Annotated in this window: 52 protein-coding genes, 7 tRNA genes and 1 pseudogene (2 of these 60 only partly in view); 20 read left to right on the plus strand and 40 right to left on the minus strand. The window is 69.1% G+C overall.

The genetic code is table 11. The features are described from left to right. Together ruvX and ICG51_RS10335 are read left to right on the plus strand one after the other, a co-directional pair. Positions 1-228: the 3' portion of a Holliday junction resolvase RuvX gene (gene ruvX / locus ICG51_RS10330; RefSeq protein ID WP_190280286.1), read on the plus strand. Its footprint begins 249 nt before the window's first position; only the last 228 of its 477 coding nucleotides appear in the window; the start codon falls outside the window, past its left edge; its stop codon occupies positions 226-228. A gap of 31 nt (positions 229-259) precedes the next feature. Next, positions 260-1195: an aspartate carbamoyltransferase catalytic subunit gene (locus ICG51_RS10335; protein ID WP_190280287.1), complete on the plus strand. Its 936-nt coding sequence runs from the start codon at positions 260-262 to the stop codon at positions 1193-1195. Position 1196: 1 nt separating this feature from the next. On the opposite strand, the gene ICG51_RS10340 is transcribed toward ICG51_RS10335, so the two are convergent. The 14 genes from ICG51_RS10340 to ICG51_RS10405 form a co-directional block, all read right to left on the minus strand. Then, entirely contained in the window at positions 1197-1553 is a 357-nt protein-coding gene (locus tag ICG51_RS10340) for a hypothetical protein (protein ID WP_190280288.1), read from the minus strand. A gap of 249 nt (positions 1554-1802) precedes the next feature. Further along, positions 1803-3164: a magnesium transporter gene (gene mgtE / locus ICG51_RS10345; protein ID WP_190280289.1), complete on the minus strand. Its 1362-nt coding sequence runs from the start codon at positions 3162-3164 to the stop codon at positions 1803-1805. A gap of 174 nt (positions 3165-3338) precedes the next feature. Beyond that, positions 3339-5060 (minus strand): phosphoenolpyruvate--protein phosphotransferase, encoded by a 1722-nt coding sequence (gene ptsP, locus ICG51_RS10350; protein WP_190280290.1) that lies wholly within the window; start codon positions 5058-5060, stop codon positions 3339-3341. Continuing rightward, positions 5060-5329 (minus strand): HPr family phosphocarrier protein, encoded by a 270-nt coding sequence (locus tag ICG51_RS10355; protein WP_190280291.1) that lies wholly within the window; start codon positions 5327-5329, stop codon positions 5060-5062. Before ICG51_RS10355 ends, ptsP begins: the two co-directional genes overlap by 1 nt. A gap of 30 nt (positions 5330-5359) precedes the next feature. After that, the gene (locus ICG51_RS10360; RefSeq protein WP_190280292.1) at positions 5360-5752 is read right to left on the minus strand and encodes a PTS sugar transporter subunit IIA; all 393 of its coding nucleotides are present in this window, start codon (positions 5750-5752) and stop codon (positions 5360-5362) included. Between the two features lie 147 nt (positions 5753-5899). After that, entirely contained in the window at positions 5900-6769 is an 870-nt protein-coding gene (gene rapZ / locus ICG51_RS10365; RefSeq protein WP_190280293.1) for an RNase adapter RapZ, read from the minus strand. Beyond that, positions 6766-7722, minus strand: coding sequence for an HPr(Ser) kinase/phosphatase (gene hprK, locus ICG51_RS10370; protein ID WP_190280294.1), 957 nt, complete (start codon positions 7720-7722; stop codon positions 6766-6768). Before hprK ends, rapZ begins: the two co-directional genes overlap by 4 nt. A 39-nt stretch (positions 7723-7761) precedes the next feature. Next, positions 7762-8088, minus strand: a complete 327-nt coding sequence (raiA, locus tag ICG51_RS10375; protein WP_190280295.1) for a ribosome-associated translation inhibitor RaiA — start codon at positions 8086-8088, stop codon at positions 7762-7764. A 60-nt stretch (positions 8089-8148) separates the two neighbouring features. After that, the gene (locus tag ICG51_RS10380) at positions 8149-9573 is read right to left on the minus strand and encodes an RNA polymerase factor sigma-54 (protein WP_190280296.1); all 1425 of its coding nucleotides are present in this window, start codon (positions 9571-9573) and stop codon (positions 8149-8151) included. A 75-nt stretch (positions 9574-9648) separates the two neighbouring features. Beyond that, positions 9649-10368 (minus strand): LPS export ABC transporter ATP-binding protein, encoded by a 720-nt coding sequence (gene lptB, locus ICG51_RS10385; protein ID WP_190280297.1) that lies wholly within the window; start codon positions 10366-10368, stop codon positions 9649-9651. Beyond that, a complete protein-coding gene (lptA, locus tag ICG51_RS10390) occupies positions 10368-10889 on the minus strand; it encodes a lipopolysaccharide transport periplasmic protein LptA (protein WP_190280298.1) in 522 nt (173 codons plus the stop codon). The genes lptB and lptA overlap by 1 nt, the downstream gene beginning before the upstream one ends. After that, the gene (gene lptC / locus ICG51_RS10395) at positions 10873-11427 is read right to left on the minus strand and encodes an LPS export ABC transporter periplasmic protein LptC (RefSeq protein WP_190280299.1); all 555 of its coding nucleotides are present in this window, start codon (positions 11425-11427) and stop codon (positions 10873-10875) included. The genes lptA and lptC overlap by 17 nt, the downstream gene beginning before the upstream one ends. Then, positions 11424-11969, minus strand: coding sequence for an HAD hydrolase family protein (locus ICG51_RS10400; protein WP_190280300.1), 546 nt, complete (start codon positions 11967-11969; stop codon positions 11424-11426). Before ICG51_RS10400 ends, lptC begins: the two co-directional genes overlap by 4 nt. After that, the gene (locus ICG51_RS10405) at positions 11969-12955 is read right to left on the minus strand and encodes a KpsF/GutQ family sugar-phosphate isomerase (protein WP_190280301.1); all 987 of its coding nucleotides are present in this window, start codon (positions 12953-12955) and stop codon (positions 11969-11971) included. Before ICG51_RS10405 ends, ICG51_RS10400 begins: the two co-directional genes overlap by 1 nt. Before the next feature lie 66 nt (positions 12956-13021). Here ICG51_RS10405 and ICG51_RS10410 point away from each other — a divergent pair, with 66 nt between their 5' ends. After that, positions 13022-13255: a BolA/IbaG family iron-sulfur metabolism protein gene (locus ICG51_RS10410; RefSeq protein ID WP_190280302.1), complete on the plus strand. Its 234-nt coding sequence runs from the start codon at positions 13022-13024 to the stop codon at positions 13253-13255. Continuing rightward, a complete protein-coding gene (gene murA / locus ICG51_RS10415) occupies positions 13255-14526 on the plus strand; it encodes a UDP-N-acetylglucosamine 1-carboxyvinyltransferase (RefSeq protein WP_190280303.1) in 1272 nt (423 codons plus the stop codon). The genes ICG51_RS10410 and murA overlap by 1 nt, the downstream gene beginning before the upstream one ends. Positions 14527-14545: 19 nt before the next feature. On the opposite strand, the gene ICG51_RS10420 is transcribed toward murA, so the two are convergent. From ICG51_RS10420 to ICG51_RS10445, 6 genes are all read right to left on the minus strand, one after another. After that, positions 14546-14929 carry an ACT domain-containing protein gene (locus ICG51_RS10420; RefSeq protein WP_190280304.1) on the minus strand — a complete coding sequence of 128 codons (384 nt, stop codon included), beginning with the start codon at positions 14927-14929 and terminating at the stop codon, positions 14546-14548. A 30-nt stretch (positions 14930-14959) separates the two neighbouring features. Beyond that, positions 14960-15385: an MAPEG family protein gene (locus tag ICG51_RS10425; RefSeq protein WP_190280305.1), complete on the minus strand. Its 426-nt coding sequence runs from the start codon at positions 15383-15385 to the stop codon at positions 14960-14962. 56 nt (positions 15386-15441) lie between these two features. Continuing rightward, positions 15442-15801, minus strand: coding sequence for a hypothetical protein (locus ICG51_RS10430; RefSeq protein WP_190280306.1), 360 nt, complete (start codon positions 15799-15801; stop codon positions 15442-15444). Positions 15802-16130: 329 nt separating this feature from the next. Next, complete coding sequence (locus tag ICG51_RS10435; RefSeq protein ID WP_190280307.1) at positions 16131-16601, minus strand: hypothetical protein; 471 nt, start codon at positions 16599-16601, stop codon at positions 16131-16133. An 84-nt stretch (positions 16602-16685) separates the two neighbouring features. Next, positions 16686-17084: a hypothetical protein gene (locus tag ICG51_RS10440; RefSeq protein WP_190280308.1), complete on the minus strand. Its 399-nt coding sequence runs from the start codon at positions 17082-17084 to the stop codon at positions 16686-16688. 603 nt (positions 17085-17687) lie between these two features. Next, on the minus strand, positions 17688-17855 hold the full coding sequence (locus tag ICG51_RS10445) for a hypothetical protein (protein WP_190280309.1): 168 nt from the start codon (positions 17853-17855) through the stop codon (positions 17688-17690). 279 nt (positions 17856-18134) lie between these two features. Between ICG51_RS10445 and ICG51_RS10450 the strand changes: the two genes are divergently transcribed. After that, positions 18135-19076, plus strand: a complete 942-nt coding sequence (locus tag ICG51_RS10450) for an integron integrase (RefSeq protein WP_223809430.1) — start codon at positions 18135-18137, stop codon at positions 19074-19076. A 3-nt stretch (positions 19077-19079) separates the two neighbouring features. On the opposite strand, the gene ICG51_RS10455 is transcribed toward ICG51_RS10450, so the two are convergent. The 7 genes from ICG51_RS10455 to rlmJ all read right to left on the minus strand — a co-directional run bounded on the left by ICG51_RS10455 (position 19080) and on the right by rlmJ (position 27037). Continuing rightward, entirely contained in the window at positions 19080-19502 is a 423-nt protein-coding gene (locus ICG51_RS10455) for a hypothetical protein (RefSeq protein WP_190280311.1), read from the minus strand. 96 nt (positions 19503-19598) lie between these two features. Next, positions 19599-20267, minus strand: coding sequence for an endonuclease V (locus ICG51_RS10460; protein WP_190280312.1), 669 nt, complete (start codon positions 20265-20267; stop codon positions 19599-19601). Further along, the gene (locus tag ICG51_RS10465) at positions 20264-20812 is read right to left on the minus strand and encodes a histidine phosphatase family protein (protein ID WP_190280313.1); all 549 of its coding nucleotides are present in this window, start codon (positions 20810-20812) and stop codon (positions 20264-20266) included. Before ICG51_RS10465 ends, ICG51_RS10460 begins: the two co-directional genes overlap by 4 nt. Before the next feature lie 78 nt (positions 20813-20890). Beyond that, complete coding sequence (mfd, locus tag ICG51_RS10470; RefSeq protein ID WP_190280314.1) at positions 20891-24376, minus strand: transcription-repair coupling factor; 3486 nt, start codon at positions 24374-24376, stop codon at positions 20891-20893. Positions 24377-24481: 105 nt separating this feature from the next. Next, positions 24482-25066 carry a GNAT family N-acetyltransferase gene (locus ICG51_RS10475; protein WP_190280315.1) on the minus strand — a complete coding sequence of 195 codons (585 nt, stop codon included), beginning with the start codon at positions 25064-25066 and terminating at the stop codon, positions 24482-24484. Positions 25067-25124: 58 nt separating this feature from the next. After that, positions 25125-26066 (minus strand): DUF808 domain-containing protein, encoded by a 942-nt coding sequence (locus ICG51_RS10480; protein WP_190280316.1) that lies wholly within the window; start codon positions 26064-26066, stop codon positions 25125-25127. Between the two features lie 113 nt (positions 26067-26179). After that, positions 26180-27037, minus strand: coding sequence for a 23S rRNA (adenine(2030)-N(6))-methyltransferase RlmJ (gene rlmJ / locus ICG51_RS10485; protein ID WP_190280317.1), 858 nt, complete (start codon positions 27035-27037; stop codon positions 26180-26182). Between the two features lie 68 nt (positions 27038-27105). Between rlmJ and creB the strand changes: the two genes are divergently transcribed. The 4 genes from creB (at position 27106) to ICG51_RS10505 (ending at position 32404) form a co-directional block, all read left to right on the plus strand. After that, positions 27106-27777, plus strand: coding sequence for a two-component system response regulator CreB (creB, locus tag ICG51_RS10490; protein ID WP_190280318.1), 672 nt, complete (start codon positions 27106-27108; stop codon positions 27775-27777). Between the two features lie 6 nt (positions 27778-27783). Then, a complete protein-coding gene (gene creC / locus ICG51_RS10495) occupies positions 27784-29214 on the plus strand; it encodes a two-component system sensor histidine kinase CreC (RefSeq protein WP_190280319.1) in 1431 nt (476 codons plus the stop codon). A gap of 87 nt (positions 29215-29301) precedes the next feature. After that, positions 29302-30672 (plus strand): cell envelope integrity protein CreD, encoded by a 1371-nt coding sequence (gene creD / locus ICG51_RS10500; RefSeq protein ID WP_190280320.1) that lies wholly within the window; start codon positions 29302-29304, stop codon positions 30670-30672. A 151-nt stretch (positions 30673-30823) separates the two neighbouring features. Further along, positions 30824-32404: a M20/M25/M40 family metallo-hydrolase gene (locus ICG51_RS10505; RefSeq protein ID WP_190280321.1), complete on the plus strand. Its 1581-nt coding sequence runs from the start codon at positions 30824-30826 to the stop codon at positions 32402-32404. An 89-nt stretch (positions 32405-32493) separates the two neighbouring features. Here ICG51_RS10505 and ppx read toward each other — a convergent pair whose 3' ends face one another. From ppx to ICG51_RS10530, 5 genes are all read right to left on the minus strand, one after another. Continuing rightward, a complete protein-coding gene (gene ppx, locus ICG51_RS10510) occupies positions 32494-34023 on the minus strand; it encodes an exopolyphosphatase (RefSeq protein ID WP_190280322.1) in 1530 nt (509 codons plus the stop codon). Between the two features lie 53 nt (positions 34024-34076). Further along, the gene (gene ppk1, locus ICG51_RS10515; RefSeq protein WP_190280323.1) at positions 34077-36155 is read right to left on the minus strand and encodes a polyphosphate kinase 1; all 2079 of its coding nucleotides are present in this window, start codon (positions 36153-36155) and stop codon (positions 34077-34079) included. Then, positions 36152-37489 (minus strand): phosphate regulon sensor histidine kinase PhoR, encoded by a 1338-nt coding sequence (gene phoR / locus ICG51_RS10520; protein ID WP_190280324.1) that lies wholly within the window; start codon positions 37487-37489, stop codon positions 36152-36154. The genes ppk1 and phoR overlap by 4 nt, the downstream gene beginning before the upstream one ends. Positions 37490-37592: 103 nt before the next feature. After that, a complete protein-coding gene (gene phoB / locus ICG51_RS10525; protein WP_190280325.1) occupies positions 37593-38294 on the minus strand; it encodes a phosphate regulon transcriptional regulator PhoB in 702 nt (233 codons plus the stop codon). Between the two features lie 75 nt (positions 38295-38369). After that, positions 38370-39998 carry a M48 family metalloprotease gene (locus ICG51_RS10530; RefSeq protein ID WP_190280326.1) on the minus strand — a complete coding sequence of 543 codons (1629 nt, stop codon included), beginning with the start codon at positions 39996-39998 and terminating at the stop codon, positions 38370-38372. Between the two features lie 116 nt (positions 39999-40114). Between ICG51_RS10530 and grxC the strand changes: the two genes are divergently transcribed. The 3 genes from grxC (at position 40115) to ICG51_RS10545 (ending at position 41890) form a co-directional block, all read left to right on the plus strand. Beyond that, on the plus strand, positions 40115-40393 hold the full coding sequence (gene grxC / locus ICG51_RS10535; RefSeq protein WP_190280327.1) for a glutaredoxin 3: 279 nt from the start codon (positions 40115-40117) through the stop codon (positions 40391-40393). Further along, positions 40390-40776: a carboxymuconolactone decarboxylase family protein gene (locus ICG51_RS10540; protein WP_190280328.1), complete on the plus strand. Its 387-nt coding sequence runs from the start codon at positions 40390-40392 to the stop codon at positions 40774-40776. Before grxC ends, ICG51_RS10540 begins: the two co-directional genes overlap by 4 nt. Positions 40777-40885: 109 nt before the next feature. Then, positions 40886-41890, plus strand: coding sequence for an isocitrate dehydrogenase (locus tag ICG51_RS10545; RefSeq protein ID WP_190280329.1), 1005 nt, complete (start codon positions 40886-40888; stop codon positions 41888-41890). Between the two features lie 84 nt (positions 41891-41974). Here the strand turns inward: ICG51_RS10545 and ICG51_RS10550 are convergent, their stop codons facing one another. The 6 genes from ICG51_RS10550 to ICG51_RS10575 all read right to left on the minus strand — a co-directional run bounded on the left by ICG51_RS10550 (position 41975) and on the right by ICG51_RS10575 (position 43451). Next, positions 41975-42742: a Bax inhibitor-1/YccA family protein gene (locus tag ICG51_RS10550; protein ID WP_138347897.1), complete on the minus strand. Its 768-nt coding sequence runs from the start codon at positions 42740-42742 to the stop codon at positions 41975-41977. 76 nt (positions 42743-42818) lie between these two features. Further along, positions 42819-42903: transfer RNA gene (locus ICG51_RS10555), tRNA-Leu, on the minus strand. Positions 42904-43020: 117 nt separating this feature from the next. Next, positions 43021-43096: transfer RNA gene (locus ICG51_RS10560), tRNA-Lys, on the minus strand. A gap of 69 nt (positions 43097-43165) precedes the next feature. Next, a tRNA-His gene (locus ICG51_RS10565) sits at positions 43166-43242 on the minus strand. 22 nt (positions 43243-43264) lie between these two features. Further along, positions 43265-43341 (minus strand) — tRNA-Arg (locus tag ICG51_RS10570). 33 nt (positions 43342-43374) lie between these two features. Next, a tRNA-Pro gene (locus ICG51_RS10575) sits at positions 43375-43451 on the minus strand. 268 nt (positions 43452-43719) lie between these two features. Here ICG51_RS10575 and tig point away from each other — a divergent pair. The 8 genes and pseudogenes from tig (at position 43720) to ICG51_RS10615 (ending at position 52688) form a co-directional block, all read left to right on the plus strand. Beyond that, positions 43720-45012, plus strand: coding sequence for a trigger factor (gene tig / locus ICG51_RS10580; RefSeq protein WP_190280330.1), 1293 nt, complete (start codon positions 43720-43722; stop codon positions 45010-45012). Positions 45013-45045: 33 nt separating this feature from the next. Beyond that, positions 45046-45669: an ATP-dependent Clp endopeptidase proteolytic subunit ClpP gene (clpP, locus tag ICG51_RS10585; RefSeq protein WP_028838415.1), complete on the plus strand. Its 624-nt coding sequence runs from the start codon at positions 45046-45048 to the stop codon at positions 45667-45669. Between the two features lie 149 nt (positions 45670-45818). Beyond that, positions 45819-47108 (plus strand): ATP-dependent Clp protease ATP-binding subunit ClpX, encoded by a 1290-nt coding sequence (gene clpX, locus ICG51_RS10590; RefSeq protein WP_190280331.1) that lies wholly within the window; start codon positions 45819-45821, stop codon positions 47106-47108. 215 nt (positions 47109-47323) lie between these two features. Next, positions 47324-49687, plus strand: a pseudogene (gene lon, locus ICG51_RS10595) (endopeptidase La); the annotation flags it as partial. Positions 49688-50002: 315 nt separating this feature from the next. After that, a complete protein-coding gene (locus tag ICG51_RS10600; protein ID WP_028838418.1) occupies positions 50003-50275 on the plus strand; it encodes an HU family DNA-binding protein in 273 nt (90 codons plus the stop codon). A 113-nt stretch (positions 50276-50388) separates the two neighbouring features. Continuing rightward, a tRNA-Val gene (locus ICG51_RS10605) sits at positions 50389-50463 on the plus strand. Positions 50464-50523: 60 nt separating this feature from the next. Next, positions 50524-50600 (plus strand) — tRNA-Asp (locus ICG51_RS10610). 120 nt (positions 50601-50720) lie between these two features. After that, positions 50721-52688 carry a SurA N-terminal domain-containing protein gene (locus ICG51_RS10615; protein WP_190280333.1) on the plus strand — a complete coding sequence of 656 codons (1968 nt, stop codon included), beginning with the start codon at positions 50721-50723 and terminating at the stop codon, positions 52686-52688. A gap of 151 nt (positions 52689-52839) precedes the next feature. Here the strand turns inward: ICG51_RS10615 and ICG51_RS10620 are convergent, their stop codons facing one another. Both ICG51_RS10620 and gloB read right to left on the minus strand, forming a co-directional pair. Continuing rightward, a complete protein-coding gene (locus ICG51_RS10620) occupies positions 52840-53628 on the minus strand; it encodes an enoyl-ACP reductase (RefSeq protein WP_190280334.1) in 789 nt (262 codons plus the stop codon). A 98-nt stretch (positions 53629-53726) separates the two neighbouring features. Further along, positions 53727-54440: the 3' portion of a hydroxyacylglutathione hydrolase gene (gloB, locus tag ICG51_RS10625; RefSeq protein ID WP_190282447.1), read on the minus strand. 51 nt of this gene lie beyond the right edge of the window; 714 of the gene's 765 nt are visible here — the last part of the coding sequence; its start codon lies beyond the right edge, outside the window; it ends in the stop codon at positions 53727-53729.

The raw sequence follows: 54440 nt of genomic DNA on the forward strand, positions 1-54440 counted from the left end.
CGCAGCGCCGCCCGCGCGTTCGCGCGCGAACTCCGCCAGCGCACGCATTTGCCAGTGGTGATGATCGACGAACGCAACAGCTCGCAGGAGGCGGCGCGCCGCTTCGCCGCCGCGCGCGCCGAGGGCCGCCGCAAGCGCCGCGATGCCGAGGTGCTGGACGCCGTGGCGGCGGCGGTCATCGTCGAACGCTGGCTGTCCTCGCCGCGCGATGCGCAGCTGGTGGACTGATCCTTCCCTTGTCACCCACTTCCGGATCCGCATGAACCCGCATAACGACGCCGACGGCCGCCTCCGCTACCTGCTGGACCTGGAGCGCCTGCCGCCTGCGCAGCTGGATGCGCTGCTGCGCCGCGCCCAGGCCTTCGTCGACGGTGCGCAGGCGCCTGCCGCGCTGGCCGGCGTGGCCGTGTGCACGCTGTTCTTCGAACCTTCCACGCGCACCCGCCTGAGCTTCCAGCTGGCGGCGCAGCGGCTGGGCGCGCACATCCTCAACTTCGATGCCTCCACCTCGTCGGCCACCAAGGGCGAGACCGACCTCGATACCTTCCGCACCATCCAGGCGATGGGCGTGCGCGGCTTCGTGGTACGGCACAAGGCCGATGGCGCGGTAGCCACGCTGGCGGTGGCGGCCAATCCCGGCGTGGCGTTGCTCAATGCCGGCGATGGCCGCAGCCACCACCCCACGCAGGGCCTGCTGGACATGCTGACCCTGCGCCAGGCGAAGGGCGAGGACTTCTCGAAGCTGAAGGTGGTGATCGTCGGCGACGTCAAGCACTCGCGGGTCGCGCGCAGCGACCTGCATGCGCTGCGGGCGCTGGGATGCGGCGAGATCCGCGTGTGCGGACCGAAGTCGCTGCTGCCGGACGACGACACCCTGCACGGCTGCATCGTCAGCCACGACCTGGACGCCGCGTTGGACGGCGTGGACGCGGCGATGATGCTGCGCCTGCAGCGCGAGCGCATGGCCGAGGGCCTGGTCGATTCGCTGGACGACTACCACCGCGATTACGGCCTGACCGGGGCCCGCCTGCGCCGCGCCGCGCCGGATGCCATCGTCATGCATCCCGGCCCGATGAACCGCGGCGTGGAGATCAGCGACGCGGTGGCCGACGGCCCGCACTCGCGCGTGCTGGTGCAGGTCGGTAACGGCGTGGCGGTACGGATGGCGGCGCTGGAGGCGCTGCTGGCCGGCTGAATCAGCCTTCCGCCGCGTCCGCCGCCTGCAACTTGCGCTCCAGTTCGGCGCGGTGCGCGCGCACGAAGTCCAGGTGCTGTGGCGCCAGTTCGGCCGGCAGGTCCTTGAGCAGGCCGGCTTCCTGCGCGCCCAGCGCCATCAGCGTGGCCACCAGCGCCTCGCTGGTCTGCGCGTATTCGCGCGTGGTCATGCCGCCGCGGGCGATCGCCTCGCGCAGTGCGGGCGTGCTTTCGAGGCGCGCGATGTAGGCGGCGGTGTCCTCGGTCGACGCGTTCATCGCGCTGTCCAGCGTGCTGTCCGCCCGCTCTGCCGCCGCCAGCTGGCGGGTGGCCGCCAGGAACCGGTCCACTCGGGCCATATCGAGCTCGAACCCGTCGGTGCGGGCCGCGGCGGTCGCGGCTGGCGCCGTTGCTGAGGCAGGCGCGGCAGCGGTAGCGGCAGGCGCGTCCTGTCCGGCGCAGGCGGACAAGGCGATGGCAAGGGCGAGCGACAGGGAAAGGCGTGAGGGCATGAAAGCGGCATCTGTGGTGGAAGAGGGGCCGCGATCATGCGGGCACGCTGCCTCCACCTCAATGCCACGGATTTGGCCGCGGATCCGGCCAGTGCCTCAGCGCAGCAGCACCACGGTCGCCAGGCCGAGGAAGGTGAAAAAGCCCATCACGTCGGTGACGGTGGTGAGGAAGATGCTGCTGGCCAGCGCGGGGTCGTAGCCGGCGCGCTTCAGCGTCACCGGCACCAGCACGCCGGCCACTGCGGCGAACACCAGATTGCAGGTCAGCGCGACGAAGATCACCAGCGACAGCCCCACGCTGTGGAACCACGCCAGCACGATCAGCCCCAGCACCGCGCCCAGCACCAGCCCGTTGAGCAGCGCCACGCGGGCTTCCTTCCACAGCAGCGGCTTGATGTTGGACGCGCCCACCTGGCCCAGCGCCAGGCCGCGCACCATCAGCGCCAGCACCTGGGTGCCGGCGTTGCCGCCCATGCCTGCGACGATCGGCATCAGCACCGCCAGCGCCACCAGCTTGTCGATGGTTGCCTCGAACTGGCCGACCACGCTGGCGGCCAGGAAGGCGGTGCACAGGTTGATCGACAGCCATACCAGCCGCCGCCGCATCGCGCGCCAGACCGGGCTGAACAGGTCCTCGTCCTCGTCCAGGCCGGCCGCAGACAGCACCTGGTGCTCGGCCTGCTCGCGGATGATGTCGACCACGTCGTCGATGGTGATGCGGCCCAGCAGGATGTTGTTGTCATCCACCACCGGCGCGGAGATCCAGTCGTGGTCGGAGAACTGCCGCGCCACTTCGCTTGAGGTCTCGTTGACGTCGATGGCCGGCTGCTCGTCGTCCAGCAGCTGGTTGATCGGTGTGCCGGCCTCGTGGGTCAGCAGCGCCTGCAGGGCGATCCGGCCGAGGTACTGGTGGCGCTTGCTGACCACGTACAGGTGGTCGGTGTGGTCGGGCAGCTCGCCGCGCAGGCGCAGGTAGCGCAGCACCACGTCGATGGTGGTGTCGGCGCGCACCGTCACCACGTCGGGGTTCATCAGGCGGCCGGCGCTGTCCTCGTCGTAGGACAGCACCTGCTCCAGGCGCTCGCGGTTCTCGCGGTCCATCGACTTCAGGACTTCGTCGATCACCGTATCCGGCAGGTCTTCGACCAGGTCGGCCAGGTCGTCGATGTCGAGGCCTTCGGCGGCGGCGACCAGCTCGTCCTGGTCCATGTCGGCGATCAGGCCTTCGCGCACCTCGTCGCCGACGTGCACCAGTACCTCGCCGTCGTCCTCGGGATCCACCAGCCCCCACACCACGGTGCGCTTGCCCGGTGGCAGCGATTCCAGCAGGTTGCCGATCTCGGCCGGCGACAGGGTGTTGACCAGCCGCCGCACCGGGCCCAGCCGGCCGCTGTCCAGCGCGTCGCTGAGCAGGCGCAGCTGGCGCGCGGTCTTGTCGTGGCGGATGGGTTCGGCCATGCGCGGCGTCCGGTGGCGGGGTGGGCCGCGACCGGGGCATCGACGGGATGCCCTGCCAGCCGCAGCGGATCAGGCGTTCATAGTGCGGGCATTATCGCCCGTCGCGGTGGCGGTGCCCACCCCAAACCGGCCGCGGATGCGAGGGATGTGCGTGCGCACCCGCGCGGGCGGCGCTCAACCGGCCGGGTTTGCCTGCAGCCAGCGCTCGATGCCGTCGCGGTTGCGCGCGCGCAGCAGTGCCGGCGCGGCCGCACGCAGGCGGCCGAGATCGCAGGCCCGGATGGTGCGGCGCACTTCCAGCAGCGTGGCCGGGTGCAGGCTCAGCTCGGTCAGGCCCAGCGCCAGCAGCAGCGGCACGAACGCGGGATCGGCGGCGATCTCGCCGCAGACCGTGACCGGCTTGCCGCGGCGCTGGCCGGTCCGCACCACGTCGCGCAGCACCCGCAGCACCGCCGGATGCAGTGGCGAGTACAGGCCGTCCAGCGCTTCGTTGGTGCGGTCCGCGGCGAGCAGGTACTGCACCAGGTCATTGGTGCCGATGGAGAGGAAGTCGCACAGGCCGACGAAGGTGGGCAGCGCCAGCGCCGCCGACGGCACCTCGACCATCGCCCCCAAGGGGATCTGCGTCGCGGTTTCGCGGCCTTCGGCGTACAGCTCGCGCAGCACGTCGTCCAGCGCGTGGCGGACCGCGCGCACCTCCTCGCCGCCGCTGACCATCGGCACCAGCACCCGCAGCGGGCCGTAGCCGGAGGCGCGGGCGATGGCGCGCAGCTGGGTGCGCAGCAGCCCGCTGCGCGCCAGCGACAGGCGTACGCCGCGCAGGCCCAACGCCGGGTTGGGCTCGTCGCGCAGGGCCAGGCCGGTCTTGTCGGCCTTGTCGGCACCGAGGTCGAGGGTGCGGATGGTGACGGTGCGGCCGGTCATTGCCAGCACCGCGTCGCGATAGGCGCGGAACTGCGCCTCCTCGTCGGGCAGTTCGCTGCTGCCGAGGAACAGGAACTCGGTGCGGTACAGCCCGACCCCGGCGGCGCCCAGCGCGTGCGCCTCGGTGACGTCGTTGCGCGATTCCGCGTTGGCCCACAGCTTGATGTCGACGCCGTCCAGGGTGCGGGTGGGCTCGCGGCGCAGGCGGTTGAGCTGGCGGCGCTCGCGCTTGACCTCGGCGACGCGGCGGTGGTGGCCGCGCAGGTCGGCCGCATCGGGTTCCAGCACCACCAGGCCGCTGCCGCCGTCGATCGCCAGCACGTCGCCGTCGTTGATCTTCTGCAGCGCCTGCGCGGCGCCCACCACCAGCGGCAGGTGCAGGCTGCGCGCCAGGATCGCGCTGTGCGAGAGCGGACTGCCGCCGGCGGTGATGACGCCGACCACGCCCTGCGCCTGCAGTTCCGCCAGTTCCGCGGGCGCCACGGTGTCGGTGACCAGGATTTCGCCGGAAGCCCCCTGCAGCGCCGCGCGTTGGCTGTGCAGGGCGGCATGCAGGCGGCCGATCACCTGGTCGATGTCGTCGATGCGGCTGCGCAGGTAGGGGTCGTCCATGCCCTCGAAGACCGCGGCGATGCGGTTGCGCTGGAGGCGCAGGGCGTAGTCGGCGGTGTACAGCCCGGTACGGATCAGCGCATCGATGCCCGACAGCAGTTCGGGATCGTCCAGCAGCAGCGCGTGCAGGTCGAGGAATTCGCCGATTTCCTGCGCCAGCGCGCCGTGCAGGCGCTCGCGCAGGCCACGCATCTCGGTGCGTACTGTGGCCACCGCGTCATGGAAGCGCGCAAGCTCAGGCTCCACCTCTTCCGGGGTGATGCGTGCCTCGTCGATGTCCAGCGCATGCGGCAGGCGCACGCGGGCCCGTCCAAGCGCGCTGCCGCGGGCGGCGGCGGTGCCGGACAGGATCTGGCGCATCAGCTGTCCTCGTCGAAGCGGCGCTCGAACAGCGCCGTCACCGCATCGGCTGCGGCCTGTTCGTCCTCGCCGTCGACGCGTAGCACGACCTCGGCGCCGGGGCCGGCGGCGAGCAGCATGACGCCCATGATGCTCTTGGCGTTGACCTCGCGGCCGCGCGCTTCCAGCGTGGCCTGGCAGCGGAAGCCGGACAACAGTTGCACCAGCTTGGCGGTGGCGCGTGCATGCAGGCCAAGGCGGTTGGTGATGGTCAGTTCGCGGCGGATCACGCGCGTGCTCCGCGGCGGGGGGAGGGGGGATCAGGCATCATCGATGATGGCTCCATTGCGCGAACCGGCGGCGGCCACCGACGGCAGATCGTCCAGATCCAGCTCCGCGTAGTTCATCACCCGCAGCAGCATCGGCAGGCTCAGCGCCGACACCCGCCGAACCGGCGTGCCGATCCGCGCCAGCTTGGCGGCGATATTGGCCGGGGTGGCACCGTACAGGTCGGTCAGCACCAGCACCCCGTGGCCGCCGTCGACCCGGCGCATCGCCGCGCTGGCCAATGGCAGCATCGCGTCGGGGTCGGCATCGAACGGCACCTCGAAGGCCTCGCAGGCCAACGGCAGATTGCGCAGCAGGCGCGTGGCCACGGCCAGCAGCGCGCTGCCGACGCCTTCATGGGTGACGAGGAGGATGCCGACGGACATCCCGCAAACTTAACAGACGCGGGCAATGCCGCGAAAGCGGGGGCGTCATCCGTCCTGTCCCCGTAGGAGCACCGCAGGGGCGCGATGCTCTTGGCGCGATCCGGCAAGCGCGGTCGCGCCCGTCCCGTGCTCCTACAACCGTGGCGGTCAGTCCAGCTCGCGGTGGTGTACCGCCACCTCCGCCCAGCCGCTTTCGCGGCAGTGGCGGGCCAGCCGCTCGGCGAGGTACACCGAGCGATGGCGGCCGCCGCTGCAGCCGAACGCGATGGTGGCGTAGCTGCGGGTTTCCGAACGCAGCTTCGGCAGCCAGCTGTCGAGGAAGGCCTGCACCTGGCCGGCGTAGGCGATCACGTCGGGCTCGGCGTCGAGATGTTCGCGCACCTCCGGGTCGCGCCCGGACAGCGGCCGCAGGCGCGCATCCCAGTGCGGATTGGGCAGCACCCGCGCGTCGAACACGAAGTCGGCATCGGGCGGCACCCCGTGGCGGTAGGCGAATGACTGGAACAGCAGCGACAGCCCGGTGCCGGACAGGCCGAACTCGGCCAGCACGCGGCGGCGCATCTGGTGGACGTTCAGCTCGCTGGTGTCGATGCGGATGTCGGCGATCTGGCGCAGCGGCTTGAGCGCCTGCCGGTCCAGCGAGATCGCGTCCGCCAGCACCAGCCCGAGGTGGCTGAGCGGGTGGCGGCGCCGGGTATCCGCATAGCGGCGCAGGATCACCTCGTCGCGTGCCTCGAGGTAGAGCAGGCGCGGATTGGCGCCCAGCGCACCGAGCCGCGACAGCACGGTCGGGACGTCGGCAAGGTCGCTGAGGCTGCGCGCGTCGATGACCACCGCGATCTTGGATGGCGCCGATTCGCCGTTCTGCAGCAGGCGGACGAATTCCGGCAGCAATTCCGCCGGGAGGTTGTCCACGCAGTAATAGCCAAGGTCTTCCAGCGTGTGCAGCGCGCCGGACTTGCCGGAACCGGACATGCCGCTGACGATCAGCATGGTGGGCACTTCGCGGCCGTTCATTGCGCGGCGTGCTCGAGGAAATGGCTGTGCCGGGCCATGAACGCGGCTGCAGGGTCGATACCCTTGCTGCGCAGGATATGCATGCGGGTGGCGGCCTCGGTGAGCACCGCCAGGTTGCGGCCGGCCATCACCGGGATGGTGATCATCGGCACGTCGAGGTCCAGCACGCGGCGGGTGCCGAGGTCGCCGGTCAGCCGTTCCATCCCGCCGGTGCTGGACTCCAGCGACGGCTTGCTGAGGTGGACGATCAGGCGCAGGTACTTGTTCCGCTTGACCGCGGTGTCGCCGAACATCTGCCGGATGTTGAGCACGCCCAGGCCGCGCAACTCCAGCATGTCCTGCAGCAGCTCGGGGCAGGCGCCGTCCAGCACGTCGGGGGCGATCTGGGTGAATTCAGGCGCGTCGTCGGCGACCAGGCGGTGGCCGCGGGTGACCAGTTCCAGCGCCAGCTCGCTCTTGCCGGAGCCCGATTCGCCGGTGATCAGCACGCCGATGGAGTAGATCTCCATGAACACGCCGTGCAGGGTGACCCGCGGCGCCAGCGTGCGCGCCAGGATGTACTGCAGGTGGTTGAGCAGTTCATGGCCGCGGCGCGGCGACACCCACAGGGGGGTGTCGGATTCCTCCGCGGCGATGCGCAGGTCTTCCGGGCACGACTGGCTCTTGCTGATGACCAGCGCCAGCGGGCGGAAGTCGATGATCTTGTGGATTGTCTCCCAGCGCTGGCGGGCGTCCAGCCCGTCCAGCCATTCCAGTTCCTCGGTGCCGAGGATCTGCACCTTGTTGGGGTAGATGGCGTTGAGGTAGCCCGCCAGCGAGGGCCGGCGGGCTACCGTGTCCACCGCTTCCAGCACGCGCTGGCCGCCGGTTTCCTGCCCGGCCACCCAGCGCAGCGACAGCCGCTCCTGCTGGTTGGCGAACAGCTCGGCGGCGGTGATGCGGGCGGCGCTCATGCGGTGCGGGGGGAGCGGAGGAGGGTCATCGGCGCGGGCTCAGTCGACCGTGCCCATGCGTGCCAGCCCTTCGCCGCGGCGCTGCTCGACCTGCTTTTCCTTGTGCTTGATCAGCTGCCGGTCCAGCTTGTCCACCAGCAGGTCGATCGCCGCGTACATATCCTGGCCCAGGGCATCGGCGTGCAGCTTGCGGCCGGCCAGGGTGACGTTGGCCTCGGCCTTGTGGTCCGGCTTTTCCAGCCCGAGCTGGACGCGGATCTCGCAGTCGCCTTCGAAATGCCGGCCGAGCCGCTCGAAGCGGGTCTCCACGTAGCTGCGCAGGGCGGGCGTGACGTCCATCTGCTGGCCGTAGGTTTCGATCTGCATCTTGACCTCCTTTTGCTGTGGCCGCCGGCAGGGTGCCTGCGGCCGGGGTGACGCACCGGCTCAGCCGATGCGCATACGCTCGTGCGATGCCGGGATCTGCAGGGCTTCGCGGTACTTCGCCACCGTCCGCCTTGCCACCGGCACACCTTCCGCCTTCAACGTATCGGCAAGCCGTGCATCCGACAAGGGCTTGCGCGGGTTCTCCCCCGCCACCAGCTGGCGGATGCGGTTCTGGATCGCGGTGCTGGACGCGCTGCCGCCGTCGTCGGTGCCGATGCCGGAAGCGAAGAAGTCGCGCAGCGCCAGCGTCCCGCGCGGCGTGCGCACGTATTTGCGGGCGATCGCGCGTGACACCGTGGACTCGTGCAGGCCCAGATCCGCGGCCACGCTGCGCAGGGTCAGCGGACGCAGCGCCTGCGGACCGAATTCGAGGAACGCGGCCTGTTCGCGCACGAGGCAGCGCACCACCCGCAGGAGGGTGTCGGCGCGCGCCTCGAGGCCCTTCAGCAGCCAGCGCGCTTCCTGCAGGTGACCCCGCAGGTAGTCGGCGTCGCAGCTGCTGGCGTGCCGGATCATCTGCTGGTAGTCGCGCTGGATCGTCACCCGGGGCAGTGCGCCGCCCGCCAGCGCCACCTGCCACAGGCCCTGCTGGCGCCATACCACGCAATCGGGGCGGATGTAGCTGCCGGCGGGCAGTGCGCCGTGCTGGGCGCCGGGGCGCGGATCCAGCGTTCGCAACAGCTGCACCGCGGCCTCTGCCGCTGCCGGGGGACAGCCGAGCAGGGCGCTGACACCATCGATGCCTAGTTTTGGCAGCTGCGGCAGCGGGCCAGCCGCGATCGACAGCGCCAGCGCGCGCGCGGGCGTGTCCGCCGGCAGCGCCTGCAGTTGCAGGCAAAGGCACTCGCCCAGGTCGCGCGCGCCCACGCCGACCGGGTCGAACTGCTGGATGCGGTGCAGCACCGGCAGCATTTCCGCGGGCGTGGCGTCGATGTCCGCGCGCAGGCTGGCAGCCAGTGTGGCCAGGTCCTCGCGCAGGTAGCCGTCATCGTCGATGGCATCGATCAGGGCGATGCCGATGCGGGTGTCGCGCGGACTGAAGTGGCCCAGATGCAGCTGCCACAGCAGGTGGTCCTGCAAAGACTCCTCGGTATCGGGCTGCTCGACCTCGCTGCCGTCATCGCGTCCCGCAGGCGCGCTCCCGGAGGCCTGCCACTCTTCGGTGTCGGTCTCCCAGTGCTCATCCGGCGCGGTTTCGATATCGCCGGAGGCGGGTTCTGGCGATGCGGGTACTGCGCCGGCAGTGACTGGTGGGTCGACCAGCGCCCCGTCGTCCTGCCAGTCCAGCAGCGGATTGCTCGCCACTGCTTCGGCCACCTCCGCCTCCAGCTCCGCGGCGGAAAGCTGCAACAGGCGAATCGCCTGACGGAGCTGCGGGGTCAGGACCAGGTGTTGCTGCGTCGCGGGGGACAGGCGCTGCTTCATCCGCGCCCAGCATATCGCCCGTGGCGCTAAAAAACCGTGGCCGGCGGTGGGCGATGCCCCGGCCGTCGCGGCGCGTTACAGGCGGAAGCTGTCGCCCAGGTAGACCCGGCGCACGTCCGGGTTCTCCAGCAGTTCGGCCGGTGCACCCTGCGCCAGCACGGCCCCGTCGGCCAGGATGTAGGCGCGGTCGCAGATGCCCAGCGTCTCGCGCACGTTGTGGTCGGTGATCAGTACGCCGATGCCGCGCTGCTTGAGATGGCGGACGATACGCTGGATTTCGTTCACCGAAATCGGATCGACGCCGGCGAAGGGTTCGTCCAGCAGGATCATGCGCGGTTTGCCGGCCAGCGCGCGGGCGATTTCCACCCGGCGGCGTTCGCCACCCGACAGGCTGGCGCCCAGCTGTTCGGTGACGTGGCCGATCTGCAGTTCATCCAGCAGGGCGCTGAGTTCGTGCTCGCGGCCGTCCTCGTCCAGGTCCGGGCGCAGCTCCAGCACCAGCCGGATGTTGTCGGCCACGCTCAGCTTGCGGAACACCGACGGCTCCTGCGGCAGGTAGCCCAGGCCCAGCTTGGCGCGTGCGTACATCGGCTGGTCGGTGATGTCCTTGCCGTCCAGCACGATGCGGCCGGCGTCGGCCGGCACCAGTCCGACGATCATGTAGAAGCAGGTGGTCTTGCCGGCGCCGTTGGGCCCGAGCAGGCCAACCACTTCGCCCGGCGCCAGGGTCAGGCCGAAATCGCGGACCACCTCGCGCGAACGGTAGCGCTTGCGCAGACCTTCCGCGGACAGCATCAGGGCGTGCCCTTGCCGCTGGCCTGCGCCGGCTTCGGCAGGATCCGCATCTTGACCCGGCCGCCACCGGTGCCGCCGCCGCTTTCCAGCTGGCCGGTCCTGAGGTTGTAGACCACCCGCTCGCCGCTGAGGCTGCCGCGTTGCTGGGCGATGCTGACGTTGCCGGTGAACACGATCACCTCGTTGCGCATGTCGTAATCGACGTTGTTGGAGCGCGCGTCGATATGGTCGCCGTCGTCCATTTCCTGCTGCAGGCGCACGCCGCCGCTGAACTGCGCGCGGCTGGGCTTGCCGGCCACCTGGGTGACCACCGCCTTCTCGGCGACGATGCGCAGGCTGCCCTGGGTGATGGTGGCCTGTCCGCTGAAGGTGCAGGTGGCGTTCTCGCCCAGACCGCAGTCGCTGCGTGCGGCTTCGATGTCCATGGGCTGGTTGCGGTCGGAGGTGCGCGCAACGGCGGTGCCGGCGGCCAGCAGGGCCAGCGTCAGGACGGTGGCGGCGAATTCAGTCGTGCGGGACATAGTGGGTGCGTACCTGCGAGAGAAGCGAGACCTGCTGGCGGTCGAAGTCCGCCTCCAGACCGGTGCCGCGCATTGTAAGTCCGGGCCGGGTCACGGTGACGGCGGCGGTGGAGCGGGCGCGGTTGCGCTCCAGGTCCAGCGCCAGCCAGTCGGTTTCGATGCGGGTGGGCGGCGGGGCGTCGGCCGGGCTGTCCGCGCGCACCTGGCCGCGCAGTTCCAGCAGGTCGCCGCCGGCGGGGACGAAGCCCTGCTGCGCCACCACGTTCCAGTAGCGGCCCAGTCGGTCCGGCACCAGGAATTGCGGGGTGGCGAGGGTCATGGTGCGGTCGGCCGGGTCGCGCTGCAGCATCGGGCCGCGCAGGGTGAAAGACTCCTTGCCCTGCTTGTCCAGCGCGGTGATCTCGTAGTCGCGCAGCACGTAGTCCGGGCGGGTGCGCAGCACGCCGTCGTCGGCCGGGTGCGACATCCGCCACACCGACCAGCCGGTAGCGATCGCGCCCAGCAACAACGCCAGCGTTAGGGGCAGGCGCCAGTTCACGGGTGCTCGCCGTGTTCGAGGATCGCCTCGACCTTGCCCTGCGCATGCAGCAGCAGGTCGCAGGCGTCACGCGCCGCGCCCTCGCCACCGCGATGCGGGGTGACCCAGTGCGTGGCCGGCAGTACCCACGGGTGTGCGTTGGCCGGAGCGATGGCCAGGCCGACCGCGCGCATCACCGCCAGATCGGGCAGGTCGTCGCCCATGAAGGCGGCCTGGTCCATGCCGATGCCCATGTCCGCGGCGATGCCGCGCATGCAGTCCAGCTTGCCGCGTTCGCCGATGTGCAGGCGTGCCACCTTCAGCTCGCGGCCGCGCGCCAGGGTGACTTCGCTGCGGCGCGCGCTGACCAGCGCCACCTCGATGCCGGCTTGGCGCAGCAACACCAGGCCCAGCCCGTCCTGCACGTGGAAGCGCTTGTGCTCGCGGCCGTCGCTGTCGAACTGCAGGCCGCCGTCGGTCAGGGTGCCGTCGACGTCGAAGCCGATCAGACGGATCCGCGCGGCGCGTTCGAGGACGTCGGCGGGGAATATTGGCATCGTCATCACACCACCCGCGCGCGCAGCAGGTCGTGGATGTTGAGCGCGCCGACCAGTCGGCCGTCACCGCTGGTGACCAGCAGCGCATTGATCTGGTGCGCCTCCATCAGCTGTGCGGCTTCCACCGCCAGCGCGTCGGCGTCGATGGTGCGCGGCGTGCGGGTCATCACCGCGTCGATGCGGGTGGCGCGCAGGTCCACCTGCGCATCGTCCAGGCTGCGGCGCAGGTCGCCGTCGGTGTACAGGCCCAGCAGGCGGTCGTCGCCATCGACCACCGCGGTCATGCCCAGCCGCTTGCGGCTCATTTCCATCAGCGCTTCGCTGATGCTGGCGTCCGGCGCCACCTTTGGCACGTCGTCGCCGACGTGCATGACGTCGGTGATGTGCAGCAGCAGACGCCGGCCCAGCGCGCCGGCCGGGTGGGAACGGGCGAAGTCGTCGGCGGTGAAGCCGCGCGCTTCCAGCAGCGCCACCGCCAGCGCGTCGCCCATCGCCAGCGAGGCGGTGGTGCTGGACGTGGGCGCGAGCTTGAGCGGGCAGGCTTCCACCGGCACCGCCACGTCGAGGTGGATGTCGGCTTCGCCGGCCAGGGTGGATTGCGGCCGCCCTGTCATCGCGATCACCGTGTTGCCCTGGCGCTTGAGCGCCGGCAGCAGCAGCAGCAACTCGTCGCTTTCGCCGGAATAGGACAGCGCCAGCAGCACATCGGCGTCGGTCACCATGCCGAGGTCGCCGTGCGCGGCTTCGCCCGGATGCATGTAGAACGCGGGCGTGCCGGTGGAGGCAAGGGTGGCGGCGATCTTGCGCGCCACGTGCCCGGACTTGCCCATGCCGGTGCAGACCACCCGCCCGCGACAGGCCAGCATCGCCCGGCAGGCGGCGCTGAACGCGCCGTCGACGCGTGCGGCCACGGCCGCCAGGGCGTCGGCTTCCACGGCGAACACGCGGCGGCCGCTGGCGGCGAAATCGAAGCTGTCGGGCTGGGCGGACATGACGGGCGCTCGGCGGGTTTCCGCTAAACTGGGCCGTTCAGTTTACGCGAGTCCCCCTGCCAGCCCATGAACGCCGACACCATCCGCCAGCTGATCGAATCCGGCCTGCCCGGCGCCCGCGCCGAGGTGCATGGCGAAGACGGCGTCCATTTCGAAGCCATCGTGGTCTGCGCCGCCTTCGCCGGCAAGCTGCCGCTGGCCCGCCACCGCATGGTCAATGCCACCCTGGGCGCGCTGATGGGCCGCGAGATCCACGCCCTGCAGCTGAAGACCCTGACTCCCGAAGAGGCGGCTGCCTGATGCAGAAGATCGTGGTCGGCGGCGGCGCCCGCCTGGCGGGCGAGGTCCGCATCTCCGGTGCCAAGAACGCGGTGCTGCCGATCCTGTGCGCCACCCTGCTGGCCGATTCGCCGGTGCGGATCACCAACGTGCCGCGCCTGCACGACGTGCTGACCACGGCCAAGCTGCTCGCCGGCCTGGGTGCCGGCGTGGCCCACGAAGCCGACGCGATGACCGTCGACCCGCGCAGCGTCAACAGCCACGTCGCGCCGTACGAACTGGTCAAGACCATGCGCGCTTCGGTGCTGGTGCTGGGCCCGCTGCTGGCCAAGCACGGTGTGGCCGAAGTCTCGCTGCCCGGCGGCTGCGCGATCGGGTCGCGCCCGGTGGACCTGCACATCAAGGGCCTGCAGGCGCTGGGCGCGAAGATCAGCGTCGACCATGGCTTCATCAAGGCCAGCTGCGATGGCCGCCTGAAAGGGGCGCGCCACGTGTTCGAGCTGGTCAGCGTAGGCGCCACCGAGAACGTGCTGATGGCCGCCGCGCTGGCGGAGGGCACCACGGTGCTGGAAAACGCGGCGATGGAGCCGGAGATCGTCGACCTGGCCGACTGCCTCAACGCGATGGGCGCCCGCATCACCGGGCACGGCTCGGCGCGCATCGTGGTGGAAGGCGTGGAGCGGCTGCACGGCTGCGAGCATGCGGTGGTCGCCGACCGCATCGAATGCGGCACCTTCCTGGTTGCCGCGGCGATGACCGGTGGCCGCGTCACCGCCACCCATGCGCGCGCCGACACCATGGACGCGGTGCTGGACAAGCTGCGCGAAGCCGGCGCGGAGGTCACGGTCGAATCCACCGCCGATGCCGGCGACCGCATCACCGTCGACATGCGCGGCAAGCGCCCGCGCGCGGTGAACATCACCACCGCGCCGCACCCGGCCTTCCCCACCGACATGCAGGCGCAGTTCATGGCGCTGGACTGCGTGGCCGACGGCGTGGGCGTGGTCAACGAAACCATCTTCGAAAACCGCTTCATGCACGTCAACGAACTGCTGCGCCTGGGCGCGGACATCCGCGTGGACGGCCATACCGCGGTGGTCCGCGGGGTGGAGCGGCTGACCGGTGCGCCGGTGATGGCCACCGATCTGCGCGCCTCGGCATCGCTGATCCTGGCGGGGCTGGTGGCGGAAGGCGACACCACCATCGACCGCATCTACCACCTCGACCGCGGCTACGAGAACATCGAAGCCAAGCTGTCTGCACTGGGCGCGAGCATCCGGCGGGTCGACTGAATCGCGCGCGCCGCGACGGTCAGTCTGCCAGCACGTGCCCGGCCGCCCGCAGGGTGGCCAGCGCGCGCGGCAGGTCCGTCGCCTTCACCAGCAGGTAGTCGGTGTCGAAGGTGCTGACCGCGAAGATGCCGATCCGCGCCTGCGCCAAAGGCGCCAGCAAGGCCGCGAGGATGCCCACCTCGTCGAACGCGAACGGGCCGTGCAGCTTGAGCGTGCGCCATCCGCCGTCCAGCTTCGGCGCCGGCGGTGCCACTGCCTGCGGGCACACGATCGAGAGCTCGTCGGCCGTCCGCGCTACCGAAACGAAGCCTGAAGCCTCCAGCACGCCGGCCGGCACCGGCGCATCGGCAGGCAGCCGCGCGATCACGTAGTCCTGCGGCAACAATGAAAGGCGCATCGGCATGCAGGAGTCCTGTCGGATTGGTCCGTCGGCTCAGGCGGCGAGGTACGACAGCGCGTAGCCCACCCACATCGTGGCCAGCAGGGCGAAGCCGGCAAGGAACACGGTGAACCGGTGCATCACCCGGTTGTAGCTGCACTGGATCGCGCTGTGGACAATCCGCAGGCCGACGAACAGCCAGGCTGCGGCCGGTAGCCATCCGGGTACGTGGGTGGTGGCGAGCGCAATCGCGCACAGCGCGTAGAACAGCACCGGCAGCTCGAACAGGTGGTTGTAGTTGTCAGAGGCGCGGGAGTCCTCCAGCCGCTTTGCGCGGTCCGCCGACAGTGCCACCGCCTGCGGGGGGATCCGCCGCGCGCGCATTTCGGCGATGCGCACCGCCAGCATGCGCAGGCCCACCACGAACGTGAGTGTTGCCAGCGCCGCGCAGGCGGCGACCAGATGCTGCTGTGGAGCCATCGAATTCCCCCGTTGCCGTCACCGTGATCTGCTGTGCCTGCCCGCCTGCGCCTGCATCAGCGCGCAGCCCAGACGAGGCACATCGCCCCTGCCGCCCAAAGTACCACCCAGGCAAGGTGGCGGCCGCGGGTGAACAGCAGCGGGAGCACGCCGCAGGCAAGCAGGCACCAGCCCAGCGTACGCGCGATCACCGCGGCGGGCGGGGCATCCCCGAGCTGCCAGAGCACCGCGCTGATGCCCAGCGCCAGCAGCGTGGTCAGGTGCCAGGCGAAGCGCAGGGTGTTGCGGGTGAAGGCGGAACCACCGAGCAGCGGCGGCAGCTCGCGGCGGAACAGCCGGACCAGGATGTAGCGCTCGCCCAGCACGGAATGGACCAAACCCAGGAGGGCCAGCAGCAGCGCGGCGATTTCAAGCATGTGGTCCTTCCCCAGTGGCGTCGCGTGTGACGGAAGAGGCATGGGGGCCGTCCGTCGGCTGATTGGTGCCATTGCGGGTTGCCGCGTCGGCGATCGCGGAGGCATCGATGCCTTCCGCGCGGGGCCCGCGCCATGCAACCCGCTGGACCGCACAACCCGCCCTGAGTGTGTTGTGGACTTCGGCCCGGCGATCGGTTTCAACCAGCAGGAGATCGACCTGCTCCCGGGGCGCGCTGGAGTCCACCCGGGCGGAATAGACCACGGACTCGGCACCGAGACCCACGCCGAGTTAAGCCGCGCCGCGAAGCGGCGTCGGCTTGGACGAATTGTTAGGCCCCGCCCAGTTGACGGCGCGACCTGCGTGTTGGGACAAGCAACCCATCCTCTAGCTCGACGAGTGCGGGCGTTGGCTCGCCGGACAACAACACCATTTCGCAAGGCCAATCGCCACTATCTGGCTCCCAGCCGATCGGCTTGCTGAACTGCAGATCCCAGATCGCATTCCCGTCCTTCATTCGGCCGACAATTGTGGGACTTTCGGCATCGCTGCGGTCCACGGTGAGCTTGATGAAACCCTTTACGCGGCGCCCTGTGCGCGTTGCCCGGGCTGCGCGCTTCCACCCCGGCAGGTCCATTGCGATTGCAACAGCCACAAGCCCGCTGACGCCAGCGACGAACAGCGCCACCACCCGCAGCTGTTCCTGCGTGGATTGACTGAATAGGTATACGCAAGCGGCGGCGATCGCGCCTAATGCGATCGCAATAGACTTCAAAGGCCAAACTTCGCCGAATCTGCGCAAGTAAGCAACCTGCTGATCGCGCGTTAGCGGCATTGGCCTTCTTGACGATTGCGGTTTAGTCACGTGCGGGGCCTAACACCCAAGTTAAGCCGAGCCGCGAAGCGGCTTCGGCTTGAACGCATTGTTAGGCCGCAGCTTGCGGTACGCCAGCGATGCTAGGAACGCGCCGAGAAGCCAAGCAGCGAGCGTCTTTGCACCGAAAGTAAGCAGGCCCGCTAGTGCGATTGCGAGGAGCGTGGTGCCAAGAAACGAGGCTAGGGCCAAGGGAGCATTGGCCCGAAGAATATGCACGGCGATGAGGTGAACCACTAACGCCACCAGCGTTGCCCCTAGCCCAAGAACGACCAAGATCTCCCAAGCCGCCAATGAAGCCCACGACGGCATCACGAACGCGTTGGTGTATCCGAGCGCGCGTAGCGAAAAGAAGTAGGTGGCGATGCCCGACACTGCGCCGGCGAGAATGCTCTTGAGTGGTCCTTGCATGACTCTCTCCCTGAGGCCTAACACCTGAGTTAAGCCGCGCCGCGAAGCGGCGTCGGCTTGGACGAATTGTTAGGTGCGCGGCGACCACGCCACAAGACATGAAGCGCGCACCCGACTGGACCGAGAAGGACAAGCAACCATGGGGCCAAGCCACCCTTAGGTTCTGCGAGGATAGCGCTCACACCAACCTGCGAAAGGTCGCCGACTGCCAAGTAAACCGCTAGGGCAGAAAACGGGGCCGCCGTAAGCAGGCCGAGCAGAAGGAGCAGTGCCACGCGCCCAAAGGCACGTTGCCCCATAGGGAAGGTGGAAGCGGTAGCCCAGATGACGCCGGCGGCGCCAGCAAGGGCGCCTGGCCAAAGCAAGTACATCTTCAAGGCGAGTACAAAGAACAGGCCAAAGCATGCCGGCAGAACCCCGATCGCGAGATACAAACCACGGCGACCGACTTGCTTCATGCGCGCACCTAACACCTGAGTTAAGCCGCGCCGCAACGTGGTGTAGCCGAAGCGGACAGCAGCGAATGCGGGAAAGCTATCACGACGCCGCGAAGCGGCGTCGGCTTGAACGAATTGTTAGGCGCACATGCGGCCATGAATGTGATCAACCCAAGCCCCAAAAGCCATCCCAGAAGATCTTCCAGGAAGTCTTCAACTTTTTGCCGAGTTCTTTTGGCTGGATCAACAGTAATGCTAAGAACCAAAGAATCGCGCCGGCCATGATTGCAAGGCCGATAAGGGTGATCAGAGCTGCAAGTGGATCTGCGTGCATGGCTCAAGATCGTCTCATGGCTCTTGCATGGGGACTCGGAACATTGCGCCTAACACCTGAGTAGACCCCAAAAGCGGGGTATGGGACCGGATGTTGCGTGGTCGGAAGAGGGCGGTCAAGGCGATTTCCTACCAAGAAACAATCCCTTAACCGCTATGCGGAGGTGCGGCGAATGCTGAACCATCGTGGTTATGCGGCGGATCCGGGGGCGTAATGGCGCAGATACTTGAAAGACGGGGTGTAGCACCGGGGCCGGTAGGGGAGGGCAAAGCCCGCCTGATGGAAGTGGTTCGCTGCAGAATCCGCGCAAGACACTACAGTTTGCGCACGGAGCAAGCGTATCTGGGGTGGATCCGTCAGTTCATTTTGGCGAACGGGCGCCGTCACCCCCGTGAGTTGGGGGGCGCGGAGGTGGAGGCGTTCCTCAGCGGGCTGGCGACGGAGCGTAACGTGGCGGCCAGTACCCAGAACCAGGCGCTGTCGGCGCTGCTGTTCCTCTATCGCGAGGTACTGCGGGTGGATCTGCCGTGGATGGCGTCGGTGCTGCGGGCCAAGCGGCCGCGGCGGTTGCCGGTGGTGCTGTCGGTGGAGGAGGTGCGGCGGCTGTTGTCGATGATGGAGGGGCGCACCTGGCTGATGGCCAGCCTCTTGTATGGCACCGGGATGCGGCTGATGGAGTGCCTGCGGCTGCGGGTCAAGGACGTGGATTTCGCCCGCAACGAGATCCTGATTCGCAACGGCAAGGGCGGCAAGGATCGGCGCACCATGCTGCCGCGCGCGCTGGAAGGGCCGCTTCGGCGGGAGATCGAACGGGCGCGGCTGCTGCACCGGCAGGATATCGCCGAAGGATTCGGTGAGGCGCCGTTGCCCGATGCGCTGTCACGCAAGTATCCGCAGGCCGGACGCGAGTTCGGCTGGCAGTTCGTGTTCGCGGCCGACCGGCGCTCGGTGGACCCGCGCACCGGCGCCATCCATCGCCACCATGTCGATGATGCGGTGCTGGCGCGTGCCTTGAAGCAGGCGCGTGCGCAGGCGGGAATCGAGAAGCTGCTCAGCGCGCACACTTTGCGCCACTCGTTCGCAACCCACCTGCTTGAAACCGGCTACGACATCCGCACTATCCAGGAGCTGTTGGGGCACAAGGATGTGGCCACCACCCAGATCTACACGCACGTGCTGAACCGTGGTGGGCGCGGGGTGCGCAGTCCGCTCGACGCGTGAGCCTCAGGGCGTGGCGGCGGTGACGTGCAGCGTGGCCTTGGGCGCGATGCCCCGCTCCAGCGACTGCAGGGCGATGCGCAGGCCGCCCACGGTGGCCTCGGTCTGGCCGCGGTTGGGCAGCGGGCTGGTATGCAGCGACAGCTCGCTGGCGCTGCCGGCCTTGGGTTGCCAGCGCAGGCGGATTTCAGCATCGCCGGCCCAGACGCAGCGCACGTCCGGGGGGCAGCGCGAGTCGTTGACCAGCTGCAGGTAGGTCAGCTGGCTGCCATCCAGAAGGGTGGCGCGTTCGCCCACGCCCAAGGTCACGGTCTGCGGGGCGTGGTCATGCATGGGGCTGTCCTTGCCGGCAGGCGGCTGGGGGGTGGGCGCTGCGCCGACGCAGCCGGCGAGCAGGGCGATGGCAAGGAGGCTGGCGATACGGCGCATGGCGGGCTCGCGGTGGTGGAGTCAGTGCGGGATATAGCACTTCCATGGTGGAGGCGGCGTGCCTGGAGCCGCCACCGGTTCAGTCGTGGTCGCGCTTCATGCCATCGGTGAGGCTTGAGTGCCGGCCAGCCGCAGCGGTTCCGGCAGCCGATTGCCGGTGGCGAAGCGCATCACCAGTTCCGGGGCCGCCGCCATCGCCACCCGATGGCCTGGCGAGACCACCAGCGGCTCGCAGTCCGGCCGGCTGCGCAGCAGCCAGCCGATCTGCTGGCGGCCGTCACGCAGCGGGGTGAACGCGCCGCGCATTTCGTGCAGCGCCATTCGCGCTTCGCCGGTGAGCGTGCTGGTGGCGACGCCGATGCTGGGCACGCCGGAGGCCACGCCGAAATGTGCCGCGATGCCGAACCGCTGCGGGTGGGCGGAGCCGTGGCCGCGGACGAACGCCAGGTCCGGGGCGTGCCGCAGCATGGCCAGCACGTCCAGCAGTGCGGGCAACTCGCGGAAGCTGCGCAGGCCGGGAAGTGCCGGCATCGAGGCGGGCCTGCGGGCGGTCTGCCGGTCGAGCACCGCCAGGGTGTCTGCATCCATCAGCACCGCGACTGCGCGCACGGTGGCACCCTCGTCCTCGCTGCCGACCTCGAAACCGGCGATGCTGCGCAACGGCTGTGCGAAGCGGTCGCGCAGCTCCACCTGGCCAGCCAGGCTTGCCTGCAGTTCCCGAAGCGCCTCGGCATCGCCCGCCCATTGCGGGGCTGCGCTGCTCACGGCGTGGCGGCCGGGGCGGGAGTGGCTGCGCCGTAGCGTTCCACCAGCAGGCGCGGCTGGCCGTCGGCGCCGATGCGGATGGTGCTGAGGCGGTCGTATTCGTGGTCCGGCATCGGGGCGACGGCGCAGCCGCAAAGCGCGGCGACGATTGCGGGCACGGTATTGCTGTGGCCGGCTACCAGCACCGTGCCGCGCGGGTGCGCGGCGCGCAGGCGGGCGGCAAGGGCGGCAGCCGGTTCGCCGGCGGCATAGGCCGTGATCGCCAGCCCGCGTGCCTGCGCGGTGGGTGAAAGGGTCTGGCCGGTGCGCTTGAATTCGGTGGCGTAGGCCGCCGCGAGCGGCAGGTCGCCGAGCCGTTCCGCCAGTGCGCGTGCGCGGGCGTGGCCGGCCGCGCTCAGGTCGGGGTCGTGGCTGGCGTCGACCTTCTCCGCATGGCGCACCACGATGAACGTGGCCGTGTCGGCGGTGACGGGCAGGCGGCTGGCGCAGGCGGCCAGCAACATGCAGGCCAGTACGGCGATGGGGGCGAAAAGGCGTCGGCGCATCCGCACATCATAGGTCGTGCGCACGGTCCATCGCCGGGGGCGTCCCGCTTTGCCCGCTCTGCTTGCGTTGACGGCGTGCTATCCCGGTTGCAGCGCCGTCAGCAGACCACGCGCGGCGCTGAAGCGCGTGGCCGCGTCCGGCAGCTCCAGGGTGATGCGCAGCTTGTCCGGGCCATCCATGCGGTAGTGCTTGGGCTGGCCCTGGATCAGCCGGATCACCGCCATCGGATCGACCGCGGGTTTTTCGACGAACTGCATGCGCCCGCCGCTGCCGCCCAGGTCGAGCTTGCGGATGCCGAGCCGCGTTGCATCCAGTTTCAGCTCGGCGGTGGCGAACAGGTGCTTGGTGGCATCCGGCAGCAGGCCGAAGCGGTCGATCATCTCCACCTGCAGCTCGCGCAGCGCATTGCCATCGCGGGCGGCACTGATGCGCTTGTACAGGGTCAGGCGTGCGTGCGGGTCGGGCAGGTAGTCGTCCGGGATCAGCGCCGGCACGTGCAGGTCCACGTCGGCGCCGAAGCGGTCGGTGTCGTCCACGTCGGGGATCCTGCCCTGCTTGATCGACTTGACCGCGCGCTCCAGCAGCTCGGTGTAGAGGCTGAAGCCGACTTCCGCCATCTGACCGCTCTGGTCTTCGCCCAGCAGTTCGCCGGCGCCGCGGATTTCCAGGTCGTGGGTGGCCAGGGTGAAGCCGGCGCCCAGTTCGTCCATCGAGCTGATCGCCTCCAGCCGCTTCTTCGCATCCGGGGTGATGCTGCGCCCGTCCGGCACGAGGAGGTAGGCGTAGGCCCGATGGTGGCTGCGGCCCACGCGCCCGCGCAGCTGGTGCAGCTGGGCCAGGCCGAACTTGTCGGCGCGGTTGATCAGGATGGTGTTGGCATTGGGGATGTCGATGCCGGATTCGATGATGGTCGAACACAGCAGCACGTTGGTGCGCTGCTTGTGGAAGTCCAGCATCACCCGCTCCAGCTCGCGCTCGTGCATCTGCCCGTGCGCAATCCCGATGCGCGCATCCGGCACCAGCGCCTGCAGCTCGTCGTGCATGCGGCCGATGCTCTCGACGTCGTTGTGCAGGAAATACACCTGGCCGCCGCGGGCCAGTTCGCGCTGGAAGGCCTCGCGCAGGAGCGCGTCGTCCCAGACGTGGACGAAGGTCTGCACCGCCAGCCGGTTGGCCGGCGGGGTGGCGATGATCGACAGGTCGCGCAGTCCGCTCATCGCCATGTTCAGGGTGCGCGGAATGGGCGTGGCGGTCAGGGTGAGCAGGTGCACGTTGGCGCGCAGCTTCTTCAGCGCCTCCTTCTGGCGCACGCCGAAGCGCTGTTCCTCGTCGACGATGACCAGGCCTAGGTCGCTGAACTTCACGTCCGGCTGCAGCAGGCGGTGGGTGCCGACGATCACGTCGAGTTTCCCCTCGGCAAGCTTTGCAAGCTCGGCTTCGATTTCCTTCTTCGACTTGAAGCGCGACAGTACTTCCACCTTCAGCGGCCAGTCGGCGAAGCGGTCGCGGAAGTTGCGGTAGTGCTGCTCAGCCAGCAGGGTGGTCGGCACCAGCACCGCCACCTGCTTGCCGCTGCTGGCGGCGGCGAACGCGGCGCGCACCGCGACTTCGGTCTTGCCGAAGCCGACGTCGCCGCAGACCACGCGGTCCATCGGCTGCGAGGAGGCAAGATCGCGCAGCACCGCTTCGATGGCGGCGTGCTGGTCGGGGGTTTCCTCGAACGGGAACGTGGCGGCGAACGGTTCGTACATCGCCCGGTCCACGTCGATCGCCAGGCCCTGCCGTGCATGGCGCTTGGCCTGGATCTCCAGCAGCTCGGCGGCGACGTCACGGACCTTGTCGGCGGCCTTCTTCTTCGCCTTCGCCCACTGCTCGCCGCCGAGGTTGTGCAGCGGCGCGGTGTCGGGGTTGGCGCCGGAATAGCGGCTGATGCGGTCCAGCTGCGCCACCGGCACGTACAGGCGGTCGCCCTTGGCGTATTCGATGTCGAGGAATTCGCCGGGCATGCCGCCGACGTCCATCGCCACCAGCCCGCGGTAGCGGCCGACGCCGTGATCCTCGTGGACGATCGGCGCGCCCAGGGTCAACTCGCCGAGGTCGCGGATGATCGCTTCCGGCTCGCGTCCCGCGCGCCTGCGCCGGCGCGGCTGGCTGGCGCGCTCGGGGAACAGCTGGCGCTCGGTCAGGACGGCCGTTTGCGGGGCGTCGAGCGCGAAGCCGTCGTCGAACGGGGCGACGGTGATGGCGAAGCGGGTGTCGCTGGCGGCGAAGGCCGGCCAGTTTTCACTCACCACCGGTTTCAACCCTGCCGCCTGCAGCACTTCCAGCAGCGCCTCGCGGCGGCCGGCGGAATCCGCGGCTACCAGCACGCGGCCGGGATAGCTCGACAGGAAATCACGCAGTGCCTGCCCCGCAGGCTGGTCCTTCACGGTCAACGGCAGCGCCGGCGCCGGCTGCACCGGCAGCGGCTGCGCATCGCCATGGCGCGGGTGCTCGGCGCCGCAGACTTCGATGCGCTCGAAGCGGTTCAGTGTTTCCCGCAGCGCATCCGGCGACAGCCACAGCTCGGCCGGCGGCAGCAGCGGGCGTTCGATGTCGTGGCGCAACTGCTCGAAACGCTCGCCGATCTGCTTCCAGGCGTGCTCGGCGGCTTCCAGCGCGCCGTCGCAGACCAGCGGCAGCGCGTTCGTGCCGAGGTAGTCGAACAGGGTTTCCGTGCTGCCGGCGCCGCCGCGCTGCGCGGCGAAGAACAGCGGCAGGTAGTACTCCACGCCGGCCGGCGCCAGCCCGGCCTTGAGGTCCTGCACCAGCGCGCTGCGCCGGGTGTCGATGTCGAAGCGTTCGCGCAGCGCTTCAAGCGCGCGCTGCACATGGGCATCGTCCATCGGCACTTCGCGGCCGGGCAGCAGCTCGATCGCGTCGATCCTGTCCAGCGATCGCTGCGACTCCGGGTCGAAGGCGCGGATGCTGTCGATCTCGTCGTCCAGCAGCTCCACCCGGAACGGCGCGTCGGCGCCCATCGGGTACACGTCCAGCAGGCCGCCGCGCACCGCGAAATCGCCGGGGTCGAAAACCTGCGGCACGTTGCGGTAGCCGGCCGATTCCAGCCGGCGCTTCTCCGCGTCCATGTCCATGCGCTGGCCCAGCCGCACGCTGAAGCGGTTGCCCAGCACATGCCCGCGCGGGGCCAGCCGCTGCATCAGGGTGGCCGCCGGCACGATCACCAGGCCGCGCTTGAGCTCGGGCAGCCGCGCCAGCGTGGCCAGGCGCTGGCTGACGATTTCCGGGTGCGGGCTGAAGCGGTCGAACGGCAGCGTCTCCCAGTCCGGGAAGCCCAGCACCGGCAGTGCGGGATCGCCGCCGGTGAGCGTGCGCAGGTCGGCTTCCAGCTGGTGCGCGGCGTGGTTGTCGCGCGCCACCAGCAGCAGCGGGCCATCGGCGCGCTGGGCCGCAGCCAGCGCGGCGGCGGCCAGGGCAGTGCCGGAAGCGGGGGCGCGCCACCAGGCGCGTTGCTGGCCGGGGCGCGGCATGGGGACGGGGGCTTGCAGCAGCAGATCAGGCATGGAAAACGCGCCCGCGCCGGACGCCATGCGCCAGCGCGTTGTCGATGGGATTGGAAGCCGATTCTACCGGGTCGAACGTGGCGGCCCGCCGAGGACGGTGCGCGCTCAGCCGGCCGCCAGCGGCATCGGCGGCGGGGCGATCTTCGGTTTCGGAGGCGGAATGTCCAGCACCACCCGCACCAGCCCGGGTTCGCCGGTGGGTTCCTGGCGGAAGCCCAGCGAGGTGGCCAGCGCCTGCATCGGCAGGTTGCTTTCCAGCACGTCGCCGTACACCCGCCGCACCTTGCGGCCCTTGGCCCAGCGCACCAGCCGGCGCATCAGGTGGCGGCCCAACCCCATGCCGTTGACGTAGTGGCTGACCAGGATGGCGAACTCGGCGTCGCTGCCGTTGTCGTCGATTGAGATGCGCGCCACCGCGCCGACCAGCGCCTCGCCCGGCGGCAGCGGCTCGGCGGCGACCAGGGCGAAGTCGCGGCGCGGATCCGGGCGGGTCAGCCGCTCGGCCTGCTGCGCACTCAGCTCTTTCATCGGATGCAGGAAGCGCTGGCGGATCTCGTCAGGCTCCAGCAGGGTGAACGCGGCCTGCATCGGCCCCGCGTCTTCCGGCCGGATCGGGCGGATCAGGATGTCGCGCCCATTGGCGAGGCGGACATGTTCGTGCCACGGGGGCATGCGGTTGCGGGCGGCCATTCGGGCATCTTGGCGTGGACGACGTTAAAAAAATGAACGGCGCGTATCTGGCGGCGGTTCAGCCCGCTTTTGAACGCCCCGGGCCGCGCAGGCGGGTGTAGGCGTTGACGACCCCCAGCACCAGCGCGCCGGCCACCACGCCGACGGCGGCGTTGAACAGGTTTTCCCACAGCCAGCCCGGCGGCAGCGCGTGCGCGGCCTGCGCCCAGTGGTGCAGCAGCGGGATGCCGTGCACCAGGATGCCGCCGCCCACCAGGAACATTGCCGCGGTGCCCGCCACCGACAGGAACCGCATCAGCTTCGGCGCGAATGCCAGCATCGCCCGGCCCAGCGCCGCGCTGGTGCGCCCGGCGCCGGCGCGATTCAGGCGCAGGCCCAGGTCATCCAGTTTGACGATGCCGCCGACCAGTCCGTAGACCCCGGCGGTCATGACCAGCGCGATCACCACCAGCACGCCCAGCTGCCTGAGGAACGGCTGGGTGGCCACGGTGCCAAGGGTGATCACGATGATCTCGGCGGACAGGATGAAGTCGGTGCGGATCGCGCCGCGGATCTTGTCGCGCTCGAAGGCGACCATGTCCATGGATTCGTCGGCCACCGCCTGCACCAGCATCTCGTGGTGTTCGGCCTCTTCGCCCCGGTGCAGGAATTTGTGCGCCAGCTTCTCCACGCCTTCGTAGCAGAGATAGGCGCCGCCCAGCATCAGCAGCGGCAGGATCAGCGGGATGGCGATGCCGCGCGACTTCAGCCAGGCCTCCAGCGCCGCGATCGCCAGCGCTGCCGGCACCAGGATCGCCTTGTTGACCAGCGAGCCCTTTGCCACCGCCCACACCACCGGCAGCTCGCGCTCGGCGCGGATGCCTGTGACCTGCTGCGCGTTCAGCGCAAGGTCGTCGCCCAGCACGCCGGCGGTCTTCTTGGTGGCGACCTTGGCCATCACCGAGATGTCGTCGAGCAGGGTGGCGATGTCGTCGAAGAGGGCGAAGAAGCTGGAAGCCATGGGCCGACCGGGTTGAGGGGCAGGGCGAAAGTCTCGCACGCGCAAGCGAAAAGCGGAGTCAGGATGGCCCTTCCACGGGCGGGGAGGACCGTGCCGCCCCGCTGCTGCTTCCTTTATGCCGCTTCGCGCAGCCACTCCACCCGCGCGCTGGCGCCGGGTTCGCCGAGTGCCCGGCGCAGGGCGTCGAGGGTGGGGCGCATGGCGGCGTCGAATTGCCACGGTGCATTGAGGATCAGCATGCCGCTGCCGTTCATCCGCAGCGGCGAGTCGTCCGGGCGCACCAGTAGTTCCAGCAGCAGCGCGGACTTCGCCGGCAGCCTCGCGGCGGCGCGCCGGAACGGGTGCAATGCGCGGCCCTGCTTGATCGGATACCACAGCGCGAACATGCCCTGCGGCCAGCGCGCCAGGCCTTCGGCCAGAGCCGCCAGCGCGATGTCGAACTCGCCAAGCTGCGCCTCGAACGGGGGGTCGATCAGCACCAGCCCGCGGGCGAATTTCTGTGCGCCGTGCTTCGGCGGCAGCAGCGCCTTGAGCGCCGCGTAGCCGTCGCGGGCATGCACGGCGATGCGCGGATCGGCGGCGAAATGCTGCTTCAGCACTGCGGCTTCTTCCGGATGCAGTTCGCAGGCGGCGATGCGGTCGGCCTCGCGCAGCGCGTGCCCCAGCAACCAGGGCGAGCCCGGATAGGCCGCGCTGCCGTGCTGGGTGCGGCAGGCACGCACCGCCGCCAGGTAGCGCTGGATGGCAGGGTCGCGCGGCGCTTCGGCCTGCAGCCGGGCGATCCCGTCCTGCGCCTCGCCGGTGGCCTGCGCGGCCTCGCCGTCGAGCTTGTACAGCCCGCGGCCTGCGTGGGTATCGAGCGCGAAGCAGGGCGACGGCTTGGCGGTCAGGGCCTCGCACAGGGCCAGCAGCACGACGTGTTTGAGGACGTCGGCATGGTTGCCGGCATGGAAGGCGTGGCGATAGTTCATGCGCGCATTGTCGCCCGACTTCACATTCGCCACGCAAACCGCTGTATCTGGCCGGTTACGATGCCGCCATGCCCACCACGATCCTGTTGGCCGAAGACGAGGCCGCCATCGCCGAGACCGTGCTGTACGCGCTGCGCGCCGAAGGCTTCGCCGCCGAACACGTGCTGCTGGGCGGGCAGGTGTTGCCGCGGCTGGCGCGTGGCGGGGTCGACCTGGTCATCCTCGACGTCGGCCTGCCCGATGCCAGCGGCTTCGAGATCTGCCGCCGGCTGCGCGAACACCACGCGCTGCCGGTGATCTTCCTGACCGCGCGCAGCGACGAGATCGACCGCGTGCTGGGACTGGAGCTGGGCGCCGACGACTACATGGCCAAGCCCTTCTCGCCGCGCGAGCTGGTGGCGCGGGTGCGCGCGCGCCTGCGCCGACACGAAGGCGGGCAGGTGCGCCTGCGCGGCCGGTTCGAGATCGACAGCGAGGCCCACCGCATCCGCTACGCCGGCCACTGGCTGGAGCTGACCCGCTATGAGCACGCGCTGCTGGCCGAGCTGCTGCGCCGCCCCGGCGCCATCCTCGCCCGCGCGCAGCTGCTGGACCGGGTGTGGGCGGACGCGCTGGAATCCGGCGAGCGTACAGTCGATACCCACGTGAAGACCCTGCGCGCCAAGCTGCGCGCGCTGGACCCGGCGCGCGACCCGATCCGCACCCATCGCGGGCTGGGCTATTCCATCGAGGTGGACTGAACGCCGGTGAAGATCGCGCTGCGCGTGCTGCTGGGTTACTTCCTGATCGTCGCGCTGGCGGCGCTGCTGCTGGTCAACGTGTTCCTGCAGCAGGTCAAGCCCGGCGTGCGCCAGGCGATGGAGGACACCCTGGCCGACACCGCCAACGTGCTGGCGGAGCTGGCCAGCGACGACATGCTGGCTGGCCGCATCGCCGACGGCCGCTTCGCGATGCGGGTGCGGGCGATGACCGGGCGCGAGCTGGACGCCGAGATCTGGGGGCAGGCCAAGCGCCGCGCCAGCTACCGGGTGACCATCACCGACGCCCGCGGGATCGTGGTGTTCGATTCCGCCGGGCGCGAGGTGGGCCGCGACAACTCGCGCTGGAACGACGTTTACCGCACCCTGCGCGGGCAGTACGGCGCGCGCTCCACCCGCGAGGACCCGGACGACGAAGCCAGCACGGTGATGTACGTGGCCGCGCCGATCCGCGATGCGGCCGGCGGGATCGCCGGCGTGCTTACCGTGTCCAAGCCGAACCGCAGCATCCAGCCGTTCATCGAGCGCAGCCAGAACACCATCCTGCGCTGGGGCTGGGTCTTGTTGGGCAGCGCGCTGCTGGTGGGCGGGCTGGCGGCGTGGTGGCTGTCGCGCCAGCTGGCTGCGCTGCGCCGTTATGCCGACGCGGTGGCGCGTGGGGAGCGGGGTACGCTTCCCGATGCTGCAGGTGAATTCGCCGACCTCGGCCGCGCGCTCGAAAGCATGCGCCGGCAGCTGGAAGGCAAGCAGTACGTCGAGCGCTACGTGCACGCGTTGACCCACGAACTGAAGAGCCCGCTGGCGGCGATCCGCGGCGCGGCCGAACTGCTGGAAGGGCCGCTGCCGGAGGCCGACCGCGCCCGCTTCGTCGCCAGCATCGATGCCCAAGGCCGGCGCATGGCGGCGATGGTGGACCGGCTGCTGGCGCTGGCCGCGCTGGAGCACCGCGAAGGCCTGGACGCGCCGCTGCCAGTGGACCTGGCCGCGCTGGCGGGCGATGCGCTCGACGACGCGGCAGCGCGCTCGCAGGCGCGCGGCGTGCAGGTGTGCCTGCAGGTGGACGAGCAACTGCCGGTGATCAGTGGCGATGTATTCCTGCTGCGGCAGCTGCTGGCCAACCTGGTCGACAACGCCATCGATTTTTCCCCGGCTGGCGGCGTGGTGGAGGTGCGCCTGCAGGCGCAGCCCGATGGCCTGCATATCGAGGTGGGCGATCGCGGTCCCGGTATCCCCGACTTCGCCTTGGAGCGGGTGTTCGAGCGCTTCTACTCGCTGCCGCGCCCGGACGGCGGCGCCCGCGGCAACGGCCTCGGCCTCAACTTCGTCGCCGAAATCGCCAAGCTGCACGGCGGCACGGTCAGCCTGGCCAATCGCGACGGCGGTGGTGCCGTCGCCGTGGTCGTGTTCCCCGTCTCCTAGGCGCGCTTCACGCCCGCCTCATCGGCGCGCCATCGTCGCCTCGAACCGCCGCACCAGGCTGTCGCCATCTTCCGATGGAGCAAGACGATGCGACTGGCATTCAAGGCCGGGATGGTGGTGCTGCTGACCCTCGCCATCCTCATCCCGCTGCAGCTGATCCGCGGCACCATCCACGAGCGTCAGGTCTACCGCGAGCAGGCGGTGCGCGACATCGGCGCCAGCTTCGGCGCGCGCCAGACCATTGCCGGGCCGGTGCTGGTGGTGCCCTACGAGGAGCGCGTGGTCGAGGTGACCAGCGACGAGAATGGCAACGAGCGCCGCAGCCTGCGGCGCAGGAGCGGGCAGTGGACCTTCTTCCCCGCCAGCCTGTCGGTCGACGGCGAACTCAAGCCGGACGTGCGCCGGCGCGGCCTGCACGAGGTGCGCGTGTACCAGTGGGACGGCCAGGCGCTGGCGCGCTTCGATGCAGTGGTGCCGGCCGAGGCCGAGGGCGTGCAGCGCCGCATCGGCCAGCCGTGGCTGAGCCTGGGGATCGCCGATGTCGGCGGACTGCACGGCACGCCGCGGATCAGCGTGGATGGCGCGGTGGTGGCGGTGGCGCAGGGCCTCGGCCATGCCGACGGTCCCGGTGTGCATGCGCGGTTGCCGGCCCCAGCGGCGGGCAGCCGGCTGCGGCTGTCGGTACGCGCGGACCTGTCGCTGCGCGGCACCGAATCGTTCGCCATGCTGCCGCTGGGCGAGGCCAACGACCTTCGCCTGCGTTCGCGCTGGCGCAGCCCGAAATTCGAGGGACGCTCGCCCCAGCACGACATCGATGCGCGCGGCTTCCGCGCGCGCTGGCAGATCGCAGCGGTGGCGAGCAATGCGCAGCGGCGCTACCTGCAGTCGCCGGTGCTGGCGCCGGAACCGGGCGACGGCGGCGCGCGCCCGGCGCTGGCTGGTGTGATGCCGTGGGCGCCGACGGGTGATGCGGTCAGCGTGGCGCTGATCGACCCGGTCAACCCGTACCTGCAGGCCGACCGGGCCAGCAAATACGGCCTGCTGTTCGTGCTGCTGACCTTCGTCGGCTTCTTCATGTTCGAGCTGATCAAGCGGGTGCGCGTGCATCCCATCCAGTACCTGCTGGTGGGCATGGCCATCGCGATCTTCTTCCTGCTGCTGCTGAGCCTGAGCGAGCATCTGGACTTCGGCCTGTCCTACCTGCTGGCGGCCGCCGCCTGCGTCGGGCTGATCGGCTTCTACCTGTCGGCGGTGCTGCGCAGTCGCGCACGCGGGCTGGGTTTCGCGGTGATGCTGGGCGCGCTGTACGCGGCCCTGTACGGGCTGCTGCTGTCGGAAGACAACGCGCTGGCACTGGGCGCGGGGCTGCTGTTCGCGATCCTGGCGGCGATCATGGTGGCGACCCGGCGGGTGGACTGGTACCAGCTGTCCGGCCGCGAGGAGGGCGGGTTGCGCTGAGCACGGACGTGGCTGTGGCGGGGCGCTCTTAACGTGCGCCCCGTCACGGTGCCGGCGGCGGGCATGACCAAAGGCCCGGGTGCTGGTGCCGGGGGGCTGGCTAGACTCGGGTCTTTGCCGCAGTTCCCCGGGGATGACGATGAAGCGATTGATGTTGACGGCCGCCTTGCTGGTGGCCGGGTTGGGCTGCGCGCAGGCGCAGGAAAAAGTGGACCTGGACGTGACCTCGCAGATCCGCCAGGAAGCCTTCCAGCGTTCGCAGGTGATGGCGACCCTGAACCACCTGACCGATGTGATCGGGCCGCGCCTGACCAATTCGCCGTCGATGGCGAAGGCCAACCAGTGGACGCGCTCGCAGTTCACCGAGTGGGGCCTGGCGAACGTGCACGACGAGGCGGTGGAGGACATCGGCCGCGGCTGGGTGTTCACCGATGCGAGCATGGAGATGCTGTCCCCGCGCGCGATGCCGCTGCACGCGCTGCCCAAGGCGTGGACGCCCGGCACCAACGGCGCGGTCGAAGGCGAGGCGATCTTCGCCAAGATCGAGTCCAAGGCCGACCTGGAGAAGTGGAAGGGCAAGCTGAAGGGCAAGATCGTCTTCACCGACGCATTGCGCCCGTACAAGCCGAACGAGAAGTCGGACTTCAGCCGCCACGACCACGACAGCCTGGAAGAACTGCTGTCCTACCCGCTGCCGCAGGAGCGCAACAGCGATCCGGAAATGATGGCGCGTTTCCGCGCGCGCATGGAACTGGCACCGCTGATCAACCAGTACCTGATCGACGAGGGCGTGGCCGCCACGGTGTCGATCAGCAGCTGGAACGACGGCATCGTCCGCGTCATGGGCGGCGGCTCGCGCAAGGCCGGCGAGTCGGTCGGCGTGCCGGCGCTGGTGATGATGGCCGAGCACTACAACACGGTGATGCGCGCGCTGGAGCGCAAGGAAGCGGTGAAGCTGCGCCTCAATGTGGACGCGCGTTTCACTGACGAGGCCAACCAGCCGGGCTACAACACCATCGCGGAAATCCCCGGCACCGGCCCGCAGAAGAACGAAGTGGTGATGCTGGGTGCGCACCTGGATTCCTGGCACACCGGCTCGGGCGCCAACGACAACGGCGCCGGCGTGGCGGTGATGATGGAGGCCATGCGCATCCTCAAGGCGGTCGGCGCCAAGCCCAACCGCACCATCCGCGTCGCCCTGTGGACCGGCGAGGAGCAGGGCCTGATCGGCTCGCAGTCGTACGTGGGCAAGCACTTCGGCAAGTTCGAGGAGCCGAAGGATCCGGCCGAGAAGGCGCTGCCGGCGTTCTTCCGCCAGAGCAAGGGCAAGCTGATCCGCACCGCCGACCACGGCAGGATCTCCGCCTACTTCAACCTCGACAACGGCAGCGGCAAGATCCGCGGCATCTACGCGCAGGAAAACCTCGCCGTGGCGCCGATCTTCGAGGAATGGCTGAAGCCGTGGAACGACGTGGGCGCCACCATCGTCACCCAGCGCAACACCGGCAGCACCGACCACGTCAGCTTCGACGCGGTGGGCATCCCCGGCTTCCAGTTCGTGCAGGACCAGCTGGACTACTTCAGCCACGTCCACCACACCCATCTGGACGTGCAGGACCACGCGGTGGCCAACGACCTGAAGCAGGCCTCGGCGATCGTCGCTTCGTTCGTCTATAACACCGCGATGCGCCCGGGCAAGCTGCCGCGCAAGGCGTTCGTGGAAACGAAGTAAGCGGTTCCCGCGAGGGAATGCGAAGGGCCGGCCATGTGCCGGCCCTTTGTTTTTGTGCCTGCGCCAGCGCAGCGGCGCACGGCCGTGGCTCAGTCGAGCGCGAGCTTCAGGTTGATGCCCAGCCCCAGCATGTCCTCGGGTTCCGCTTCCAGGTCGGCCCGCAGCAGCGGGCGGCCCAGCAGCCAGCGCCGGTCCAACTGCAGCAGCAGGCGGTCGCCGTCGGCCTGCAGCTGCAGGCCCTGCGGCTGCTCGCTGCCGCGCGAGCGGTGCAGCAGCACCGCCAGCCGCAGCAGCGCGGCGGTGCGGCGCGCGTTGGCGAGCAGCCGGTCGGGAATCATCTCGAACGCCGACTTGGGCACGTTGCGCCGGTGCGTGCGCACCAGCGCGGCGAGGAAGCGCTGTCCCTGCTGCGAGAACCCGGCGATGTCGGAGTTCTGCAGCACGTAGGCGCCGTGGGTGTGGTAGCCGCTGTGGGCGATCGCCAGCCCGAGTTCATGCAGGCGGGCGGCGCGGGCGAGCATCGCGCGGTCGTCGGCGCTCAGCCCCCAGTCGCCCGCCACCTGTTCGAACAGGCCCAGCGCGGTGGCCTCCACCCGCATCGCCTGGGTGGTATCCACGCCGTAGCGCTGCATCAGCGCGGCCACGGACACGTCGCGCGGGTCGTCGGCACCGCCGCGTCCCAGCAGGTCGTAAAGCACGCCTTCGCGCAGCGCGGCCTTGCTCACTTGCAGCCGTTCCAGCCGCAGCGCGGCAAACACCGCCTCCAGCACCAGCACGCCGCCGGCGATCACCGGGCGGCGGTCGTCGGACAGGCCGGGCAGGTCGATGTCCTCGATCCTGCCGGCCTGCAGGATGCGGTCGCGGATCTGCACCAGCGCGTCAGAGGTGATCGCGCCCTTGGTCAGCTTCATCGCCGCGCAGATGCCACCGATCGCCTTGTGGGTGCCGGAGGTGCCGATGGCTTCGTCCCAGCCCAGCCGGCGATAGGGCGCGGCGAACTGCTGCAGCTGCGCCGACACTTCCGTGAACGCCGCGTTCCAGCGCTTGCGGGTGAGTTTGTTGCCTTCGAAGAAGCGGCGCGTGCTGGCCACGCAGCCGACCTGCAGGCTCTCGCGCTCCAGCGGGGTGAAGCCCTCGCCGATGATGCATTCGGTGGAGCCGCCGCCGATGTCGATGACCAGCCGCTTCTGGCCTTCCTGCGGCGGCTGCTCGTGGGCCACGCCGAGATAGACCAGGCGTGCTTCCTCGCGGCCGGAGATCACGTCGATGGCATGGCCCAACGCCGCCTCGGCAGGAGACAGGAACGATTCCGGCGCGCGCAGCTGGCGCACGGTATGGGTGGCCACCGCGCGCACCTGCCGCGGCGGGATTTCGGCGATGCGCTGGCCGAACCGCGCCAGGCAGGCCAGCGCGCGGTCGCGCACCTCCGGCGACAGCCCGCCCAGCGCGTTCAGGCCTTCGCCCATGCGCACGGTCTCGCGCAGGCGGTCGACCACCCGCAGCTGGCCCAGCACGCGCTGCGCCACCACGATATGGAAGCTGTTGGACCCGAGGTCCACCGCTGCCACCAGGTCGCCGTCGCGCAGCGGGGCGGGGGCGCGTGGCGGAAGCGGGCTCATGCGGTAGGAAGGGTAGGATGGCGCATGTGTCATTATCGCCTGCGTGGCCGCCGTCAGGCGTCCAGCGCGGCCAGCAGGGCCAGCTGCGCCGAGAACGGCTCCTCGCCGGGCGCCGGCAGGCGGCGCTCGTAGCAGCCGTCGCTGCGCAGTTCCCATGCGTTCTGGTTGTCGGCCAGGTAGTTCAGCAGGCCTTCGCGCTGCACCCGCGCGGCGACGCCGGGGTCCAGCAGCGGGAAGGCGGTCTCCACCCGCCGCAGCAGGTTGCGCTCCAGCCAGTCGGCCGAGGAGCAGAACAGCTCCGGCGCATCGTTGTTGCCGAACCACCAGATCCGGTGGTGTTCGAGGAAACGGCCCACCACCGAACGCACGCGGATGCTCTCGGAAATCCCGGGGATGCCCGGCCGCACCGCGCAGGCGCCACGCACGATCAGGTCGATCTCCACCCCCGCCTGCGACGCTTCGTAGAGCGCGCGCACCACTTCCGGTTCGTTGAGCGCGTTCATCTTGGCGACGATCCGGCCCGGCCGGCCGGCGCGCGCATGCGCGGCCTCGCGCGCGATCCGTGCCAGTACCCCGGGGTGCAGGGTGAACGGCGACTGCAGCAGGCGCGACAGGCTCAGCGGCGCGGCCAGGCCCGAGAGCTGCTGGAAGATCAGGTGCACGTCGTTGCCGATTTCCGGATGCGCGGTCAGCAGGCCGAAGTCGGTGTAAGCCCGCGCGGTGCCGCTGTGGTAGTTGCCGGTGCCCAGGTGCACGTAGCGGCGCAGCATGCTGCCCTCCCGGCGCACGATCAGCAGCATCTTGGCGTGGGTCTTGTAGCCGACCACGCCGTACACAACCTGCACGCCGGCATCCTGCAGGCGGTCGGCCAGGCGCAGGTTCGCTTCCTCGTCGAAGCGCGCGCGCAGTTCCACCACCACGGTCACGTCCTTGCCGTTGCGCGCGGCCTGGATCAGGTGCTCGACGATCGGCGATTCCCGGCCGGTGCGGTACAGCGTCTGCTTGATCGCCAGCACGTCCGGATCCTCGGCGGCCTGGCGGATCAGCTCCAGTACCGGGGTGAAGCCGTCGTAGGGATGGTGCAGCAGCACGTCGCCCTGGCGGATCAGTTCGAACATCGCGTCCATGTCGCGCGGCACGCGCGACTGGAACGGCCGGAACTTCAGGTCCGGTCGCTGCACCATGTCGTAGACCTGCACCACCCGGTTGAGGTTGACCGGGCCATTGATCTTGTAGACCGCGCTTTCCGACAGGTCGAAGTTCGCCAGCAGGCTGTCCACCACCGGCTGCGGGCAGCGCTCGTCGATCTCCAGCCGCACCGCGCGCAGGTAGCCGCGGCCCAGCAGTTCGTCGCGCAACGCCAGCGCGAGGTTGTCCATGTCGTCTTCGTCGACGATCAGCTCGGAATTCCGGGTCACCCGGAACTGGTGCGCGCCCTTGACCTTCATGCCCGGGAACAGCTCGTGCACGAACGCGGACAGCACCTCGCTCAGGAACACGAAGTCGTGGAAGGCGTCGCCGTCGCCGTCGGCGTCGGGCAGGCGGATGATCCGCGGCAGCGAACGCGGCGCGCGCACGATGGCGAGGTGGCCTTCGCGGCCGAAGGCATCGCGTCCTTCCAGCTGCACCACCACGTTGAGTGACTTGTTGAGGATCTTGGGGAAGGGGTGCGCCGGGTCGAGGCCGAGCGGCGACAGCACCGGCATGATCTCTTCCTGGAAATGCGCGCGCAGCCAGCCGGCCTGCTCCGCCGTCCACTGCTCGCGCTGGAGCAGGCGGATACCCTGTTCGGCGAGCGCCGGCCGCAGCTCCTCGTAGAAGCAGCGGTACTGCGCGTCCACCAGCGCCGCCGCGCGTTCGTGGATGCGCTCCAGCAGCACCGCCGGCGCCAGGCCGTCGGTGCCCGCCGGCAGGTTCAGCTCGACCGCGTGGCGCACCGCGCCGCCGCGGATCTCGAAGAACTCGTCGAGGTTGGTGCAGGAGATGCAGAGATAGCGCAGGCGTTCCAGCAGCGGCACCGATGGATCCTGCGCCTGCGCCAGCACGCGGAAATTGAAATCCAGTTGCCCCAGTTCGCGGTTGGCATACAGCGAGGGGTCGTGCAGCGATGGCGGGCTGGAATCGGCGGTCATGTCGGGAAGGATGCCAAAGAGTCGTGGTCGAGGCCGCGGTCGAGCACGCGCGCGGGGCCGAAATGACAGGAGAAGGTGCTGCCGGCGCCCACTTCGCTTTCGATGCGCAGCTGCGCTTCGTGCAGGCCCAGCACGTGCTTGACGATGGCAAGGCCGAGGCCGGTGCCGCCGGATTCGCGCGAGCGGCTGGTGGAGACGCGGTAGAAGCGTTCGGTCAGGCGCGGCAGGTGCGCGGCCGGGATGCCGTAGCCGGAATCGCGCACCGCCAGCACCGCTCCGCCACCGGCATCGCGGCTCAGGCGGATGGTGATCTCGCCGCCGTCGGGGGTGTAGCGCACCGCGTTGCTGACCAGGTTGCCGAAGGCACTGTGCAGTTCCTTCGCCGCGCCGCGCAGGTCCACCTGTGCCAGGTCCTCGACCTGCACGCGGTGGCGACCACTGCTCAGTGCTTCGGCTTCGCGGCGCAGGTTGGCCAGCATCGGCGCCATCGCCACGTGCTCTTCCGGCAGCTGGTCGCGCGCTTCCAGCCGCGACAGCGTCAGCAGGTCCTCGACCAGCCGGGTCATGCGCTGCGACTGCCGGCGCATTTCCGCCAGCAGCGACGCCCATTCCGGGTTGTCGTCGGCGTCCAGCATCTCCAGGTAGCCGTGGATCACCGTCAGCGGGGTGCGCAGCTCATGCGAGACGTTGGCGACGAAGTCGCGGCGCATGTGTTCCAGGCGCAGCAGCTTGCTGACGTCACGCGCAAGCAGCAGCCACAGCTCGTCGGAATAGGGAATCAGGCGCAGGCTCAGGCGGCGGCCGGGGTCGACCGGCGAGGCCACGTCCTCCATCGGTTCGGCATTGCGCCCCGCGGCCAGCCATTGCGCCATCGGCAGCGGCTGCAGCGCGTCCGCCACCGGCGCGTTGTGGTGCTGCGGGTAGCGCAGGCCCAGCAGCGGCGTTGCGGCCTCGTTGAACCACAGTACGCGCTGGCTGTTGCGTTCCACCAGCACCACCGCGTCAGGCAGCGCCGCGGCCACCGCGCGGTAGGCGCGCAGCATCTCAAGCAGCCGCCGCTTGCGCGCGCGCATCTCGGTCTGGCCGCGGAACAGCAGGGCGTCCAGCGCGTTCCAGGCGCCGCCGTCGGCGCCGGGCGCCGGCCGCTGGCGCGCCGCCAGCCGCCGCAGCACCCGGTGCAGCCGCCAGTAGTGCCAGGCCACCACGCCCAGCGCGGTGACCGCCAGCGCCGGCCAGGGCTGGCCCAGCAGCAGGCCCAGGGCCAGTCCGGCGAGCAGCACCAGGGCGAGTTGTCCCAGCGTGCGGAACCAGGCTTGGCGGGCTTCGGGCGACATCAGGCAAGTATCCGTGTTTGCTCCCGGGCCTGCTTGCCGGGGGAGGGTGGGCGGCACGGTGCGATCTGCGCCGCGGCTTCGCCCGCGTCCGGACGAAGCGGGTTCAGACCGCCGCGGAGAACCGATAGCCGGCGCCGCGCACGGTCTGCACCATTGCATCCAGCTGGTGCGGCTCCAGGGTCTTGCGCAGGCGGCGGATGTGCACGTCGACGGTGCGCTCTTCCACGTACACGCTGCCCCCCCAGACGTGGTCCAGCAGCTGGGTGCGCGAATACACGCGCTCGGCGTGGGTCATGAAGAAGTGCAGCAGCCGGTATTCGGTGGGTCCCATCTGGATCGGGTGCGAGGTGCCGTCCAAGTCGGCGAACACCCGATGCGCGGCGCCATCGATGCGCAACGCGCCGACCTGCACGCTGCCGTCGTCGTCGTCGTCGCGCGACCGCCGCAGCACCGCGCGGATCCGCGCCAGCAGCTCGCGTGCGGAGAACGGCTTGACCACGTAGTCGTCGACGCCCGCTTCCAGCCCGCCGACGCGGTCGTTTTCCTCGCCGCGTGCGGTCAGCATGATGATCGGGATGTCGCGGGTCAGCGCTTCGCGCCGCCAGCGCCGGGCCAGTTCCAGGCCGCTGGTGCCGGGCAGCATCCAGTCCAGCAGGATCAGGTCCGGCACCCGTTCGGCGATGCGCTCCTGGGCCTCGCGGGCGTCGGCGGCCAGCAGCGGCGCGTAATCGCCCTTGCGCAGCGCATAGGCCAGCATGTCGCGGATCGCGGGCTCGTCTTCGACGATCAGGATGTGCTTTTGCATGTCGTCCGATGGTCGCGCCGCGGTGGGGCGCACGCCATCATTACACGACGGTTTGGTGACAGTTTCGTGACCCTGTCACCTGCCGGTACGGACCCCGAAGCCCAGCCGTCCGCCGCGCACCTCCTCGTCGTGGACGCCCTGCCTGCGCAGTTCCAGCACGGTCGGGGTGATCGCGGCGATGCGCGCGTCGATGCGGGCGCGGGCGTAGTAGTCGAGGTCGTCGCGCTTCTTGAGGTTGTTCAGCTGCACCAGCGCCTGCTCCGGGCGGCCGGACAGGTAGGCCGCCTCGGCCCAGGCCTCGCCGGCGCGCACCGGTTCGCCGGCGATCTCGTTGGCGCGCGCATAGGCCTGCTGGAACGGCAGGTCGTCGCCGGCGCCGCCCAGGAGGGGACGCAGCACGGCAACCGAACGGATACCGGCTTCGCGGGTATTGCGCTCGCCCAGCAGCCGCGCATACCCCAGCGCCAGCGCGCGGTGGGTGGGCATCCGCGCCAGCAGCGCCTCGAAGCGGCGGTCGGCGTCCTGGGCGTGGCCGGTCCGGGCCTCGGATTCGCCCAGCGCAATCTGCACCCACAGGTTGTCCGGCCGCGCCTGCGCCAGCGGGCCCAGTTCCTGCAGGGCCTGCGCATGCTGCCCGGCCTGCTGGTGGGCGAATGCCAGTCCGTAGCGGCGCGCCTCATCCAGCGGCGCCTTGGCGCGCATCTGCTGGTATTCGCGGATCGCCTGCGCCGGCGTTGGCGCGCTGAGCACGCGCAGGCGCTCGCGCGCCCAGTCGAAGTCGCCGGTGCTGCCCTGGCCCTGGCGGCTGCGCGCGCCGGTGGCGATGCGCAGCCCCGGCGGCAGCAGCGGGTTGTTGCTGGGGCCGGCGGCGGTGTTGGCCAGCGTGGGCTCCAGCTTGGCGGCGCGTTCGCGCGCCTCGCTGATGCGCGTCAGGGTCAGCGGGTGGGTCTGCAGGTAGCCGGGCACGGCGCCGCGTTCGTCGCCCTGGTTCATCCGCACCACCGACTGCAGCGTCTGGAAGAAGTCCGCCATCGCCTCCGGGTCGTAGCCGGCATGGGCCAGCGTGCGGATGCCGATGCGGTCGGCCTCGGCCTCGTTGTCGCGGGTGTAGTTGATCTGGCGCTGCTGCAGCACGCCCAGGCCGGTCATCAGCGCCGCCGAAGTGGCGTCGCCGCTGGAGGTGCCGCCTGCCTGCTGGGCGGCCACGATCGCCCCCAGCGTGGCCAGCAGGATCGGCAGGCTCTCGCGCTGGGCCTTCTCGGCGCCGCGCAGCACGTGCTGCTGGGTGACGTGGGAGATCTCGTGCGCCAGCACGCCCGCCACCTGGTCCTCGCGGTCGGCCGCCAGCACCAGGCCCGCGTTCATGCCGATATAGCCGCCCAGGGTGGCGAAGGCGTTGATCTGGCGGTCGCGCAGCATGAAGAAGGTGAAGCTTTGTTGTGGCCGGTCGCTGGCGCCGGACAGGCGCTGGCCGACATCCATCAGCCAGCCGTCCAGCAGCGGGTCGTCCAGCACGTAGCCGGCGTGGCGCAGCTGCGCCAGCACCATCGCACCGTATTCGGCCTGGCGGGCGGGCGAGAGCATGCTGCCGGCCGAGGAGCCGATGTCCGGCAGGCCGCGGTCCTGGGCGATGGCCGTGGCGGTGCCGGTGGCCAGCAGGCAGGCAAGCAGGGCGGTGGACAGGCGGCGCGGGAAAAGAGTCATGCGGACAGGATGCGGGCTGGGCGGGGGCGGGGCGTGAATGGGGCTTGAGCGGCTGGAAATCCAGCGCGGCGACCCCATATTCGACCAGAATCCAGCCCACAGGTTCAGGAGACCCCATGAGCGTTGCAGAGACCCCCGCCATCACCATCTACAGCACGGCGGTCTGCCCGTACTGCGTGATGGCCAAAAACTTCCTCAAGAGCAAGGGCCGCGAGTGGACCGAGGTCCGCATCGACACCGACCCGGCCGAACGGGAAAAGATGGTCGCCCTGACCAAGCGCACCAGCGTGCCGCAGATCTTCGTCGGCGACGTCCACGTCGGCGGCTACGACGACATGATGGCGCTGCACCGCGAGGGCAAGCTGGAGCCGCTGCTCGAGGGCAAGCCCGCATGAGCGGCGCCGACGACCGGGTGAAGCAGTTCACCGAATTCCGCCAGCGCATGAACAAGCGCATCCTGGACGAACCCAACCAGGTGGTGCGGCGGTTCTTCGCGCTCGACACCCAGACCTACCAGCCCGGCGCGCTGGACGTGAAGACCAAGGAACTGATGGGGCTGACCGCCTCGATGGTGCTGCGCTGCGATGACTGCATCAGCTACCACGTGGCCCAGTGCAAGGATGCCGGCGTCACCCGCGAGGAGATGTTCGAGGCGTTCTCGGTCGGGCTGGTGGTGGGCGGCTCCATCGTCATCCCGCACCTGCGCCGCGCCGTGGATTTCCTGGACCGGCTGGAGCAGGGCGAGGCCGAGGCGCCTTCCACCCACGACCATGGTTGAAGGTCGGCGGACATACGTCGTCGCACGGCATCTGCGATAATCGCGGGCTATCTGCCCCCACCCCCGGCATCGCGCGGCGCGCGGTGACGGCCTGTCTGGAAACTGGAAAATGACAACGATCACGGTCATCCGCGGCGACGGCATCGGCCCGGAAATCATGGACGCCACCCTGCACGTGCTGGACGCGATGCAGCTGGGCCTTTCGTACGAGTACGCGGACGCCGGCATGGTCGCGCTGGAGAAGCACGGTGACCTGCTGCCGGCGGCGACCATGGATTCGATCCGCAAGAACAAGATCGCGCTGAAGTCGCCCCTGACCACCCCGGTGGGCGGCGGGTTCTCCTCGATCAACGTCGAGCTGCGCAAGCGCTTCGACCTGTACGCCAACGTGCGACCGGCCAAGTGCTTCCCGAACACCAAGTCGCGCTTCAGCGGCGGCGTCGACCTGATCACCGTGCGCGAGAACACCGAAGGCGCCTACATCGGCGAGGGCCAGAGCGTTTCCGAGGATGGCGAGACCGCGGTGCTGACCCAGAAGGTCACCCGCAAGGGCTCCGAGCGCATCGTCCGCTACGCCTTTGACCTGGCTCGCAAGACCGGCCGCAAGAAGGTCACGGTGGTGCACAAGGCCAACATCCTGAAGTCCACGTCCGGCCTGTTCCTCAAGACCGCGCGCGAAGTTGCGACGCAGTACCCCGACATCGAGTGCAACGAGATGATCGTGGACAACACCTGCATGCAGCTGGTGCTGAAGCCGGAGCAGTTCGACATCATCGTCACCACCAACCTGTTCGGCGACATCATCTCCGACCTCTGTGCCGGCCTGGTCGGCGGCCTGGGCCTGGCGCCCGGCGCCAACATCGGTACCGACGTGGCGATCTTCGAAGCCGTGCATGGCTCCGCCCCGGACATCGCCGGCAAGGGTGTTGCCAACCCGTGCGCGCTGCTGCTGGGCGCGGCGCAGATGCTGGACCATCTTGGCAAGCCGGATCAGGCCACCCGGCTGCGCGAGGCCATCGTCGCCACGCTGGAAGCCAGGGATTCGCTGACCCCGGACCTGGGGGGCGAGGGCAACACGATGTCGTTCGCCAAGGCGATCGCGTCGCGCCTGTAAGCCTCCATCGCGCGTCGGACTCGGCGCTGCAACGGAAAAGGGCACCGCAAGGTGCCCTTTTTCATGGCTGGCGGTCGCCCGCGCTCAGTTGCGCGACTGCAGTTTGCTGAGCAGGCGCAACAGCTCCAGGTACAGCCATACCAGCGTTACCAGCAGGCCGAACGCGGCGTACCACTCCATGTACTTGGGTGCGCCCTGTTCCACGCCCTGCTCGATGAAGTCGAAGTCCAGCACCAGGTTCAGCGCGGCGATCACCACCACGAAGCCGGAGAACGCGATGCCGATCAAGCTGCTGTCGTGGATGAAGCTCATGCCTTTGAAGCCGAACAGGCCCAGTCCGATCTGGACGAGATACAGCAGTGCGATGCCGCCGGTGGCTGCCACGACGCCGAGCTTGAAGTTCTCGGTCGCCTTGATCAGGCCGCTGCGATAGGCCAGCAGCAGCGCGGCCAGCGTACCGAAGGTCAGGCCCACCGCCTGCATCACGATGCCCGGGAAGCGCAGTTCGAACATCGCCGACACCGCGCCGAGGAACAGCCCTTCCAGCACCGCATAGGCGGGGGCGGTGTAGGGCGACCAGGTCTTCTTGAAGATCGTCACCAGCGCGACGATGAAGCCGCCGATCGCGCCGCCCCAGACGTAGGGCATCACCGCGCCGGGATTGCCGGCTGCCATCGCCGCGGAGAACTGCGCCCAAGTGAACAGCGCGCCGGCCAGCGTCAGGACCAGCAGGATGGCGGTCTTGTTGACCGCGCCGTTGAGCGTCATCGCCCCCGCGTCGCCCTGCACCAGGGTGCCGCTGCCGAGGTCGAGGAAGGTGTTGTCCTTGAGTGCGGGATTGCCGCTGCGCATGGGGATCATCCTGTGCTTGGCCGGCCGTTGCCGGGATTGCCCGAGGATAGCCCGCGCGACTGAAGCCTGCCACCGCTGGTGCGAAAGGCGGGACTCGAACCCGCACGCCTTGCGGCACTGGAACCTAAATCCAGGGCGTCTACCAATTCCGCCACTTTCGCGCGCCGGCATTGTAGCGGCGCCGACTGGCGCAGCGGGCGAACCGCAGGTTCGAATCCTTCGTTGGCAGGCGTCGGACAAAAGAAAACGCCCGGCTTGCGGCCGGGCGTTTCGGGGTTTGGTGGGCCGTCAAGGATTCGAACCTTGGACCTATTGATTAAGAGTCAACTGCTCTACCAACTGAGCTAACGGCCCCGAAGAAGCGAAATTGTAGCAAACACCAGATCAACTGCAAGTACCCGCGGCCGATCGTTCATCAAAGGGTGGGGTGGCTGAAGGGACTCGAACCCTCGACAACTGGAATCACAATCCAGGACTCTAACCAACTGAGCTACAGCCACCACCGAAAACTGTCCCGCTGTTTGGCGCGCCCGGCAGGAATCGAACCTGCAACCACCGGCTTAGAAGGCCGGTGCTCTATCCGGTTGAGCTACGGGCGCCCGGTCCGGAACTCGAACCAGGCGACACCGGAATGGTCGGGGTAGAGGGATTCGAACCCCCGACATCCTGCTCCCAAAGCAGGCGCGCTACCAGACTGCGCTATACCCCGCCCGATGGAACCGATTCATTCCAGCGCCCGCCCGGTTGCTGCGATCACTGTCTTCCGAGCACGCCAGCGCAACGAAAGGCCGGGCATTGTCCGACTGCGCACGCCTCCTGTCAACGCATCATCTTCGGGTGGGTGGCGAGGCGGGCGGAAATCGGGGAAACTAGCAAGTTCCGCGCGGTCGTGGCCGCGCCCGGGGTGGTTGCCCCGGTAACCGCATCCATCCGCACAATTCCGGGTTCGCGCGAACCCGCCCAGGAGTCATCGCATCATGCAAGTCTCGGTCGAATCCGTCGGCAACCTCGAGCGCCGCGTCATCCTCAGCCTGCCCGCCGACGACGTCGAGGCGCAGATTGGCAGCCGCCTGCGCGAGATCGCGCAGAACGTGCGGATCAAGGGCTTCCGCCCCGGCAAGGTGCCGGCCAAGGTGGTCGAGCAGCGGTACGGCGGCCAGGTTCGCGCCGAGATCCTCGACGGCCTGCTGCGCGAGGGGCTGGGCAAGGCGGTGCGCGAAAACGAACTGAACGTCGTCGGCGCGCCGCAGATGATGCCGGGCGAGGACGCCGCCGAGGGCGAACTGAAGTACGTGGCGTCGGTGGAGCTGGCGCCTGACTTCGGCGAGCTCGACATGAGCAAGCTGGAAGTCGTGCGCCACACCGCGGAGGTCACCGACGCCGACGTCGAGCGCATGCTCGAGAATCTGCGCCAGCAGCGCGCCAGCTGGACCCAGGTCACCCGTGCCGCCAAGGCCGGCGACCTTGTGAACCTCGAGACCAGCAGCACCGTCGACGGCACCCGCATGCCGGCCGAAGGCGTCGAGCGCACCAGCACCGTGCTGGGCTCGGCGGCGATCTACCCCGAGGTCGAGTCCGCCATCGCCGGCATGCAGCCGGGCGAGGAGAAGACCCTCGACGTGACCCTGCCGGCCGACTGGCACGCCGCGCAGTTCGCCGGTAAGACCATCACCTCCACCTTCAAGCTGCTCGACGTCGCCGAGCAGGTGCTGCCGGAAGTCGATGCCGCGTTCATCCGCAGCTTCGGCGTCAAGAGCGGCGATCTCGAGCAGTTCAAGGCCGACATCCGCAGCAACCTGGAGCGCGAGCTCAAGGGTGCGCTGATGAATCGCCTGCGTCGCGAAGTCGGGGAGCAGCTGGCGGCCGTCTACAAGGACGTGGAGCTGCCGCCGCGCCTGGTCGAAACCGAGGCGCAGGCGCTGATGGCCAACGCCGCCGAGCAGGCCCGTCGCCAAGGCCAGCAGCTGGCTGCCGCGCCGGAAGCCTTCCAGGAGGCGGCGCGCAAGCGCGTGCTGGTGGCGCTGCTGGTGGGCGAAGTGGCCCGCCGCAACGAACTGCGCCTGGAGCCGGAGCGCCTGAACGAAACCATGCGCCTGATCGCTTCGACCTACGAACAGCCGCAGCAGGTCATTGATCTGTACCGCAACGATCCCCAGTTGATGCAGGGCCTGCAGAACCGCGTGATGGAAGAACAGGTCACCGACTGGATCGCCGAGCGCGCCCAGCACACCGAAAAGGCGCTGAGCTTCCAGGAAGCGATCAGCCAGTAACCTTCAACAGGCGGACACGCCGAGCGAGAACCCATGGATCCGATCAAGAACCTCAACCTGGTGCCGATGGTGGTCGAACAGACCAGCCGCGGCGAGCGCGCGTACGACATCTACTCGCGCCTGCTGAAGGAGCGGGTGATCTTCCTGGTCGGCGGCATCGACGACCACGTGGCCAACGTGGTCGTGGCGCAGATGCTGTTCCTCGAGGCGGAGAACCCCGAGAAGGACATCAGCCTGTACATCAACTCGCCGGGCGGCATCGTCACGGCGGGCATGGCGATCTACGACACCATGCAGTACATCAAGCCGGACGTCAGTACGATCTGCGTCGGCCAGGCCTGCTCGATGGGCGCGGTGCTGCTGGCGGCTGGCGCCGCCGGCAAGCGCTACGCGCTGCCGAACTCGCGGGTCATGATCCACCAGCCGCTGGGCGGCGCCCAGGGCCAGGCCACCGACATCGACATCCAGGCGCGCGAGATCCTGGCGATGCGCGAGCGCCTGAACGAGATCCTGGCCCGCCATACCGGCCAGGCCATCGACGTGATCGCCCGCGACACCGAGCGCGACAACTTCAAGAGCGCCGAGGCCGCCCGCGACTACGGGCTGGTGGACGAGGTGCTCAGCCGGCGCCCGGAAGAGTCCATCCAGACCAGCTGAACCAGCTGAACCGGATGGCGGGCCGTGGCTCACGGTTCCGATCCATTGGCCGATAACTGGCGTACAACGAACAACCGCCCCGACTGGGCCCGGCGGGGGCGTATGGTATTCTCGGGCCGAAGCCGCACTGCGCGGCGAGCGAGTGGCGAATGAGCGAAGACCGTCAGGGACGCAACACCGGCGACAACAGCAAGATCCTCTACTGCTCCTTCTGCGGGAAGAGCCAGCATGAGGTGCGCAAGCTAATCGCCGGCCCCAGCGTGTTCATCTGCGACGAGTGCGTGGAGCTCTGCAACGACATCATCCGCGAGGAACTCGAGGAGAAGGCGCAGTCCAGCCGCAGCTCGCTGCCCAAGCCGCGCGAGATCCTCGAGGTGCTGGACCAGTACGTGATCGGCCAGCAGCGCGCGAAGAAGACGCTGGCGGTGGCCGTCTACAACCACTACAAGCGCATCGAGAGCCGGCAGAAGAACGACGAGGTCGAGCTGGCCAAGTCCAACATCCTGCTGGTGGGCCCGACCGGCTCGGGCAAGACGCTGCTGGCGGAAACGCTGGCGCGCATGCTCAACGTACCGTTCACCATGGCCGACGCCACCACGCTGACCGAAGCCGGCTATGTCGGCGAGGACGTGGAAAACATCATCCAGAAGCTGCTGCAGAAGTGCGACTACGACGTCGAGAAGGCGCAGCACGGCATCGTCTACATCGACGAGATCGACAAGATCAGCCGCAAGTCCGAGAACCCGTCGATCACCCGCGACGTGTCCGGTGAAGGCGTGCAGCAGGCGCTGCTGAAGCTGATCGAAGGCACCCTCGCGAGCGTGCCGCCGCAGGGCGGGCGCAAGCATCCGCAGCAGGAGTTCCTGCAGGTCGACACGCGCAACATCCTGTTCATCGTCGGCGGCGCGTTCGCCGGCTTGGACAAGGTCATCCAGCAGCGATCCACCGAAGCGGGCGGCATCGGCTTCGGCGCCAAGGTGAAGAGCGCGGAGCGCAAGGCCGACGTCGGCCAGGTGCTGGCGCGGGTCGAGCCCGAGGACCTGATCAAGTACGGCCTGATCCCCGAATTCGTCGGTCGCCTGCCGGTGGTCGCCACGCTGGAAGAGCTGGACGAGGCGGCGCTGGTCAAGATCCTCACCGAGCCCAAGAACGCCATCACCAAGCAGTTCAAGAAGCTGTTCGAGATGGAAGGCGTGGAGCTGGAGATCCGCCCCGATGCACTGGCGGCGATCGCCAAGCAGGCGATCAAGCGCAAGACCGGCGCGCGCGGCCTGCGGACCATCGTCGAATCGGTGCTGCTGGACACCATGTACGAACTGCCGTCGCTGGAGAACGTCAGCAAGGTGGTGGTGGACGAGTCGGTGATCGAGCACAAGTCCGAGCCGTATCTGATCTACCAGACGGTGCCGGCGCCGGCCAAGGCCGCTGCCGCCGACTGAACCGCCGCCGCAGCTGCGTGGAAAGCCGCCTTCGGGCGGCTTTCGCGTTTCAGCGGGAAAGATGCGCCTGTCCGTGTCGTGCAACACGGGTGCAACACCCTGATCTGAAAGGGATTGTGCGGCCATGGTGAAGGCCGCTTGCAACCCGGGTGCAACATCCCCATAAACGAGACATGGCGGCGCCGGCGCGCCGCGGTCGCAATGGAGTCCCCCACATGCCCGCCCAGACCCGATCCGAATCCCCCGTACTGCCGGTGTTGCCGCTGCGCGACGTGGTGGTGTTCCCGCACATGGTGATCCCGCTGTTCGTGGGGCGGGAGAAGTCGATCCGCGCGCTGGACATCGCCGTGGAGGGCGACAAGCGCATCCTGCTGGTGGCGCAGAAAGCCGCCGATACCGACGATCCCGAAGCCGGCGACCTGCATGCCATCGGCACCATGGCGCAGGTGCTGCAACTGCTGAAGCTGCCGGACGGCACCATCAAGGTGCTGGTGGAAGGGCTGTCGCGGGCGCGCGCCGACGAAGTGCATGCGAAGGACGGCGCACTGTTCGCCACCGCGCATGAAGTGGCCGCGGGCGAGGAGCGCGAGCCGCGCGAAGTGCAGGCGATCGTGCGCACCCTGCTGTCGCTGTTCGAGCAGTACATCAAGACCAACCGCAAGCTGCCGCCGGAGCTGCTGCAGACCCTGTCCGGTATCGAAGAGCCCGACCGCCTGGCCGACACCATCGCCGCCCACCTGGGCGTGCGCCTGGCCGACAAGCAGAAGCTGCTGGAGACGCTGGATACCGCCGGCCGGCTGGAACTGCTGGTGGGCCTGGTCGATGGCGAGATCGACGTGCAGCAGATGGAAAAACGCATCCGCGGCCGGGTCAAGGGCCAGATGGAGAAGAGCCAGCGCGAGTACTACCTCAACGAGCAGATGAAGGCGATCCAGAAGGAGCTGGGCGAGCTCGACGACGCGCCCAACGACCTCGACGAGATCGCACGCCGGATCGCCAACGCCGGCATGCCAAAGGCGGTGGAAACCAAGGCGCGCACCGAGCTGGCCAAGCTCAAGCAGATGTCGCCGATGTCGGCCGAGGCCGGGGTGGTGCGCAACTACCTGGACTGGCTGCTGGGCGTGCCGTGGAAGAAGCGCAGCAAGGTGCGCAAGGACCTCAAGGGTGCGCAGGAGACGCTGGACGCCGACCACTACGGCTTGGAGAAGGTCAAGGACCGCATCCTCGAATACCTGGCGGTGCAGTCGCGCGTGGCCAAGATGAAGGGCCCGATCCTGTGCCTGGTCGGTCCGCCCGGCGTGGGCAAGACTTCGCTGGGGCAGAGCATCGCCAAGGCAACCAACCGCAAGTTCGTGCGGATGGCGCTGGGCGGCGTGCGCGACGAGGCAGAGATCCGCGGCCATCGCCGCACGTACGTGGGTTCGATGCCGGGCCGGATCGTGCAGAACCTCAACAAGGTCGGCACCCGCAACCCGCTGTTCATGCTGGACGAGATCGACAAGATGTCGATGGACTTCCGCGGCGATCCGTCGTCGGCGTTGCTGGAGGTGCTCGATCCCGAGCAGAACCACACCTTCAACGACCATTACCTGGAGGTCGACCTCGACCTGTCCGAGGTGATGTTCGTCGCCACCTCCAACTCGCTGAACATCCCCGGCCCGCTGCTGGACCGCATGGAGGTGATCCGCATCCCCGGCTACACGGAGGAGGAGAAGCTCAACATCGCGATGCGCTATCTGGTGCCCAAGCAGCTCAAGGCCAACGGCCTGCGCGAGGGCGAGCTGTCGATCGCCGAGAGTGCCATCACCGGCATCGTGCGCTACTACACGCGTGAATCGGGCGTGCGCAACCTCGAGCGCGAGATCGCCAAGATCGCCCGCAAGGTGGTCAAGGAGATCGCGCTGAAGGGCCCACAGCCGGCGTCGAAGAAGGGCAAGGCGGCGAAGGCGAAGACCATCGTCGTCACCGACAAGAACCTCGACAAGTACCTGGGCGTGCAGCGCTTCGACTTCGGTCGCGCCGAGGCGGAGAACGAGATCGGCCTGGTCACCGGCCTGGCATGGACCGAGGTCGGCGGTGACCTGCTGCAGATCGAGTCCACGCTGGTGCCCGGCAAGGGCGCATTGATCCTGACCGGTCAGCTTGGCGACGTGATGAAGGAGTCGGCATCGGCGGCGCTGTCGGTGGTGCGCGCGCGCACCGAACAGCTCGGCCTCGAGCTCGATTTCCTGCAGAAGCACGACATCCACGTGCACGTGCCGGACGGCGCGACGCCGAAGGACGGCCCCAGCGCCGGCATCGCCATGGCAACCGCGCTGGTGTCGATGCTCACGAAGATCCCGGTGCGCCACGACGTGGCGATGACCGGCGAGATCACCCTGCGTGGCAAGGTCAGCGCGATCGGCGGGCTGAAGGAGAAGCTGCTGGCGGCGCTGCGCGGTGGCATCCGCACGGTGATCATTCCGGACGAGAACCGCAAGGACCTGGCCGACATCCCGGCAACGGTGACGAAGCATCTGAAGATCGTGCCGGTGAAATGGATCGACGAGGTGCTGGACCTGGCGCTGGAGCGGCCGTTGCCGGCGCAGGCCCGTGGCGGCGCCAAACCAGCGGCGGCCTCCAAGGGCAAGGCCAGGGGCAGGGCGGGCGGCCGTCCCGCCGTGCAGCATTGAACCCTGTACGCGGATATGCATGCAGGATTGATCGCATGTGTCTGAAAGCCGCACCACTGCTCGCTTTCGTGTTGCGCACCGGAAACGGCGCTGGTATAAGGTTGGCAACCGCGGCGGCCTGGTCTGGCGTCGCGGCAAGCCCGGAACCACGGCAGGGGAGCGCCGCGGTTCCGGTCAACGAGAATTCTCCGCGTCACTTTCCGCAACGGAGCCAACAAGCAAATGAACAAAGCCGAATTCGTCGAAGCCGTCGCCGACAATGCCGAACTGACCAAGGCCGATGCCGGTCGCGCTGTTGATGCGATGGTCGCCGCCATCACCAAGGCCCTCAAGAAGGGCGACACCGTGACCCTCGTGGGCTTCGGCACCTTCTCGGTCCGCAAGCGCGGCGCCCGCACCGGCCGCAACCCGCGCACCGGCGACACCATCAAGATCAAGGCCTCCAAGAACCCGGCGTTCAAGGCCGGCAAGGCGCTGAAGGACGCGGTCAACTGATCTTCCCTCAGGGGAGCATCCGAAAAGCCCGGCCACAAGCCGGGCTTTTTCGTGACTGGCGCCTGCAGTCAAAGGTTCCGTTGCGCGGCGCGGGCTGCGATAATCGCCGACCCGGGCACTTAGCTCAGCGGTAGAGCGGCTCCCTTACAAGGAGCGGGTCGGGGGTTCGATCCCCTCAGTGCCCACCAGGTTGCGAAAGAAAAGTGTTGCGCCTGCGGAAAATGTAGGTATGATTGCGGGCTCACAGCGGAGTGGTAGTTCAGTCGGTTAGAATGCTGGCCTGTCACGCCGGAGGTCGCGGGTTCGAGTCCCGTCCACTCCGCCAGTTACAAGCAAGAGCCCTGCAGAAATGCGGGGCTTTTTGCTGTGCGCGCGCCGCAATCTCCGCTGCCTGCCGCGCTGCTCGGGTTAGACTACCCGGCTACGTCTCATTGCCGGTTCGCCCATGCTGCAGAAACTCCGCGAAAAGACTTCCGGTTGGATCGCCACCGTGATCCTCGGCCTGCTGATCGTCCCGTTCGCCTTCTTCGGCATGGAGTCCTACATGTCGCAGCAAGTGGATAACTACGCCGCGCGCATCGCCCAGCCGCCATCGTGGTGGAAGTCGGCGCCGCAGGTGTGGCCGGTGACGTACCTGTGGAAGATCCATGACATCGACGCGCAGGCCTACCGCGAGCGCCTCGAGGTGACGCGCATGAACATGCGCGAGCAGCAGGGCGAGAACTTCGATCCGAAGGCGTTCGAATCGGTGGAGAACAAGCGTCGGATCCTCGATGCGTTGATCGACGAGCAGCTGATGAAGCTGGCCGCCGAGCGCGATGGCATCGTCATCGGCGACGTCGCGGTGCGCGACGCGATCCAGAAGTTCCCGGACTTCCAGGTCGACGGCGCGTTCAACGCCGATCGTTACCAGCTGTTGCTGGCGTCGCAGAACCCGCCGCTGACCCCGCGCGACTTCGAGGCGCGCATCCGCGACAGCCTGAAGAACGAGCTGATCCCCGCAGGGATCGCCCGTTCCGCCTTCGTCACCGATGCCGAGCTGGATCGCCTGATGCGCCTGCTGGGCGAGCGCCGCGACGTCGGCTTCGTGACCCTGCCGCCGGCTGCGCCGGATACCGCCGAAGTGACGGCCGCGCAGATCGATGCCTGGTACCAGGCCCACAAGTCCGATTACCGCAAGCCGGAGTCGGTGCGGCTGGAATACGTCGAGGTTGACGGCAGCGCGCTGCCGGCGCCGGCGGTGGACGAGGCGGCGCTGCGCAAGCGCTACCAGGAGCAGATCGCCAAGTATTCCTCGGCCGAGAAGCGCGAGGTCGCGCATATCCTGGTGGCGGTGGCGGCCAACGCCAGCGACGCCGACAAGAAGGCTGCGGAAGCCAAGGCCAGGAGGCTGGCCGCCGAGGCGAAGGCGCCGGGCGCGGACTTTGCCGCACTGGCGAGTGCCAGTTCGGATGACGCCGGCTCCAAGGCCAGTGGTGGCAGTCTCGGCCTGATCACGAAGGGTGGCATGCCGGGCGCGTTCGACGACACTGCCTTCGCGATGCAGGCGGGGGAAGTGCGCGGCCCGGTGAAGACCGATTTCGGCTGGCACATCATCAGGGTGAATGGCGTGCAGGCCGCGGTGCAGCGGCCGTTCGAAGATGCGCGCGCGGAGCTGGAGAAGGAACTGCAGGAAGGCTCGCGCGAGCGCGCCTTCAACGAGCTGACCGGCAAGCTGGTCGATGCCGCCTACCGCACGCCGACCTCGCTGGAGCCGGCCGCCAAGGCGCTGGGCCTGCCGCTGCAGACCACCCCGGCGTTCACCCGCGCCGGTGGCCCCGGCATCGCTAGCGACCAGAAGGTGCTGCGGGTGGCGTTCTCCGAGACGATGCTGCAGGACGGCACCGCCAGCGACCCGATCGAACTGGGTCCGGAGCGCACGGTGCTGATCCGGGTGATCGACCATGAGGCCGAGAAGGCGCTGCCGCTGACGCAGGTGCGTGACGCGGTGGTGGCGGCGATCCGGGCGGATCGCCAGCGCAAGGCCGCCGACACTGCCGCGGATGCGCTGGTGAAGGCAGCGAAGGCCAAGGGCTTGGCGGTTGCCGCCCAGGAAGCCGGGCTGGTCGTGGCCGATCTGAACGACATCACCCGTGGCATGCCGGTGCCATCGCCGCAGGCGGCGCAGGCCTTCTTCGATCAGCCCCGTCCCAAGGCCGGCGGCGCGTCGGTCGGCAAGGTGCTGGTCGGCGACCAGTACCTGGTGTTCGCGGTACGTGCGGTGCGTGACGCGGACATCGGCCAGGTGACGCCGCAGGAGCGCGATACCCTGCGCAAGCAGATGTCGGCGGCGCATGGCATGCAGGCGCAGAACGCCTTCATCCGTGCGGCGCGCGCCAAGTACAGCATCAAGGTGGCTGAAGACCGCCTGTGATGCGCGGCAGGCGGCGCACGAGACGCCGCTTTCGCCAGAACGCAAAACGCCCGGCACTGCCGGGCGTTTTCGTTTGGCGGAGCGGATGGGCAACGTCGATGCCGCACCCGCCAGCCCAGCTCTCCCCGTACCGCGGGGAGAGGGCGCGCGATCAGTCGATCCCGCTCATGCCCATGATGTTGTAGCCGGCGTCGACGTAGGTGATCTCGCCGGTGATGCCGTTGGCCAGGTCGGAGCACAGGAACGCGGCGGTGTTGCCCACGTCTTCGATGGTGACCGCACGGCGCAGCGGCGCGGCGGCTTCGAAGCTGCTCAGCATCTTGCGGAAATTGGCGACGCCCGACGCGGCCAGCGTGCGGATCGGGCCGGCCGAGATCGCGTTGACGCGGGTGCCCTCGGGGCCCAGTGCCATCGCCATGTAGCGCACGGTGGCCTCCAGCGAGGCCTTGGCCACGCCCATCGTGTTGTAGTTCGCCAGCGCGCGCTCCGCGCCGAGATAGGACAGGGTGAGGATGCTGCCGTTGCGGCCCTTCATCAGTGGGCGCGCGGCCTTGCCCAGTGCGGCCAGCGAGTAGGCGCTGATGTCGTGGGCGATGTGGTAGCGCTCGCGGTTGATGCCGTCGAGGAAGTCGCCCTCGATCGCCTCGCGCGGGGCGAAGGCGATGCAGTGGACGAGGATGTCGAAGCCGTCGCTCCAGTGCTTGCCCAGCTCGGAAAAGCAGTTGTCGATCTGGGCGTCGTCGGCCACGTCCAGCGGCAGCACGATGTTGCTGCCGTACCCGGCGGCGGCGTCCTCGACGCGCGACTTGAGCTTTTCGTTCTGGTAGGTCAGCGCCAGTTCGGCGCCTTCGCGGTGAAAGGCGTCGGCGATGCCGGTGGCGATCGAACGCTGGCTGGCGATGCCGGTGACCAGCGCGCGCTTGCCCTGCAGGAATCCCATGGTGTCTCCTTGAATGTGCGCGTGGGGCGCGTCGAGCGAATGCTCTAGTGTGCCCTGCGCGCGGGGTTGCGGCCAGTGTGCGCGCCCGTATGGTTGGCTCAGGTGCGGAAGCCGTCCTTCCACGCGCGCAACACCCCGAACACTTCGGTGCCGCTGGCCAGCGGCCGGCCGGCGTGGCGCTGCGCCGCCGCGTGCACGGCCGGTTCGGCGCAGCGCAGGAACGGATTGCAGGCGCGCTCTTCCCCTAGCCGTGTCGGCAGGGTGGGCTGGCCCGTCGCGCGCAGGCGGCGGATTTCGTCCGCCCGCGCCCGCAGCGGCGGATTGTCGGGATCCACGGCCAGTGCGAACGCCGCATTGGCCAGTGTGTATTCATGCGCACAGCAGACCCGGGTATCGCCCGGCAGCGCGGCCAGGCGCGCCAGCGAGGCGTGCATCTGCGCAGCCGTGCCCTCGAACATCCGCCCGCAGCCCAGGCTGAACAGCGTGTCGCCGCAGAACAGCAGGCCTTCGCCGTAGTAGGACACGTGGGTGCGGGTGTGGCCGGGGACGGCCAGCACGCGGAAGCGCCACGGCCCGACGGCCACTTCCTCGTCATCCGCCACCCGCTGGCTGGCGGTGCCGATGCGCTCGTCGGCGGGCGCGAACACCGGCGTGCACGGCCACCGCGCCAGCAGCGCAGGCACCCCGCCGACATGGTCGCCGTGGTGGTGGGTCAGCAGGATCGCGTGCGGCGGCGGGCCGTCGCCCAGTGCGGCCAGCACCGGGGCCGCATCGCCCGGATCGACCACCAGCGCGCGGCCGGCGGCGTCGCG

This window comes from Thermomonas sp. XSG, assembly GCF_014678725.1.
GTDB lineage: Bacteria > Pseudomonadota > Gammaproteobacteria > Xanthomonadales > Xanthomonadaceae > Thermomonas.

Coding starts and splice junctions, on each gene's coding strand:
- rlmJ (WP_190280317.1), bottom strand. CDS start 27,037: ATGAACTATCGCCACGCCTTCCATGCCGGCAACCATGCCGACGTCCTC.
- phoR (WP_190280324.1), bottom strand. CDS start 37,489: ATGTCGCCCGAAGCCCGCCAAGCCTGGTTCCGCACGCTGGGACAACTC.
- ICG51_RS10475 (WP_190280315.1), bottom strand. CDS start 25,066: ATGGCCGCCCGCAACCGCATGCCCCCGTGGCACGAACATGTCCGCCTC.
- hprK (WP_190280294.1), bottom strand. CDS start 7,722: ATGAGCGCCGCCCGCATCACCGCCGCCGAGCTGTTCGCCAACCAGCAG.
- ICG51_RS10505 (WP_190280321.1), top strand. CDS start 30,824: ATGTTGACGGCCGCCTTGCTGGTGGCCGGGTTGGGCTGCGCGCAGGCG.
- lptB (WP_190280297.1), bottom strand. CDS start 10,368: ATGCTGTCCGCGGAAGGTCTGCGCAAGCGCTACCGTTCGCGCGAGGTG.
- raiA (WP_190280295.1), bottom strand. CDS start 8,088: ATGCAGATCGAAACCTACGGCCAGCAGATGGACGTCACGCCCGCCCTG.
- ptsP (WP_190280290.1), bottom strand. CDS start 5,060: ATGCGCCAGATCCTGTCCGGCACCGCCGCCGCCCGCGGCAGCGCGCTT.
- ICG51_RS10455 (WP_190280311.1), bottom strand. CDS start 19,502: ATGCGCCGTATCGCCAGCCTCCTTGCCATCGCCCTGCTCGCCGGCTGC.
- ICG51_RS10615 (WP_190280333.1), top strand. CDS start 50,721: ATGCTGCAGAAACTCCGCGAAAAGACTTCCGGTTGGATCGCCACCGTG.
- ICG51_RS10400 (WP_190280300.1), bottom strand. CDS start 11,969: ATGACGATGCCAATATTCCCCGCCGACGTCCTCGAACGCGCCGCGCGG.
- ICG51_RS10600 (WP_028838418.1), top strand. CDS start 50,003: ATGAACAAAGCCGAATTCGTCGAAGCCGTCGCCGACAATGCCGAACTG.
- mgtE (WP_190280289.1), bottom strand. CDS start 3,164: ATGGCCGAACCCATCCGCCACGACAAGACCGCGCGCCAGCTGCGCCTG.
- ICG51_RS10620 (WP_190280334.1), bottom strand. CDS start 53,628: ATGGGATTCCTGCAGGGCAAGCGCGCGCTGGTCACCGGCATCGCCAGC.
- ICG51_RS10540 (WP_190280328.1), top strand. CDS start 40,390: ATGAGCGGCGCCGACGACCGGGTGAAGCAGTTCACCGAATTCCGCCAG.
- ICG51_RS10425 (WP_190280305.1), bottom strand. CDS start 15,385: ATGGCTCCACAGCAGCATCTGGTCGCCGCCTGCGCGGCGCTGGCAACA.
- creD (WP_190280320.1), top strand. CDS start 29,302: ATGCGACTGGCATTCAAGGCCGGGATGGTGGTGCTGCTGACCCTCGCC.
- ICG51_RS10340 (WP_190280288.1), bottom strand. CDS start 1,553: ATGGCCCGAGTGGACCGGTTCCTGGCGGCCACCCGCCAGCTGGCGGCG.
- tig (WP_190280330.1), top strand. CDS start 43,720: ATGCAAGTCTCGGTCGAATCCGTCGGCAACCTCGAGCGCCGCGTCATC.
- clpP (WP_028838415.1), top strand. CDS start 45,046: ATGGATCCGATCAAGAACCTCAACCTGGTGCCGATGGTGGTCGAACAG.
- lptA (WP_190280298.1), bottom strand. CDS start 10,889: ATGTCCCGCACGACTGAATTCGCCGCCACCGTCCTGACGCTGGCCCTG.
- ICG51_RS10405 (WP_190280301.1), bottom strand. CDS start 12,955: ATGTCCGCCCAGCCCGACAGCTTCGATTTCGCCGCCAGCGGCCGCCGC.
- grxC (WP_190280327.1), top strand. CDS start 40,115: ATGAGCGTTGCAGAGACCCCCGCCATCACCATCTACAGCACGGCGGTC.
- ICG51_RS10430 (WP_190280306.1), bottom strand. CDS start 15,801: ATGCTTGAAATCGCCGCGCTGCTGCTGGCCCTCCTGGGTTTGGTCCAT.
- ICG51_RS10360 (WP_190280292.1), bottom strand. CDS start 5,752: ATGTCCGTCGGCATCCTCCTCGTCACCCATGAAGGCGTCGGCAGCGCG.
- ICG51_RS10335 (WP_190280287.1), top strand. CDS start 260: ATGAACCCGCATAACGACGCCGACGGCCGCCTCCGCTACCTGCTGGAC.
- ICG51_RS10530 (WP_190280326.1), bottom strand. CDS start 39,998: ATGACTCTTTTCCCGCGCCGCCTGTCCACCGCCCTGCTTGCCTGCCTG.
- ICG51_RS10550 (WP_138347897.1), bottom strand. CDS start 42,742: ATGCGCAGCGGCAATCCCGCACTCAAGGACAACACCTTCCTCGACCTC.
- ICG51_RS10450 (WP_223809430.1), top strand. CDS start 18,135: ATGGAAGTGGTTCGCTGCAGAATCCGCGCAAGACACTACAGTTTGCGC.
- ICG51_RS10465 (WP_190280313.1), bottom strand. CDS start 20,812: ATGCGCCGACGCCTTTTCGCCCCCATCGCCGTACTGGCCTGCATGTTG.
- ppk1 (WP_190280323.1), bottom strand. CDS start 36,155: ATGACCGCCGATTCCAGCCCGCCATCGCTGCACGACCCCTCGCTGTAT.
- ICG51_RS10480 (WP_190280316.1), bottom strand. CDS start 26,066: ATGGCTTCCAGCTTCTTCGCCCTCTTCGACGACATCGCCACCCTGCTC.
- ppx (WP_190280322.1), bottom strand. CDS start 34,023: ATGAGCCCGCTTCCGCCACGCGCCCCCGCCCCGCTGCGCGACGGCGAC.
- murA (WP_190280303.1), top strand. CDS start 13,255: ATGCAGAAGATCGTGGTCGGCGGCGGCGCCCGCCTGGCGGGCGAGGTC.
- mfd (WP_190280314.1), bottom strand. CDS start 24,376: ATGCCTGATCTGCTGCTGCAAGCCCCCGTCCCCATGCCGCGCCCCGGC.
- ICG51_RS10440 (WP_190280308.1), bottom strand. CDS start 17,084: ATGCAAGGACCACTCAAGAGCATTCTCGCCGGCGCAGTGTCGGGCATC.
- rapZ (WP_190280293.1), bottom strand. CDS start 6,769: ATGAACGGCCGCGAAGTGCCCACCATGCTGATCGTCAGCGGCATGTCC.
- ICG51_RS10380 (WP_190280296.1), bottom strand. CDS start 9,573: ATGAAGCAGCGCCTGTCCCCCGCGACGCAGCAACACCTGGTCCTGACC.
- ICG51_RS10420 (WP_190280304.1), bottom strand. CDS start 14,929: ATGCCGATGCGCCTTTCATTGTTGCCGCAGGACTACGTGATCGCGCGG.
- ICG51_RS10410 (WP_190280302.1), top strand. CDS start 13,022: ATGAACGCCGACACCATCCGCCAGCTGATCGAATCCGGCCTGCCCGGC.
- creB (WP_190280318.1), top strand. CDS start 27,106: ATGCCCACCACGATCCTGTTGGCCGAAGACGAGGCCGCCATCGCCGAG.
- phoB (WP_190280325.1), bottom strand. CDS start 38,294: ATGCAAAAGCACATCCTGATCGTCGAAGACGAGCCCGCGATCCGCGAC.
- clpX (WP_190280331.1), top strand. CDS start 45,819: ATGAGCGAAGACCGTCAGGGACGCAACACCGGCGACAACAGCAAGATC.
- ICG51_RS10445 (WP_190280309.1), bottom strand. CDS start 17,855: ATGCACGCAGATCCACTTGCAGCTCTGATCACCCTTATCGGCCTTGCA.
- ICG51_RS10545 (WP_190280329.1), top strand. CDS start 40,886: ATGACAACGATCACGGTCATCCGCGGCGACGGCATCGGCCCGGAAATC.